Source organism: Colwellia sp. SU-HH01172, assembly GCF_057553355.1.
Genome location: NZ_BAAJMB010000003.1, coordinates 230,687 through 288,357 on the forward strand (window position 1 = coordinate 230,687; position 57,671 = coordinate 288,357).

The 57,671-nt window shown below is 38.8% G+C and carries 52 protein-coding genes (2 of these 52 running past the window's edge); 17 read left to right on the plus strand and 35 right to left on the minus strand.

The window, feature by feature from the left end:
- A protein-coding gene (locus AC27JP_RS10455) for an HD domain-containing phosphohydrolase (protein ID WP_487114762.1) crosses the window boundary here: on the plus strand, window positions 1-807 show its 3' portion. Its footprint begins 333 nt before the window's first position; only the last 807 of its 1,140 coding nucleotides appear in the window; the start codon falls outside the window, past its left edge; the stop codon is at window positions 805-807.
- 98 nt (window positions 808-905) lie between these two features.
- Here the strand turns inward: AC27JP_RS10455 and AC27JP_RS10460 are convergent, their stop codons facing one another.
- Window positions 906-1,655, minus strand: a complete 750-nt coding sequence (locus tag AC27JP_RS10460) for a peroxiredoxin-like family protein (RefSeq protein ID WP_487114764.1) — start codon at window positions 1,653-1,655, stop codon at window positions 906-908.
- A gap of 146 nt (window positions 1,656-1,801) precedes the next feature.
- Between AC27JP_RS10460 and yegD the strand changes: the two genes are divergently transcribed.
- Window positions 1,802-3,160, plus strand: coding sequence for a molecular chaperone (yegD, locus tag AC27JP_RS10465; protein ID WP_487114766.1), 1,359 nt, complete (start codon window positions 1,802-1,804; stop codon window positions 3,158-3,160).
- 112 nt (window positions 3,161-3,272) lie between these two features.
- Window positions 3,273-3,965: an NAD(P)H-binding protein gene (locus AC27JP_RS10470; protein WP_487114768.1), complete on the plus strand. Its 693-nt coding sequence runs from the start codon at window positions 3,273-3,275 to the stop codon at window positions 3,963-3,965.
- On the opposite strand, the gene AC27JP_RS10475 is transcribed toward AC27JP_RS10470, so the two are convergent.
- Window positions 3,934-4,425 carry a GNAT family N-acetyltransferase gene (locus tag AC27JP_RS10475; RefSeq protein WP_487114770.1) on the minus strand — a complete coding sequence of 164 codons (492 nt, stop codon included), beginning with the start codon at window positions 4,423-4,425 and terminating at the stop codon, window positions 3,934-3,936. The genes AC27JP_RS10470 and AC27JP_RS10475 overlap by 32 nt on opposite strands.
- A 17-nt stretch (window positions 4,426-4,442) precedes the next feature.
- On the minus strand, window positions 4,443-5,336 hold the full coding sequence (locus AC27JP_RS10480) for a LysR family transcriptional regulator ArgP (protein WP_487114772.1): 894 nt from the start codon (window positions 5,334-5,336) through the stop codon (window positions 4,443-4,445).
- Window positions 5,337-5,490: 154 nt separating this feature from the next.
- On the opposite strand from AC27JP_RS10480, the gene AC27JP_RS10485 reads away from it, so the two are divergent.
- Window positions 5,491-6,105, plus strand: a complete 615-nt coding sequence (locus tag AC27JP_RS10485; protein ID WP_487114774.1) for a LysE/ArgO family amino acid transporter — start codon at window positions 5,491-5,493, stop codon at window positions 6,103-6,105.
- Window positions 6,106-6,479: 374 nt separating this feature from the next.
- Here the strand turns inward: AC27JP_RS10485 and AC27JP_RS10490 are convergent, their stop codons facing one another.
- From AC27JP_RS10490 to AC27JP_RS10500, 3 genes are all read right to left on the minus strand, one after another.
- Window positions 6,480-8,312 (minus strand): tetratricopeptide repeat-containing diguanylate cyclase, encoded by a 1,833-nt coding sequence (locus AC27JP_RS10490; protein ID WP_487114776.1) that lies wholly within the window; start codon window positions 8,310-8,312, stop codon window positions 6,480-6,482.
- Window positions 8,313-8,701: 389 nt separating this feature from the next.
- Window positions 8,702-9,256, minus strand: a complete 555-nt coding sequence (locus AC27JP_RS10495) for a nucleotidyltransferase family protein (protein ID WP_487114778.1) — start codon at window positions 9,254-9,256, stop codon at window positions 8,702-8,704.
- A 45-nt stretch (window positions 9,257-9,301) separates the two neighbouring features.
- The gene (locus AC27JP_RS10500; protein ID WP_487114780.1) at window positions 9,302-9,607 is read right to left on the minus strand and encodes a putative signal transducing protein; all 306 of its coding nucleotides are present in this window, start codon (window positions 9,605-9,607) and stop codon (window positions 9,302-9,304) included.
- A gap of 246 nt (window positions 9,608-9,853) precedes the next feature.
- Between AC27JP_RS10500 and AC27JP_RS10505 the strand changes: the two genes are divergently transcribed.
- Entirely contained in the window at window positions 9,854-11,227 is a 1,374-nt protein-coding gene (locus AC27JP_RS10505; protein WP_487114782.1) for a hypothetical protein, read from the plus strand.
- Between the two features lie 48 nt (window positions 11,228-11,275).
- On the opposite strand, the gene AC27JP_RS10510 is transcribed toward AC27JP_RS10505, so the two are convergent.
- The 3 genes from AC27JP_RS10510 to AC27JP_RS10520 form a co-directional block, all read right to left on the minus strand.
- A complete protein-coding gene (locus tag AC27JP_RS10510) occupies window positions 11,276-11,662 on the minus strand; it encodes a VOC family protein (RefSeq protein ID WP_487114784.1) in 387 nt (128 codons plus the stop codon).
- Between the two features lie 153 nt (window positions 11,663-11,815).
- Complete coding sequence (locus tag AC27JP_RS10515; protein ID WP_487114786.1) at window positions 11,816-12,715, minus strand: alpha/beta fold hydrolase; 900 nt, start codon at window positions 12,713-12,715, stop codon at window positions 11,816-11,818.
- Between the two features lie 184 nt (window positions 12,716-12,899).
- A complete protein-coding gene (locus AC27JP_RS10520; RefSeq protein ID WP_487114788.1) occupies window positions 12,900-13,730 on the minus strand; it encodes an MBL fold metallo-hydrolase in 831 nt (276 codons plus the stop codon).
- A 249-nt stretch (window positions 13,731-13,979) separates the two neighbouring features.
- Here AC27JP_RS10520 and AC27JP_RS10525 point away from each other — a divergent pair, with 249 nt between their 5' ends.
- Entirely contained in the window at window positions 13,980-15,149 is a 1,170-nt protein-coding gene (locus AC27JP_RS10525) for a hypothetical protein (protein WP_487114790.1), read from the plus strand.
- 69 nt (window positions 15,150-15,218) lie between these two features.
- On the opposite strand, the gene AC27JP_RS10530 is transcribed toward AC27JP_RS10525, so the two are convergent.
- Both AC27JP_RS10530 and AC27JP_RS10535 read right to left on the minus strand, forming a co-directional pair.
- A complete protein-coding gene (locus AC27JP_RS10530) occupies window positions 15,219-15,467 on the minus strand; it encodes a hypothetical protein (protein WP_487114792.1) in 249 nt (82 codons plus the stop codon).
- Window positions 15,468-15,475: 8 nt separating this feature from the next.
- Entirely contained in the window at window positions 15,476-16,348 is an 873-nt protein-coding gene (locus tag AC27JP_RS10535) for a MipA/OmpV family protein (protein WP_487114794.1), read from the minus strand.
- A gap of 250 nt (window positions 16,349-16,598) precedes the next feature.
- Between AC27JP_RS10535 and AC27JP_RS10540 the strand changes: the two genes are divergently transcribed.
- Window positions 16,599-18,434, plus strand: a complete 1,836-nt coding sequence (locus AC27JP_RS10540) for a GNAT family N-acetyltransferase (protein WP_487114796.1) — start codon at window positions 16,599-16,601, stop codon at window positions 18,432-18,434.
- 51 nt (window positions 18,435-18,485) lie between these two features.
- Window positions 18,486-19,409, plus strand: coding sequence for a histone deacetylase family protein (locus AC27JP_RS10545; protein WP_487114798.1), 924 nt, complete (start codon window positions 18,486-18,488; stop codon window positions 19,407-19,409).
- A gap of 67 nt (window positions 19,410-19,476) precedes the next feature.
- Here the strand turns inward: AC27JP_RS10545 and AC27JP_RS10550 are convergent, their stop codons facing one another.
- The 4 genes from AC27JP_RS10550 to AC27JP_RS10565 all read right to left on the minus strand — a co-directional run bounded on the left by AC27JP_RS10550 (window position 19,477) and on the right by AC27JP_RS10565 (window position 21,756).
- Window positions 19,477-19,767, minus strand: a complete 291-nt coding sequence (locus AC27JP_RS10550; protein ID WP_487114800.1) for a DUF6172 family protein — start codon at window positions 19,765-19,767, stop codon at window positions 19,477-19,479.
- Between the two features lie 192 nt (window positions 19,768-19,959).
- Window positions 19,960-20,295, minus strand: a complete 336-nt coding sequence (gene hpf / locus AC27JP_RS10555) for a ribosome hibernation-promoting factor, HPF/YfiA family (protein ID WP_487114802.1) — start codon at window positions 20,293-20,295, stop codon at window positions 19,960-19,962.
- 135 nt (window positions 20,296-20,430) lie between these two features.
- Entirely contained in the window at window positions 20,431-21,381 is a 951-nt protein-coding gene (locus tag AC27JP_RS10560; RefSeq protein WP_487114804.1) for a DUF808 domain-containing protein, read from the minus strand.
- 30 nt (window positions 21,382-21,411) lie between these two features.
- The gene (locus AC27JP_RS10565) at window positions 21,412-21,756 is read right to left on the minus strand and encodes a YajD family HNH nuclease (RefSeq protein ID WP_487114806.1); all 345 of its coding nucleotides are present in this window, start codon (window positions 21,754-21,756) and stop codon (window positions 21,412-21,414) included.
- A 242-nt stretch (window positions 21,757-21,998) separates the two neighbouring features.
- On the opposite strand from AC27JP_RS10565, the gene AC27JP_RS10570 reads away from it, so the two are divergent.
- A complete protein-coding gene (locus tag AC27JP_RS10570; protein WP_487114807.1) occupies window positions 21,999-22,538 on the plus strand; it encodes an Mpo1 family 2-hydroxy fatty acid dioxygenase in 540 nt (179 codons plus the stop codon).
- Between the two features lie 101 nt (window positions 22,539-22,639).
- Here AC27JP_RS10570 and AC27JP_RS10575 read toward each other — a convergent pair whose 3' ends face one another.
- The 10 genes from AC27JP_RS10575 to AC27JP_RS10620 all read right to left on the minus strand — a co-directional run bounded on the left by AC27JP_RS10575 (window position 22,640) and on the right by AC27JP_RS10620 (window position 40,033).
- Window positions 22,640-23,083, minus strand: coding sequence for a hypothetical protein (locus AC27JP_RS10575; protein WP_487114809.1), 444 nt, complete (start codon window positions 23,081-23,083; stop codon window positions 22,640-22,642).
- Between the two features lie 245 nt (window positions 23,084-23,328).
- The gene (locus tag AC27JP_RS10580) at window positions 23,329-25,521 is read right to left on the minus strand and encodes a bifunctional diguanylate cyclase/phosphodiesterase (protein WP_487114811.1); all 2,193 of its coding nucleotides are present in this window, start codon (window positions 25,519-25,521) and stop codon (window positions 23,329-23,331) included.
- 82 nt (window positions 25,522-25,603) lie between these two features.
- Window positions 25,604-27,583 (minus strand): methyl-accepting chemotaxis protein, encoded by a 1,980-nt coding sequence (locus AC27JP_RS10585; RefSeq protein ID WP_487114813.1) that lies wholly within the window; start codon window positions 27,581-27,583, stop codon window positions 25,604-25,606.
- 459 nt (window positions 27,584-28,042) lie between these two features.
- On the minus strand, window positions 28,043-29,485 hold the full coding sequence (locus tag AC27JP_RS10590) for an alanine/glycine:cation symporter family protein (RefSeq protein WP_487114815.1): 1,443 nt from the start codon (window positions 29,483-29,485) through the stop codon (window positions 28,043-28,045).
- 166 nt (window positions 29,486-29,651) lie between these two features.
- Window positions 29,652-32,864, minus strand: coding sequence for an efflux RND transporter permease subunit (locus tag AC27JP_RS10595; protein ID WP_487114817.1), 3,213 nt, complete (start codon window positions 32,862-32,864; stop codon window positions 29,652-29,654).
- Window positions 32,865-32,909: 45 nt separating this feature from the next.
- Window positions 32,910-34,316 (minus strand): efflux RND transporter periplasmic adaptor subunit, encoded by a 1,407-nt coding sequence (locus tag AC27JP_RS10600; protein ID WP_487114819.1) that lies wholly within the window; start codon window positions 34,314-34,316, stop codon window positions 32,910-32,912.
- Between the two features lie 222 nt (window positions 34,317-34,538).
- Entirely contained in the window at window positions 34,539-34,922 is a 384-nt protein-coding gene (locus AC27JP_RS10605) for a hypothetical protein (protein ID WP_487114821.1), read from the minus strand.
- 253 nt (window positions 34,923-35,175) lie between these two features.
- Window positions 35,176-35,580, minus strand: coding sequence for an STAS/SEC14 domain-containing protein (locus tag AC27JP_RS10610; RefSeq protein WP_487114823.1), 405 nt, complete (start codon window positions 35,578-35,580; stop codon window positions 35,176-35,178).
- A 131-nt stretch (window positions 35,581-35,711) separates the two neighbouring features.
- Window positions 35,712-38,252, minus strand: a complete 2,541-nt coding sequence (locus AC27JP_RS10615; RefSeq protein ID WP_487114825.1) for a glycoside hydrolase family 31 protein — start codon at window positions 38,250-38,252, stop codon at window positions 35,712-35,714.
- Window positions 38,252-40,033 (minus strand): alpha-amylase family glycosyl hydrolase, encoded by a 1,782-nt coding sequence (locus AC27JP_RS10620; protein WP_487115203.1) that lies wholly within the window; start codon window positions 40,031-40,033, stop codon window positions 38,252-38,254. Before AC27JP_RS10620 ends, AC27JP_RS10615 begins: the two co-directional genes overlap by 1 nt.
- A 511-nt stretch (window positions 40,034-40,544) precedes the next feature.
- Here AC27JP_RS10620 and AC27JP_RS10625 point away from each other — a divergent pair.
- The gene (locus AC27JP_RS10625) at window positions 40,545-41,375 is read left to right on the plus strand and encodes a DUF417 family protein (RefSeq protein ID WP_487114826.1); all 831 of its coding nucleotides are present in this window, start codon (window positions 40,545-40,547) and stop codon (window positions 41,373-41,375) included.
- A 59-nt stretch (window positions 41,376-41,434) separates the two neighbouring features.
- On the opposite strand, the gene AC27JP_RS10630 is transcribed toward AC27JP_RS10625, so the two are convergent.
- From AC27JP_RS10630 to AC27JP_RS10645, 4 genes are all read right to left on the minus strand, one after another.
- Entirely contained in the window at window positions 41,435-42,646 is a 1,212-nt protein-coding gene (locus AC27JP_RS10630; protein WP_487114828.1) for a lipocalin-like domain-containing protein, read from the minus strand.
- The gene (locus AC27JP_RS10635; protein WP_487114830.1) at window positions 42,643-45,195 is read right to left on the minus strand and encodes an FtsX-like permease family protein; all 2,553 of its coding nucleotides are present in this window, start codon (window positions 45,193-45,195) and stop codon (window positions 42,643-42,645) included. The genes AC27JP_RS10630 and AC27JP_RS10635 overlap by 4 nt, the downstream gene beginning before the upstream one ends.
- A gap of 4 nt (window positions 45,196-45,199) precedes the next feature.
- Complete coding sequence (locus AC27JP_RS10640; RefSeq protein WP_487114832.1) at window positions 45,200-45,868, minus strand: ABC transporter ATP-binding protein; 669 nt, start codon at window positions 45,866-45,868, stop codon at window positions 45,200-45,202.
- Window positions 45,869-45,981: 113 nt separating this feature from the next.
- Complete coding sequence (locus AC27JP_RS10645; protein ID WP_487115205.1) at window positions 45,982-46,563, minus strand: TetR/AcrR family transcriptional regulator; 582 nt, start codon at window positions 46,561-46,563, stop codon at window positions 45,982-45,984.
- 127 nt (window positions 46,564-46,690) lie between these two features.
- Between AC27JP_RS10645 and AC27JP_RS10650 the strand changes: the two genes are divergently transcribed.
- The gene (locus tag AC27JP_RS10650; RefSeq protein ID WP_487114834.1) at window positions 46,691-47,734 is read left to right on the plus strand and encodes an alkene reductase; all 1,044 of its coding nucleotides are present in this window, start codon (window positions 46,691-46,693) and stop codon (window positions 47,732-47,734) included.
- Between the two features lie 76 nt (window positions 47,735-47,810).
- Here AC27JP_RS10650 and AC27JP_RS10655 read toward each other — a convergent pair whose 3' ends face one another.
- Window positions 47,811-47,960, minus strand: a complete 150-nt coding sequence (locus AC27JP_RS10655; RefSeq protein ID WP_487114836.1) for a hypothetical protein — start codon at window positions 47,958-47,960, stop codon at window positions 47,811-47,813.
- Between the two features lie 279 nt (window positions 47,961-48,239).
- Here AC27JP_RS10655 and AC27JP_RS10660 point away from each other — a divergent pair, with 279 nt between their 5' ends.
- Together AC27JP_RS10660 and AC27JP_RS10665 are read left to right on the plus strand one after the other, a co-directional pair.
- A complete protein-coding gene (locus AC27JP_RS10660) occupies window positions 48,240-48,755 on the plus strand; it encodes an NUDIX hydrolase (RefSeq protein ID WP_487114838.1) in 516 nt (171 codons plus the stop codon).
- A gap of 583 nt (window positions 48,756-49,338) precedes the next feature.
- Complete coding sequence (locus AC27JP_RS10665) at window positions 49,339-50,079, plus strand: EAL domain-containing protein (RefSeq protein WP_487114840.1); 741 nt, start codon at window positions 49,339-49,341, stop codon at window positions 50,077-50,079.
- 55 nt (window positions 50,080-50,134) lie between these two features.
- Here AC27JP_RS10665 and efpL read toward each other — a convergent pair whose 3' ends face one another.
- On the minus strand, window positions 50,135-50,707 hold the full coding sequence (gene efpL / locus AC27JP_RS10670) for an elongation factor P-like protein EfpL (RefSeq protein ID WP_487114842.1): 573 nt from the start codon (window positions 50,705-50,707) through the stop codon (window positions 50,135-50,137).
- A gap of 199 nt (window positions 50,708-50,906) precedes the next feature.
- Here efpL and AC27JP_RS10675 point away from each other — a divergent pair, with 199 nt between their 5' ends.
- A complete protein-coding gene (locus AC27JP_RS10675; RefSeq protein WP_487114844.1) occupies window positions 50,907-51,476 on the plus strand; it encodes a hypothetical protein in 570 nt (189 codons plus the stop codon).
- A gap of 129 nt (window positions 51,477-51,605) precedes the next feature.
- On the opposite strand, the gene AC27JP_RS10680 is transcribed toward AC27JP_RS10675, so the two are convergent.
- Window positions 51,606-52,523: a M14 family metallopeptidase gene (locus tag AC27JP_RS10680; protein WP_487114846.1), complete on the minus strand. Its 918-nt coding sequence runs from the start codon at window positions 52,521-52,523 to the stop codon at window positions 51,606-51,608.
- 347 nt (window positions 52,524-52,870) lie between these two features.
- Here AC27JP_RS10680 and AC27JP_RS10685 point away from each other — a divergent pair, with 347 nt between their 5' ends.
- Window positions 52,871-53,965 carry an OmpA family protein gene (locus tag AC27JP_RS10685; RefSeq protein ID WP_487114848.1) on the plus strand — a complete coding sequence of 365 codons (1,095 nt, stop codon included), beginning with the start codon at window positions 52,871-52,873 and terminating at the stop codon, window positions 53,963-53,965.
- A gap of 111 nt (window positions 53,966-54,076) precedes the next feature.
- Complete coding sequence (locus tag AC27JP_RS10690; RefSeq protein WP_487114850.1) at window positions 54,077-54,676, plus strand: uracil-DNA glycosylase family protein; 600 nt, start codon at window positions 54,077-54,079, stop codon at window positions 54,674-54,676.
- 201 nt (window positions 54,677-54,877) lie between these two features.
- Here AC27JP_RS10690 and AC27JP_RS10695 read toward each other — a convergent pair whose 3' ends face one another.
- Window positions 54,878-55,270: a DUF4345 domain-containing protein gene (locus AC27JP_RS10695; protein ID WP_487114852.1), complete on the minus strand. Its 393-nt coding sequence runs from the start codon at window positions 55,268-55,270 to the stop codon at window positions 54,878-54,880.
- A gap of 265 nt (window positions 55,271-55,535) precedes the next feature.
- On the opposite strand from AC27JP_RS10695, the gene AC27JP_RS10700 reads away from it, so the two are divergent.
- Window positions 55,536-56,012 carry a DUF2947 domain-containing protein gene (locus tag AC27JP_RS10700; RefSeq protein WP_487114854.1) on the plus strand — a complete coding sequence of 159 codons (477 nt, stop codon included), beginning with the start codon at window positions 55,536-55,538 and terminating at the stop codon, window positions 56,010-56,012.
- Window positions 56,013-56,065: 53 nt separating this feature from the next.
- On the opposite strand, the gene AC27JP_RS10705 is transcribed toward AC27JP_RS10700, so the two are convergent.
- Window positions 56,066-56,686, minus strand: coding sequence for a hypothetical protein (locus AC27JP_RS10705; RefSeq protein WP_487114856.1), 621 nt, complete (start codon window positions 56,684-56,686; stop codon window positions 56,066-56,068).
- A gap of 208 nt (window positions 56,687-56,894) precedes the next feature.
- Window positions 56,895-57,671: the 3' portion of an AI-2E family transporter gene (locus AC27JP_RS10710; protein ID WP_487114857.1), read on the minus strand. 255 nt of this gene lie beyond the right edge of the window; only the last 777 of its 1,032 coding nucleotides appear in the window; its start codon lies beyond the right edge, outside the window — the gene reads right to left on this strand; the stop codon is at window positions 56,895-56,897.

Sequence of the window (57,671 nt, forward strand, 5' to 3'; positions counted from 1 at the left end):
AGTTTTACTATGCCATTATTCTATGATGATAAGCTGTTAGGTTTTTTCTTTGTTAATTCTCATGCAAAAAATGCCTTGAGTACCGAATTAACTATGACCTTAAGTTATATTTCGGTGATGGTGTCATTGATTTTGCAGCAAGACTTAAGTGATATCAACATGCTTAAATCGACTATCGAATCGATGAAAGTCATTAGCCAATATCGTGATCCTGAAACCGGTGAACACTTAAAGCGTATGGCTTATTACTCGCTACTAATCGCCAGAAAAGTAGCAAAAAAATATCAGTTATCTGATGAGTTCATCGAGCATTTATTCTTATATGCGCCCCTGCACGATTTAGGCAAGCTTATGGTCCCAGATTCAATATTGCTAAAGCCTGGTAGACTGAGCGCAGATGAATTTGAACAAATGAAATTGCATACCGTCAAAGGTAGCGAATTAGTTGAGAAACTTGTCGATTTATACCAGCTAAATAATATGCCTTTTATCGATGTCTTAAAAAATATCATTTGCTCTCATCATGAACAAATTGATGGTGGTGGCTACCCTTTGGGCTTGAAGGGTAAAGATATTCCTATTGAAGCGAAAATTGTCGCCGTGGCTGATATTTTTGATGCCTTAACTAGCGTTCGTCCTTATAAAAAGGCTTGGAGTAATGACCAAGCATTTGATGAATTGTATAAAATGGCTCGCAACAAAATAGAATTCGAGTTTGTTCATGCCTTAGATCACAGCCGTGCTGACATTGAAGAAATTCAACAATTGTTTCAAGATCAAGAGCAAGATTGGCCGCAATGCGAGTAGCTATAATGGCGAAAATCACTTCGCCATTATTTTATTTACCGCACAAATCAAGCACTGATTTCACCTCAAACTGCAAATGTTCAGCTGGCTTATGCTTTTTATAATTTTGCCAAGGCTTTAAGAATATCTTCTGGTGCCATACGCGACTTGTAATCAACTTCTGCCTGCATAGTTCTGATCATGCCGTTAGTATCAATAATAAATGCGCCAGGGGTAGGTAAACCATTGCGCCCTGCACCATTAAACTCTTCAATGTCTAAACCATGTTCTTTATAAATTCTCATTAAATCACTAGGTAATTCAAAATAAAGCTTATAATCTTTCATCACTTTTGAGCTACTATCGCTTAACACTTCAAATGGAAAGCCATCTTTCTTAACTTGCTCCGCTGACTTATCTGGAGATTGTGGCGATACCGCTATCACTTGTGCGTCAAATTTTTCAAATTCAGGTAGTGCATTCTTTAAAGCATGTAAATGCAAGTTACAATACGGGCACCAAGCGCCACGATAGAAAATCAATACCACAGGACCTTTTTTAAGGGTTTTATATAGCTCAACTGTATGGCCAAATGCATTCTTCAATTTAAAGTTAGGCGCTTTATTACCGGCTTTTAGGCCAGGGTTTGGTAGTTCATTGGCCAACTTGTCACTTGCCGCTTTCATAATGGCTTTATCGGCTTCGGTCCAAGTAGTTCTCTTCTTCTGCATTTTTTCCATGCTTTTTTTGGTTTTATCAGCATAACTTTCAATAGTTTCAGCCGCATAACTTGTTACCGAAGCTGATGCTAAAGAAAGTAATAATGATAATGACAGCACCGATGGCAAGTTTTTCATTGAAAAGCGCATTAATTTTTCCTCTGGAATTAACTCAATTATTTTTATTAGGGTGAATATTCTACCGACAAGAGCAATATAAGTGCTGATGTGAAAAGCACTTGCTTAGCGTTAAATATCTCAGTATTCTACGCGACCTTTTTATTATGGACCTCAACATGATCGGATTTGACTATGGCACTTCTAACTGTGCCGTCGGCGTAATGCAAAACACCACACCTAAACTATTGACTTTAGGCGATCATGGTCGATATATCTCTTCCACACTATATGCACCAAGCCGCGAGATTATTGTTAACTGGTTGCATAGTCACTTGACCTTAGATGAGCAGAAAAACTTTCAACAACAACGGCAATGGCAACTACAAAAAGGAAATAGCACCTTAAGAGAGCTGACTTTAGACGGTTACCCAACTGAGCTATCCTTTGGTCAAAACGCCTTACAAGATTATTTAGCTGAGCCAGATGAAGGTTATTACATAAAATCACCTAAATCATTCCTCGGAGCCAGCGGCTTAATGCCGCAGCAAATAGCGCTTTTTGAAGACATAGTCGCCGCCATGATGATGAATGTAAAAACCCTCGCCGAACAGGCGCTTGGCCGTTCAATTAGCCAAACGGTCATTGGTCGTCCAATCAACTTTCAGGGGGTGCGTGGGGAAGAAAGTAATCAACAAGCAATAGCGGTGTTAACCAATGCCGCCAAACGTGTCGGTTTTAAAGACATAGAATTTCAATTTGAACCCGTTGCCGCAGGCTTTGAATATGAAGCCTCCCTCAGTCAAGAAACCAAAGTACTCGTGGTAGATATTGGCGGTGGCACAACCGATTGTTCAATGTTATTAATGGGGCCAAATCAAGCCATTCACCAAGATAGAGAACAAGATTTATTGAGCCATAGCGGTGAACGTGTTGGTGGCAATGATTTTGACATTGCCTTGGCATTACGCGGTTTCATGCCGAGTTTTGGCTTAGATTCACTACTGAAAACCGGTAAACCTATGCCGTCAAATAGCTACTGGCAAGCGGTAGCAATAAACAATATTAATGAACAAACAGAGTTTTATAGTGACAGCAATAAACGCTTTTTACAGCAGCTTATTCGTGATTCCGAGCAGCCAGAGCTTGTTGCTAGACTATTAACCATACAAGAACAAAAATTGAGTTACCGAGTGGTTAATGGCGCCGAGCAGTGCAAAATATCTTTAACCGATAAGGCAATGCATAATACTAGTTTAGACGACATCGCGGCTGATTTATCAATTTCAGTCAATCGCGAAGAATTTGCCAGCGCTTGTCAACGAGAGCTAGCAAGCATCACTCGGCTAATGAACGATGCGATTGCTCAAGCAGAGGTGCAGCCAGATGTTATTTTTGTTACCGGTGGTACCGCTAAATCACCTGTCATTAATCACTTTCTACAAGCACAGTTTAATCAGGTGCCTATTGTTATTGGCGATCACTTCGGCAGTGTCACATCAGGCTTGACACGTTGGGCCAATAAAATCTATCGTTAATAACAAGGTTATCAGGCAAAGTATCGAAGCACGCCGCTGGCTAACCATAAGTTTTTTTTATCAAAAACTTATGCCCTTGTTATTATTTCAACGAATTAAGGTAAGCAAAGCAATGACTGGGAATAGCATTAATAACAATAAAGGCAAAGTTGCCCTTCTCGTCGGCGCAAGCGGATTAATTGGTCAACATTTGTTGAATCGGTTACTGGCAACGGATGACTATGCTCAAGTCATAATATTAGTGCGGACACAGAACAAAATTCAGCATAAGAAACTTCAACAATACGTGGTTAATTTTCAACAACTCGAACAAGAGCTCGATAAGTTGACCGCCAATGAAAAACTATTCACTCCTGAGCATGTGTTTTGTGTACTAGGTACCACCATTAAAAAAGCGGGCTCTAAAAAAGCATTCAAGCAAGTGGATTATCACTACCCCGTCACCATAGCTCGGTATTTTCAACGCCAAAACACGCCTCTTTTCGCTATTGTTTCAGCCATGGCGGCCGATAAAAACTCCCGTGTTTTTTATAACCAAGTTAAAGGTCAAGTCGAAAGCGATTTAATGGCTCTCAACTTTGCATCTCTTGGCATATTCCGCCCATCGTTGTTAACGGGCAAACGTCAAGAAATTCGCTTTGCTGAGCGCTTGGGTGCAATATTGATGAAAATATTAGCACGACTTATTGCAAAGAAATACCGTGCGATACCAGCAGAGAAAGTAGCAAATGCTATGCTTGCCTTTGCCAAAAATCCCGGGCAAGGCCGATGTATTATTGAGTCAGATCAGCTGCAAAATCACTAAGAGTTTTCCCGGTCATGCGATAGCCAACCCATTCTTCCTGCGCTTGAGCACCTAAAGAGTGGTAGAACTCTCTTGACGGTGTGTTCCAATCCAAACAGCTCCACTCAAAGCGCGCACAATCTTTTGCTATTGCAATTTTCGCCATTGCTTTTAATAGTGTAACGCCTGCACCTTTACCTCTGTACTCAGGCATTACGTATAAGTCTTCTAGATACAGTCCTGATTTTGCTAGCCAAGTCGAATAATTAAAGAAATAAATTGCTGAGCCTATCGCTTGTCCATCAAGCTCACAAATTAGGGCAAAAACATGGCTATTTTCTGCAAATAGCGTCTCTCTAATGCTCATCTCGGTTGCCAAGACTTCATGCTCGGCTTTTTCATAAATTGCGAGGTCTTTAATAAACTTAAACAGAATTGTTGAATCTGCAGCGGTGGCTTTTCTTACCGTTAAATTATTCATATCTTTCTCCTGATGATCTATTGGTTTTTCAGCGCTTGTTGTGCGCGATAAATAATTGCTTTTGAAAACGCTTTAAACACTCCTTTAAGCAACACCCAATGATGCCAATATAAGGTTCTGGTTATCGTGTTTTCAGGCATTAAATCAATAAGTTTGCCTGAAGCAAGTTCAGTCTGAATTTGTAGTTTGGGGATCAAACAATATGCTAAACCTTGCTTAGCAAAACCGACAAAGGCTTCTGATGAGCGCACCGTATGACAAGGGTAAGAACCACCTTTTAAACCAAAAGTTTGCTCAATATATTTTATGTGCATATCGTCTTTTTGATCGTAGGCAACAGCGGGGGCTCTTGCCAACGAGCGTTCGTTAATGCCATTTGGAAAGTAGCTTTTTACAAAGCTTGGCGCTGCCACCAGTAAATAGTGCATATCGCCCAACTTTTCTAACGTACAGCCAGGTAACGCTTGAGCGTGCGTGCTAATAGCACCAAAAACCTCACCATCTTTTAAGTAGTTAATAGTTCTGTTTTCATCAGCGAGACGAAAATTTACCGCGACATTATATTGATGGCAAACATCACTAATAGCCGTGATCAACCAAGTTGCTAAGCTATCTGCATTGCTAGCAATGTTAGCGGTAATCGTTTCAGCTTGAGTATTTGCTGAAATATCGGGAAGAATATCTTGCTCTAACAGTTTTACTTGTTGGTAATGTGCAAGTAATTTTTTACCTATGCTCGTTGCCACTAAAGGTTGCGCTCGCACCAATACTGGCTGCCCTATGGTTTGCTCTAACATTTTTATTCGTTGAGAAACTGCAGATTGCGTGATCGCTAATACCGACGCTGCTTTGGCAAAGTTCTGTTCATCAACGACGACACTAAAAGCATGTAATAACTTATAGTCTAGCAAAGTGCTCTACCCCATAGCTTGAGAATGACAAAAACATATATTAGCAAAACTAATCAAAGATAAAAATCATTAATTATATTTATACCTATTTGTACGCTAAATTAGCCCTGAATTGTTCACCACCAGTCAGCAACACGATTTAATTGGAGTAAAAATGTTCTCACCGCTATTTCAAGGCTTATTCCTCGGCGCTAGTATGATTTTGCCACTAGGTGCACAAAATTCACATGTATTGAATCACAGTATTAAAAAAAACTATCACTTTCTAGCCGCTACTATTTGTATGTTTTGTGATGTTGCCCTTATTGCGTTAGGTGTATTTGGCGGAGCTAAACTCATTGCCACGTCACCAACCTTAGTTACTGTTATTTCCTGGGGCGGCATCACTTTTTTATTAGCCTATGCTGGCTTGTCATTTCGTCAAGCATGGCTAAATAGCTATGCACAAAAAGGGTTATCGGCAACTAAAAACAAAAAACGTCCTTTGCTAGTAATTGGCTCAACCTTAGCAGTAACCTTATTAAACCCGCATGTTTACTTAGATACTGTGGTGATTTTAGGGAGTGTTGGCGGCCAGTTTCAAGGTAACGAAAAAATAGCTTTTGCCCTTGGTACTATGTTGGCATCTATTATTTGGTTTTATAGTTTGGCAGGCGCGGCGGCGAAAATGTCACCTTGGCTTGGGCAGCCAAAGGTAAAGCGTGGAATTGATATGATGGTCGGGATAATTATGTGCGCTATTGCCTTATCATTATTTAGCAACTTGTAAGGCTTTTTAAGATAATCTTTTACGCCAATTGCCCTGATGCTGCTGCGTGCAGCTTTCTTCGCTATCTAGCTCAACTTGTTTTGCAATCTTTTGAGCTTAATGCCAATCGCTATTAGGGCGTTTTCGATTAACAACGGCAGCTGTCGGTTATGCTCTGACTTTAAGTAATTTGCTAATGCTTGGTTGCTGGTAAAAACACAAACAATTTTTAAGCTTTCTGGAAATTCCCATAATTAACTTTATGTGTTAACCACTCAAAACCATGAACGTCTTCTAGCGCGGTTTGGCAAACTTGGGTTAATGCTTTTTATGATCTGATTATCTATTTTTTATCTGACTTACGTTTTCGTTTTACGCTACTCTTCTATTGATTCTTATGTTTTACCATCAGATAGCTCACGAGAAAAAGCGTTCATTGATATATCGCGAAAACCATCACCTAAACAACTATTTTTACCCGTTTTTTTGGTTGCCAATAAAAATTCATCTGCGGCTTTTATTAAACCATCAAAATTAAACGGCTCAGATTTTTTGTGAATAGCATAGCCTGCAGAGATAGTTACCGTCAGTGTTGCGTCTTCGTATTCTATAAACATATCACTAATACTGCGAGTAATTCGTTTGGCCAAATCACGCATTTGCGCTTGGCTGACAGACTCACAAACTAAAACAAACTCGTCTCCTCCCCAACGAAGTAACAAGTCATGCTCTCTAATATGAGTTTTTATGGTGCTAACAATGGCTTTTAGTGCTTTGTCGCCTCCGGCATGCCCGAAGGTATCATTGATAAATTTAAAATCATCACAATCGATTATTAACGCGCCTAACGATAACTGCTCATCTACTTCCCGTTCAAATCGTGACTGCATTGCTGGCAAACAACCTTTTAAATAATTACGACAATAAGCCCCAGTTAGTTCATCTTTCATCGATAATATTAATTGGGCTTTTAACATCCGATGATGAACGACGAATACCACAATAAAAAAGAAAAAAATCAGCACTAAGGCAATAATAATAAAAATAAAAAGCTGTTGTTTGTTTTTATTTTCTTGTGACATAAGGGTATTGCTAAGTAATGTGTTATCTAATTCGGCACGCTTTTGCTGGCGTTTAATACTGGCAATACGTTTATCCATAGTAGTAATTAAACTAACGGTATTATTATCACTTGCTGTTTGTTGAAAGTCGGCATAGGCGCGCAAATACTTTAACGAATTTTTTTCATCGCCAAGCTGTTGATAAATCCGACTAAGTAAATAGTGTATTGCCGCGCCAGTGTTAGAATGCTGCATTTGATTGTTATATCCTAAACTTACCATGGCATAATCTAAGGCTAACCAGGGCTGATTCGTCACTAAATAAAACTCTGATAAGCTTTGACTAACAATTTGCAATAATCGTACATCATGGTTTGACGTCGCTTTTTCTTCAGCTAGCTTGAGCCATCGTTCTGCGGCTTCAAAATTCCCCAATTGTTGATTGATAACCCCTTTTAAGCGCGGCAAGTAGCCATCATCGACATTAAATTTAGACGGGATTCGCTCAGCTATTAAGCTCAAGCTTAAGCTTTCATTTGGGTCGGTATTGGTAAGTTTGATCCGAGTATTGATGAGATAAAGTGTCGCTAAAAATTCACCATCATGATTTTTGCTAGCACGAGAAAGCTTTAATGCCATTTCTAAAGGCTCAATCGCCAGTTCAAATAATTCTAATTCTATGTAGCTTAACGCTAACCGGTTTAATGCAACGATTTGGCCTCGCTGATTAGCGGTCTCATACGCGTGATCGGCCATCTTTTGCACATAAAAAATAGCCTCAGTGTAATTTCCTCGAATAAAAAATATCCAGCTAATATTCTCAAGCGAGTCGATGAGTAAATCGTCATTTTTAACTTCAGGTAAGGTAGAAATGGCTTGTTCTAGAAAATATTTCCCTTCTAGCCAATTGCCATCATTAGTTTTTAATTTCGCTATATAAGCATAAATAGGGGCTTTTAGCTGTTGGTAAATATCGCTTTTTGCCTTATTAATTAACTGATGGATAAAGTCAGTATTTTTTTCAGTATTTAAATGTTGTAGTTTTTTTAAATCATTGTAGTTGTCTATTGGCTTATTGGCGTAAACCGATAACGGCGCAAGAGCCATTAACAGCATTAAGCTCATAGATAAAAGTGAAAGGTATAGGTTCCTTTTAGATAACATCATTGTTCTATTTTCCATATTTTACAAACGATCCATCGTCTGGCTTACATTCTATCGCATTAAAATTAAAATGTACCTGTTTCAGAAAAAATAATGAAAAAATAATGCGAATAACCAAACTAGGGGCTGTTAACCTTTCGTGGTTAAATTTTGTTCGAGATAAAAGCGTTTTAATTGCGGCGAGTCGTATGTAGCCTAGTCATTCTATGCAAATACGACTCAACAAAGAGTGAAACGCTTTTGGCCGAATTCTTCGGACAACATTTGTTGACCATTTTTACAGCGTTATCACCTTTTTATGTGGAATAATCACATGACAAAGTCTCTGCCTTGTATAAATAGCCAACAAAATGCTGCAAAAGTAAGCTCGAAAGATCAACAGCCCCTAACATTCACTGTGCTTTTGTACGATAATTTACTATCGACAGTTTCGGCCATTGTATTAACCAATTTTTACACTTAACGCGTTGTTCAAATAATAAATAACTACGTTTTGGGTTCGGCGTAAGTTCAAGCTTAAATAATGAGCCAAAGCCAAACGCGGCAATACAGTCAAATGTATCCATTGCTGTTAAACGAATCGCTATTGCCGTTTCTTTCTCTGGCCAGAACCCCATTGCATCAAGACTACTTGTATATGGCTTATCACCATTGCGTTGATGCATATATGCTTGGTTTCTCACCTGCCAATTAAGCGCTGGCATCTTTTCTTGTAAATAGTGTTCAGCTTGCAGGTAATAATTTCGGTCGCTTTCGTTGTTATCAAAATATATAACATCAACATCATTTAATTTTGTCGCTTTGGGATAATGATGCAAATGGTCCCAAACTAGATTTCGTAAAAATCCAGCCGCGATGTAACATTGTGGCAGATGTAACTGCCTGACAGACTCAAGGGCTTGTAACCTGAGTTTATCCTTTTTTATCAAATCGGTAATTAACTGCATATTATTTTAGTTGGATAGTCATCCGGGGTATTCAATTCTCAATAATTACTCTGCGTCATTATTGCATTGCCAACAAATTTCGAACGAAGCATCATTTTTCTCTAAGCAATGATTACAAATCCAATCATGCATACTAGAAGGTTTATTGGACTCGGCAATAACCGCTTTTGCCTTTTCAAAAGCAATATCATCAACAACCCAAACTTCAGGCCAGCAATCAAAAGCGGCTATTTCGCCGACGGCCCCTTGTGCAAATTCATTTTTTAGAAAAGTCTCAATGCCTGCAGATTCAATAATATTTTTAGCATTATTGACTAAAAAGTGATTTTCACTGGTGTAAACCATTTTCATATTGATATTCCTTTTGTACAACTAAACAACTCTAACAATATTAATAACAAGTTCACTTAACTAATGCGCTTGATTTCTTAACTAAAGGATTACCAAAGAGCCTTGATTAATCATTTAGTTAGACCGGATTATCTGAGATTAAATTCATCTAAGAATTAACAATAACATCTCTAATAATAGCGTATAATGAAAACTATAGGTGCTAGGGTCTGCTTTTTTTAAACCAACAAGGAGTAAAATTTATAAGTGAATAATACTAAACTCATTCAAGACGAAAACCTTTCCATAAAAGTCAGTTACCAGTTATTACCGAGTGACTATCAAAGACTTGATTTATATTTCTCTTTACCTGTTGAAATGGGCATTAGCCCCAGAACCCTTTCTGAAGAGCAATACTTTCACAGTAGTATTAAAAGTCATAGTGCCTATTATTCCGACCAATTACATTTACCTTTAGTACGTAGTCGTTTTATCAGTCAAACCAAAGGTGAACAAAGTGACTATCGTTTAAACTTAAATTTATTTTCATACCAAATTCGCATCGCACTAGACACTGACATAAAGCAAACCATCAAACTAAAAGACAGTGAAGCGTTTTATCCGCAGGCAATCGTTGTTGCAGAGCAAATTATCAGCTTACTGAAAAAATTAAGACGCTATACGCCACCAGATAAAAAACTCAGTCCCTTTTTTGAAAATGCCGACAACTACCTAAGTTGGCATGTTGAGCAGTCGTTTTTAAAAATATTATCACGTGGCCCGAAAAGTAGTGACTTTACTGCCGAGCGAAACTTCCTATTTGCATTATGCAGAAGTGAAAATGATTACCGTGAAACTAATCAATATAATTCACAAATTACCTTGGCTGATCCGAACCGCATTACCAATAAAATGCGTTTATTGCAGCGGTTGGTAGAGTATGGCGTGGTATTTCAAAAAGAAGTTAAAAACCTAAATACTAATTTAAAGCGACTGGTTCGTGGCACAGTTACTGCCATCATTATGGCCTTTGTGATGATGCTAGTGCTAAATGCTCGGGCAAATTTCACCGAAGTCACCATAGCCCTCGTTGGTATGCTAGGGATCATTTATGGCTTAAGGGAAATATTTAAAGACGATATTACCCGAATTATTTGGCGGCGCATTCAACATGGCTTGCCAAAATGGAAAAACATTTATACTAATAGCGTTAATAAAAGTCGCATTGCCAGCCAAACAATTTGGCTGGAATATATTCGTAATAAAGACTTACCAAAAGAAGTTGATAAGTTATTTCAAACACGACGCCAGCAGAATAAGCAAGCGGCGCAATTACTCCATTTTCGCAGCGACACTAAGGTCAATGTGAAAAGTTTTTTACCCGGCTATGACGAAATACAACAGCGCATTTATTTCAACCTAACCCCGTTCATACGCTACTTAAAAAAAGGTGAAGGCCGACTATATTCACTAGACGGGAATAAAATCACGAAACAAGCGGTAGAAAGGCGCTATCAAATTAACTTAGTTTTAATGCAAACCGACAAACAGCAGCAGCAAAAAGTACAGCGCTATAAGGTGACCTTAAATCGCTCCACTATTATTAATATTGAAACCATGGGTGATAACGAAGATTTATAGTTATATTTTATACTAAGAAAGCTCTACTCGTAGTGAGCTAAAGCTAATTTAGCCAACTACAGCAGCGCCTGGCGGATAATAGGTAATTTCAAAACGTATACCGTCAGGATCTTTCATAAATAACGCTTTCACACCACCAAAGGTTTGTATTTCGGGAACATTAAAACCAGCAGCTTCCATTTGCTGCTGCACGTTCTCAATAAACTCAATTGAAGGAGCAGAAAAACCAATATGATTCATACCAGCACCATAACGTTCATAATCTGAAGTCCCGGGTTTAGCTTCATTAAATTGAAAAAAGAAACCTTCATTATCAGTCCAAATATGGGCTTTTAATTTAGTAAAGCCGATTAGTGAAAATAACTTATCATAATAGCTCATGCTGTTTTCAAGCGACGCTACCAAAATCGTAACGTGGTCTATTTTAAGTGCCAAAGTCTAATCCCTATGATGTATTGATATAAATTATTTATGGGGAAGTCTTTGCAAAAATTCAAGCGAAAACATTGCAATAATGATGACTAATTAAGCCTATCAGTATATTACCTTAGGCCATTCGAAAATATGTATTGGAAAACAATATAGTTATCACTCGGCCTTTTTATCATGTTGTTGTAACCAATTGACCAAGACAGGAAAATGATCATCAACCGCCTGAGCGTGGGTAAGAATATTGATATGGTCATAATCAAGGTGGTTACCAGCTTGTTTTGACAGGACTGAAAATTTTGCCGTTTTATTGCCACATTCATCAATAAATAATTGTACGTCTTGTTGATGTCCTAGCGCGTGGTCTTTAATGCCGGTGAAATGCCAGGTTGGTGGCCAAGTTATTTCTTGTGCGGCACGATAATAATCAAAATCATCATAACTATCTCGCCACATTCCTGGCGTTACCCAAGCTAAGCTTTCTGCTAGCGATTGTTTCGTTTCATTGTCAGAGCCAATACCTAATCTTTTTGCATCTAGATAGCCACTTTTTCTCACCAGTAAAGGTGCGACATAACGCCACAATACTTTAAGTTTTACAAATGCTTCAAATGTTTTTGCGGTAACAACCCTTTTCGTACCAAAACAAGTCTTACTGCGCACTTTATCAAGCCAATGAGGATAACGCACCAGAAAGCTCGACACTAGCACCCCACCCCATGAATGGGCAATCAGATGCATTTTTTGCGCATTTAAACTCTGTATTTTTTCCAAAAACAGAGGGATATCACGAGTAATAGTTTCATATTGTCCAAAAGATGAATGAGCATTAATGCTAGGTTTACTTTTACCCCGGCCCCGTAAGTCAGCAACGTAGACATCAAAGCCCTGTTTGGCAAGAAAACACGCTAAACCTTTACCTTTCTCGGTATAAAAAATAAAGCCATTTTCAATTGAGCCATGCAACATAAAAATGGGTACGCCACCTTGCTGAGCCCAAATATGACGCAGATGAAGTCGATGTTCTCCATCATTAATAAAAATTGACTCTTGTTGCATACATCCTCATCCCTAACCCATTGATTAACCGCCTAGACCAAGTGATTTATAAAACCCTTCAAATGGTCAGACCAGAAAACAGATTACTGAGTTTACCGACAAAGAACAAGTAGCAAAATATAAACACAGTTCAAGCAATGTAGATAAAATGCGCTGGCAATAGCTTACCTAACGTTACCTAAGCTTAATGCCGCTGAATTTCAGCAGTTTGTCCAGGTTTTGAGAAAAATAACTTTTCACCACTGCTAAGGCGTTTAGGCACTTGCACTGGCACATGAACACCAATATGCTGCTCAGCGTTAATTATCTCATCGAGGATATCTCGCCCTTCCGCCGAATAGAAAAACCAATAAGGAGGAAAGGCAGTATCAGTAACTTGCTGTTGCCAATGAGCTTTATGTGGCAGGTAATGGTCATCGTCAGGATCAGCATCGCCCATATGCATAACGGTTGAACCATCTGCCAAGGTGGCTCTAAATACAATATTTTCAACACTCGCTCTACTTGGCCAACCTGAATGAGGAATGCGCACTGCCGAAATATGAGTATTATTAATCGTTTTTGACCAGGCCATATCACCATAATTTAGTGAAACCGCATGTAACCTAGGCAATATACTTGCAGCATTCGTATGGTATTCACTTAGTTTTGTTAACTTATCAATCGCTTGCTTTGGCGCCACAAGCTGTACCTGAGTTTGAAGCGTTAAATAATTAAGCACATCTTTAGCTGAAAAATGGTCATCATGAGCATGGCTAATAAAAACATAATCAATATTGTTATAAGGTGCAGCGCCTTGAAAGATAGCTTGGCGAATACTTTCAGGCACTAATTGATAGATACTAAAGTCTTTGTGGAAAAAAGGGTCAAACAATAGCTTAGTTCTTTGCCCTTGCACCAAAATACCGGCATTACCTATGTATGTGGCATGACTTTTCTGCTTGTTATAATTATCATGCGCAGCAGCAACACAGCTGGCAAGTACAAAAATTAACGCGGTTGCCAAATTAGCCATACACTTGCGCCCCATGTTCATCTCCCTAATGATTATGTTTTGGTATAATAAATTTTTTATGTTTTCATTTTGAACAAACCAGCAGCTTATAACAACCATAAATTGTTGTTTATCTCGGCAAATATTGCCTCTTATAACACCAGTTCATATTTTCTCTATAAAATTACACTTTATCACTTGCGTTAGACTATTTTACACGTATTATGCCGCCCTATTTTTATGTTTTTATCGTCGGAAAATACCAGTTACATGAGAAAATTACTTACCTCTCCTAATGCGATGTCGCTTACTTCTACTGAGCAAACTATTTACCAGAATGCATTATCATTTGTTGCAGATCTCAGCTTGAATTTAATGGCGGTAAAAGTTGAAAATCATCCAGAAGACTTTCTTAACTGGTGCAGAGAGTTACACCGAATTTGCTTACATGACGTTAACCGTGACTTATTAGAGCCTAACCAAGAAAAACCCCTCAAAAAATTACAAGAGACACTGTCTAACGGTGTCAGTGCCTGCCAACTAAAAATGGCCCGCGTTATTCCTTGGCCTATGTTTGCCGGTTTTGTACAAGAAAATTCAGCACTACAAGCGTTGCCTGAGCGCTTAAAATTACTCGACTATATTAACAAGATACGCACTAGTAATTTAGCGGACATGATTGAAGAAGATCGCTTGGCGTTCGCAGGCAAACATACTGCACAACACGATATTAGCGTTTATAACTTTGATGTTGAATGGTTTGCCGGTAGCCGAGGCGCAAAAACATTTCACCAACTTTTAAAATCGCATCCGCAAGCATTTGACCAAGCGTTAGCAAGCATTCCATTGCAAGGCGACGTTAGCTTAACGCACTATCAAGACTTCATTAAAGCCTATAAGGCAATATTTGCTGAACATGCCAGTGATGAAAAAGCACCACTAACCGCAGCCACTCGTTTATTGGCTATGCGCCGACCAGACCAATTTATCGCTCTTACCAATGGTAAGTTAGATGTTCTTTCGCAAGGCTTAGGCTTAGTAAAATTAAATAATCAAAGTTTTGATGATTACTGGCACGAATTAATTGCCAGTATTAGAAGCACACAGTGGTGGAACTGCGCTATGCCAAGTGACGAGATTGAACAACAACTATGGCAAAACCGCGCGCTGTTAATTGATTTATTTTTGTTTGCCGACAATTCGTTAGCAGAAAACTCAAACTATATCAGAATGCGCGACAAGCCTAAAAAGATTAAAATTGGTGTCGCTAAAGCGGTTAAGCGCAGTAAAGAGTCGGCCGAAGCCATTGTTGATAAAGCATTTGAAGCGGATGATATTCCAGAATATATTCTCAATATGCGCAGCACCATTGTTAATAGTGTCAAAGATGGCAAAACAGTAGACCAAGCCATTACTTTAATGCGCAATATTTTTGGCTAGTCAGTAAATTCATTATTTGCACTAAGTTACAATGAATTTAAGCCCAACATTGTTGGGCTTGTTATCTTCTTACTTTGCAGACTTTTTGCTTACGTTATTAGCCTGTTCTCTTTTTACCAATAAAAAGGTTAAATACATTTTCGTTGGTAGTGAAAATATCAAACCAAAGGCGATACAAGTCGCACAAATTACAATTCCTTTTACTCCCATTGATGTCGGTAAATCGGCATAAGAAATTAGGTAATGCCCTAAAGCAAATAAAGAAATGCCAATAAAAATGAATATTTTCATTAACCGTATTTGTGCTAATTCCGACATATTAACCTCTAAAATAGCTTCAGCTCGTTCCCGGCAAACAATGTCCACTTTATGCCTAAGCCAAGTGCGTAATTAATATCTTTTTTATAAAGCGGGCTGTCTTCATTGCTAGCCCCTTTGTAATAGCCCAACTTAGTGCTGACAAAAACTAATAGATCATCGCGGATCTTAAAACGATTAACCAACGACATCTCTGTGCCTAAATAGCCGCCACCGGCTTGATACGTTGGCCGCTCGTTAGTACTAAATTGCTCATCAACCTGATAAAAGTATTGATGGGTTTTTTCGGTTGCAAACAGCGGTGAAAAAGTAAATTTAAACCTGCTATTTTTGCTAAATAGTCCTTTTCCTTGATAGGCTAATTCCGGCTGAAAAATATAACCTCGCTCATCAATACTTGAAAAGTCAGTGGAAAATACTTTGCGAAACTGCAAATTCAGCCAAGTTTCACTGTCATCACTATCCGTCAACATAAAGCTAACTTCTGGTCCCACTTCAAATATAAAGTCTAAATCTGGCATTCCCTTTCGAGCGCGAGAGTCATCAGAATTAGCATTAAATGCCGCACCTAGCGACAAATCAACTTTAAAACGCGGCTTTTCAATTGCCACCGCTTTTATAACGCCATTCTCTCCAACCCGTAACCGTTCACCTCGGTATATTAAAAATGGCACCGGTAATATCTTTTCTTGAGTTTCCGACGCTGCAGGATACAAAGGACTATGAAAAGTCGCCAACAACGCCCCTGCTTCCCAGCGCGGTTTTTCAGTTTTATTGACATCAACTTGTGTTTTACTGCTAGCATATGTTGGTAGTGCCAGCATCAGCATAGTAGTTAAACATAATAAACCAGTCACCAAAGTCTTATTAAACTGCTGCATTAATTTTAGTCCTTGCTTTATCTTAATTTTCATCACGACAATTTTATCTGTAGGCAAGATAAAGTGTTACAGAACGAATTAACAGTAAAATATAACTTTAAAGTTAAGTTAACAATGCGTGAAATACATTGAATTTTCAATTTATTAAACTACACCTTTAGTCTAAAGATGTATTAGATTTGACTCGGATCAAAAAATAACTTATTGATTAATTCATACTCAGGTAAATACTGCACAAATAGAGAGATTTATGCCGATAAAGAAAAAGGAAAAATCAGCCATCGATTGGTCAAAGTACCTTAAATCAGGCAATCGGATATTTATTGGTTCAAATGCCGCGGTTCCCAATGCCCTTATTGATGATCTCATTTCCAATAGTGCCGGTTTACATGACATTGAAGCCGTGCATATTTTAACGCTTTCTGACAATGTTTGGGCCGACGCAGAGCATAGAGACTTATTTAAAGTTAATGCTTTTTTTATTGGCGGTGAAAAAATTAGGAAAGCGATAAGAGAAGGACGTGCCGATTATACGCCGTCATTTTTATCTGAAATTCCCAAGTTGTTTAATGAAAATATTTTGCCGTTAGATGTCGCCCTGATCATGGTTAGCCCACCAGATGAATATGGTTATTGCTCTTTAGGTGTCAGCGTGGACATTGTTTCAGCGGCAATTAAAAAAGCTAAATACGTTATCGCACAAATTAACCCAAAAATGCCGCGCACTAATGGCCACGGCTTTGTTCATATCAATCAAATTCATGCGCATATGACCATGAAACAATATTTGCCAGAAGTACCGGAACCCGAAGTTGACCAAGTTACCGAACAAATTGGCCAATATGTTGCCATGTTGGTGGAAAATGGCGCGACAATTCAAATCGGCATAGGGAATATTCCCTCTGCGGTGTTGCAATATTTAGCCAACCATAAAGATTTAGGTGTACACAGTGAAATGATCTCAGATGGCATTATCGACTTAATGCTCTCGGGGGTGATTAATAATCGCAAAAAAACCTTTCATAAAGGTAAAACTGTGGTCAGTTTTTGCGTTGGCACTAGGCGATTATACAAGTTTGTTGACGGTAATCCCCATGTTGAGTTTTACCCAAGTGAGCACATAAATTCACCGGTGAATATTGCGCGCAACGAAAAAATGGTCTCAATCAACAGCGCCATTGAAGTCGATTTAACTGGGCAAGTGGTTTCAGACTCTATTGGTTATCATTTTTATAGTGGCATAGGTGGTCAAGTTGACTTTATCCGTGGCGCGGCCTTAAGCAAAGGTGGCAAGCCAATTATTGCCCTACCTTCCACCACCAAAGATGGTAAAATATCTCGAATTGTACCACATATCACCGAAGGGGGTGGTGTTGTCACCTCTCGCGGCCATGTTTCCTATGTGGTCACTGAGTACGGCATTGCCTCTTTGCAAGGAAAAAGTATTCGTGAGCGTGCGCTTGAGCTGATCCGTATTGCCCACCCGAAATTTAGAGCTCAATTATTAAAAGATGTCCGCAAACATTATTGGGTACCGGAATATCAAGAAAACACCCCAACATCCGTGCCTGAATTAGGTAAAATAGAAATAAAACGTTTCACCTTTGCTGACGCTGAGTATTTTCTTCGGCCACTGGCTCCGGCAGATGAGCGAAAATTACAAGAATTCTTTTATTCACATAACAAAGAAACTTTGATGATGCGTTACAACCATCATGCAACACAAATGACTCGTGAAAAGTCATGTAACTTGGTAAGTGTTAATCAGCACGTTGATTTAGCCTTATGTTTAACCGAGCGCGACCATTTAGGAGAGTCAATTCAAGCCGTTGCTCGATATTATTATTTAGAATCGACTAATAGTGCGGAAGTTGCCTTTGTTATTAAAGAAAGTAAACGCGGTAAAGGCATGGCAAAAGCACTGCTTTCTGAACTCATTGCTATCGCCAAAATTCGTGGTTTAGATCAGCTGATCGCCTGTGTCAGACGCGACAATGCGCCTATGCTGAAAGTATTTGAAAACGCAGGTTTTCTACGTAAACCTTCTGATGATTATGATGAAGTAAGCTTAGCCTACTCGCTATAAATCAGTGCCCATAAAACAATAATATATCTGTGACATTTAAAGGAATTCAATATGACTGTCGGCGTTATAAGTCACCATCAATGTTTAACTCATGATATGGGAGAGCATCATCCAGAAGCCCCTGAGCGCATGGCGGCTATTCAAGACCAGCTGATTAGTAGCGGTTTAGATTATGTTGTTAGGCAATTTAATGCCAAGCCTATTGACAAAGAGTTACTGTATTTAGCTCATGATGAAAGCTACATAAATTCCATTTTTGCCAATGCTCCAACAGAGGGAATTTATCGTGTTGACGACGATACAGTAATGAACCCCAACACCCTTAATGCCGCTTTACTTTCTGCTGGCGCAGCAAAAGACGCAGTAGACTTAGTGATGTCAAAAGAGCTATCGGCGGCATTTTGTGCCACCCGCCCGCCAGGGCATCATGCTGAACATGACAAAGGGATGGGCTTTTGTTTTTTCAATAATGTTGCCGTGGCAGCCGCTTATGCTAAATCACAATATAAAATGAAACGTGTTGCTATAGTCGACTTTGATGTTCATCATGGCAATGGCACTGAAGATATAGTCAAAAATAAAAAAGGCTACTTATTTTGTTCTACATATCAATACCCTTTTTATCCATTTGAAATACAAGAAAGCAATAAGCCTCCTATCATTAACACACCACTAGATGCCACGGCAAAAAGTGCTGATTTTCGTCAAGCAATTTTAGATACTTGGCTACCAGCACTAAATAAGTTTAAACCGCAAATTATTTTTATTTCTGCTGGCTTTGATGCTCATATTGAAGATGATATGTCACAAGTGAGCTTAGTTGATGAAGATTATCGCTGGGTAACAGACCAGCTTAAAGATATAGCGGATAAACATGCCGATGGCAAAATAGTTTCAGTACTAGAGGGCGGTTATTCGTTGGGTGCTCTTGGCAGAAGTGCTGTTGCACATATTAATGGTTTAATTGGTTATTAGATTTTTCGTGTTAGTACAATAAACCTCGCCATAGCTAATACCCGCGAGGTTTAGTTGTGTTAGTGCGTTATTTTTCTTCGAATGTACGAATCGCTGGTTTTACTAATATTTCAAGATAAAACGAGGTTAAGTTATTCTCTACGGCAATATCAATTTGCTTGTTAATGGTGGCGACATGGATAACATCTGCCGTTTGCTCAGATGAGCCAATTTTACAATCAAAATCCCAGTAATCAGCACCTTCAGGTAAAGTTTTGTTGCGCTCACGTTTTAGATATTTTTTAACTTCGTGTTTCACCGCTTCTACCATTCTGGCAACTTTAATTTTAGGGTGTGTTAACTCGAATGTTTTTTTCATGGGATTCCTTGGGGATTAAAAGTAACGCTTTATATGTTAAATCAGCAAAATAAAGCCAATAAGGTATTTTACGAGAACATGCCCACAATAGCCATTACTTCATGCATTGAAAGAAGTATTATTCATCTACTCTAAAATGTAAAAAAGGCCGTGAAATACGGCCTTTTTAGAAAATGATAACGACAAGTTCAATTATGCACTTTCAAAGGCATTCGATTGTTCAACTTCATATTTCTTTTTCTGTTTTGCTGATAACACACCTTTACGATGTGCTAAAGCCGCCTCTAGTTTACTTGCAGCACTGGCGATGGCGGCATAGAGTTCTTTGTCTGCGGCGTTAACTGATACGGTTGCGCCTTCATAGGTAGTGGAAACTTCAAGTTTTTGTTGGTTTGGCTCGACGGTAATAATAACATCTAATGTCATTAGGCTAGGGAAGTGTTTGGCAACTTTTGCAAATTTGTTTTCAACTGACTGGTTAATGCCTTCAGTGATTTCAACGTGATGTCCGGAAATGATTATTTTCATATTGCTACCTTTTTTGTTGTCTTCAATTATATACTCAGGGCGAAGACAACAAAAAACAATAGCGAAATTGCTAAATTTTGTAATTAATTATCTAGTTAGTTGATAACCTTGTTTTAAATCAATTTATAAATAATTTTATTTGGCTGTGGTTTGCTTATTTTTTAAACGCGATATAGCACTGACCAGCAGTAAAACAGCACCACCAGCAACAATCCCCGTTAAGCCATCCAATAAAATAGGCAATATACTGTCTGACATGGCGCCAATATAACTGTGTGCCCAATGTTCAAATTGATGAAATTTGTCACTAAGCCACTTAAAGCTATGCACTATGATGCCACCGCCAACTAAGAACATCGCAACCGTTCCGACAATCGTTAGCAACTTCATTAAAAACGGCGCAAACATTAACAACCCTCGACCGATAGCTCGTTGAATGCTATTAAAGTTACCTGAAACTGATTTTCGCAATAAATAAAGCCCTAGGTCATCAAGTTTTACTATTGCAGCAACTAGACCATATACGCCGACCGTGATAGCGATTGCCAATGCAGATACCACCATAACTTGTGTTTCAAAGGCGGCTTCTTTCACTGAGCCAAGCACTATAACAATAATTTCGGCTGATAAGATAAAGTCAGTCCGAATAGCTCCTTTAATTTTTTCTTTTTCTAAGACTACAATATCAACACTTTCATCGGTTAACGCATTAAGTGTTTGTTGGCGCTGTTCAGCCATTGCTTCCTTACTTTGTAAAAACTTATGGAAAACTTTCTCAAAGCCTTCAAAACACAGGTACAATCCGCCAATGACCAGTAAAACAGTTATTAATGGCGGCGCAAAAGCGCTGATTAATAATGCCGCTGGCACCAAAATTAATTTATTAAGAAATGAACCTTTTGCCACGGCCCAAACGACGGGCAACTCTCGATCCGCTTTGACACCAGAAACTTGTTCTGCATTTAGCGCTAAGTCATCGCCTAATACCCCTGCGGTTTTTTTAGCTGCAACTTTTGATAATATCGCGACATCATCTAAAACCGTTGCGATATCATCAATTAAGGTGAGTAAACTACTACCTGCCACATTCAACTCCTGTCATACATACCTGTAATATTATTTTTTAAGCATCGACTTTAGATCAGCAAACGGGTTATAGGTTGCGGTATCTTGATTGCTATCACCGGCTTTCACTTCGGTTTGATAGTTGGCATGGTCAGTATATTTTGCGTGTTCATTGTCATGGCAATAAATACACAATAGCTCCCAGTTACTGCCATCATTAGGATTGTTGGTATGATCATGATCAACATGATGTACCGTTAATTCTTTAATATTTGAGTATTCAAATGCACGAGCACAGCGGCCACAAACCCACGGGGATAGCTTTAATGCACGGTCACGATAACCTTTTTCTTGGCTTTTGTAGTTAGCACTGGTTCCGAATCTGTCAGATGACATAAAAATAACTTTTTCAATGAGTAATCGTCATATTGTATGAGCTAGCTAATAGGACTTCAACATCTGTACAACTATAAATTAACTGATACAAGTCGTGGTAAAATTGTCTCAGCAATGCAAAACGTTAAGCTGATGCTGTAACTTACCGTTGGCTAAATGATAAAGCTTTCATCTGGTCTGCTCTCTTTACTTCGACGTGGTAAGTTGCCATTATATTGACAGAATAATAACGAGGAACTGTCATGAAAACAGTCGAAGAACAATTATCAAATTACAAAAGCGTACACTTTAATAAAAGTAATATTAAAACTCATTTTGTTGGGATCCCATTAATTGTTTGGGCAATTACGGTATTATTAAGTTTACAGACCTTTACTGTAGACATAGCGGGTAACTCACTAACCTATACTCCGGCAATGGTACTATTTATTGTCGCGCTAGTTTATTACCTTAAATTACACGCTAAGTTGGCACTCGGTATGCTGTTTTATATTATCGCAAATATCTACCTTGCGAGCTTAGTCACAACAATGGCAAGCGCGTTATGGATAGCTATTGGCGCATTTGTTGTTGGCTGGATCATTCAGTTTATTGGCCATATCTATGAAAAAGCAAAACCGGCATTCTTCGATGACATTATGGGGCTAGTTATTGGTCCGTTATTCTTAATGGCAGAAGTTTACTTTGCCTTGGGGCTTGAAAAAAAACTCAATGAAGATATTACACCTATGGCTATCGAAAAACGCCGTAATATTGAGCGAAACAAAACTAAAAAAGCCTAGGGTCTGTTTTTTTGCAAAATTTTAAGCCTCAACAATAACATTTTATTGGGGCATTTTAGTTTATACATAATTACTGAATAGCTTTTTTGCGGCACTGAAAATTACTTAGCTTTAGTAAATTTATCATAATCGTCAATTGAAGCACTTTCTTTACATTCCGCTTTAACACTGATTTTATTGACGTCAGTAAATTCTTCCAGAATAAAATATCCTTGACGACAAAACATTTTCAATATGGCTAAGCTCTCTATTCGCTCCTGAAAATACTCTTGTAATACTTCGTTATTGAGTGCATTTTTATTCGGTGCTATAACAGGCTTTTCAACTTGGTTTTGTTCAGCTTTACCTCGGCCCCCTTTCCTCTTACCGTCTCTTTTTGCTTGCGTTGCTGGTCTACCTTTTACCGATTGATTTTCTTTTGTATTATTGTCTCGTCGTTGCATCAATAATGAGAAGCTAAAAACCTTGGAGCCATCGGGTAATATTTTGGTTTCTAAAAACTCTTGGTAGCTAATCGGTTTCTTATTTGCTCGTTCCGGATTCATAGAGCACCCAACTAGAAAACAAGCAAAAGTGATCACTAATATAAATGTAAATGTTGTAGAGCTCATAAAATGATTCCGAAGACAACTGGTAGCATAGTGCCAAGACATAAAGCGTGTGTACTCTAGTCTAACGGAATAAATGTAAAGATAAGTCAAACAAGGTAAAGGTTAGTAAAGAGAAGTGACTTGCTATGTTGAAAAATAGAACCGCTAACTACTTTAACTAGGTAAATATCGCAGCTAGATTAACTAGCTGCAATATAAGCTTCAAGGTCTTTAGCTGGTAGTGGTTTTGAATAAAGATATCCTTGAATTTTACTGCAACCTAAAGCGAGTAACGTTTTAGCTTCTTCATCCCGTTCAACCCCTTCGGCGAGTACATCCAAATTTAAATTATTAGCCATAGCGATAATGGTTTTTACCAATACCGCACTTTTTTCTTTCATATCAAGGTCAACCACAAAAGCACGGTCAATTTTTAATTTGTGTATTGGCATCGAATTCAAATACTCAAGTGAGGAGTAGCCAGTACCAAAATCGTCAATAGCAATCGAGAAACCTTGTTGGTTTAGCTTGTAAAGGAGCTCGATAGTATTTTTAGGATTGACTAACAAACAGGTTTCAGTAATTTCTAACTCTATTTGTAACGGTGAAACATTAAAATATTGAATATTCACTAATAAATTATCGTAAAAGTTAGCCGATAACAGTTGTTGAGGCGAAATATTAATACTCACTACCGGCACCTCAATACCCAACTCGTGCCATTGTGATACTTGACGAAACACTTGCCGAATGATGTTATCCCCTAACGATGGCATCAAGCCATTAGACTCCGCAATAGGAATAAACTCAGCTGGCGAGACCATGCGGTCGAGTGACTTTGAGTACCAGCGAACTAAAGATTCTGCGGCAAATATCTTTCCAGTAGTAACATCCACTTGCGGTTGATAAACCATGGTAAATTCAGCAGCACTTAAGCCTTTTTTCATGGCGTTATGAATTTGCTGTGCATCACTAAACTGTTGATTGATTTGTGGGGTAAAAATACTATAAGTATTATTTTGCTGCCGACTTACACTGCCTAGCGCCGAAAAAGCGTTGTCGATCAGGGTTTCAATATTTTGTCCATGTTCAGGGAAGTCACTAACCCCCACCCTAAAGTTACAATAAATTTCCCCCCCCGCAATGTCATAGTGTTCAGCTAATGCTGAAGTTAGCGACTCTAACATGTCATTATTAGCGTTTTCATTAACCTGGCAAAACGCAATATAGCGACTCTCAGAAAAATTGCCCAGCAAAGAGGGCTCAGTTAATTTCGCTTGCAAGCGCTCCTTAATTTTATTCTGTAGTAAACTGACATATGCTGCGGGGTATGAGGCCGTAATACGGTTGAAGTTCTCCATGTTAATAATCAACAGGCGCCCTTTTTTCTCAGGCAACAGAAAGTGCTTTTCAACCTGTTGTTTAAAGTGCTTTTTACTGGGTAACAAGGTAACACTGTCTAATTCAAGATAGTCGAAAAGTGGCGCTAATAAGTGCCGATTAGAAAAATATAACGCGATCATCACCAAAATAAAGATCACTAAAAATTTTGCCAATAAAGTTAGCGTACCTTGATAGATTTCTTTTGTGATCAAGCTATTGGGAATGGCAAAAACAATATGACTAGTTAAGTCCTCAATCGCTTCAGTAACATAGAAAGTATGAGAAGAAGACTCTGTTATCGGTAAAATGCCACCTAATTGATTTTTCTGGAATAAGAGCTGTGCTTGCGAAGACCAATCATTATTTCTCCCTTGCAATGCCGATAAAATAATATCCCCTTGACTATTAACCAAAAAAGCATTGCCTGCCATATCCATATCAATATTACGCAAAACCGATATCATATAGTCAAAGGTAACGTGTGCTGAGGCTAAGCCAATAAACTTACCGTCTGATTTGATTGGCGACGTAATCGCTAGCCAAGCTTGTTTATTGCTTTCTATGCTTATATAAGGTTGACCAAATACCGCTCTATTTGCTGCTTTACCGGCAATGTACCAACCTCGTTTTCTGGCATCATAGCCGGAAGGAGCTTGCCAGCCGTCGACGTTATACTGACCCGTGTTGTCAACAACATAGCCTAAATATTGCATACCATGTTCATAAGGGTGCCATTTTAGAAATTCATCAAAGCTATGGTGTTGGGTTAAGTCAAGATCATGATCTTCAAGATAAAGTGCAAAGCTATTAACTTGTTTAACAATATCTTGTGTCCAATAGTTCAATTCACTAACAGCAAAATTAGCTTTTAGCTGTATTTGCTTTTGAATCGCCACTTCAATTCTATTTTTAACATGCAAGTATGCCACGAACGTTGATGCTAAAAGTCCCATTAGCAACATGGCAATAAAACTTATAACTAATTTATTTTTATTGCTAGTAAAAAACATCGAGGTTAACTTCCATAATATTCAACTCAATACCGCGTTAATTTCACTCATACATTAATGAAATATAAAACCCGTTTATAACTTAGATCTTAAATCGGTTAGCTAAGTCCTGCAACGATGCAGATAAATGCGCCTGTTCTTTAGCTGTACTGGCTATTTGCGATGCTCCAGCGGTAGTTTCTGCTGACATTTGCTCTATACTGACAATATTTTGCGCAACATCTTGGGTAACCACCGACTGTTCTTCAATCGCCGTGGCAACCTGTTCCGTCATCGAGAAAATATGACTTATCGCATGGGTAATTTCCTCCAATGTATGTTCAACATTTTTTGAATTTTCCACCGCGACACTGGCTTTATTTTGGCTGTCTTCGATAACTTGATGAGCCGAATTAGCATCCGCTTGCAAAGAACCTATAAATGATTCAATTTCCGACGTAGACTCCTGAGTTCTTTGTGCTAAGGTTCTAACCTCATCGGCAACAACGGCGAACCCACGACCTTGCTCTCCGGCCCTTGCCGCTTCAATAGCGGCATTCAATGCCAACAAGTTAGTTTGTTCGGCGACTGATTTGATGACATCAACCACTTTGGTGATGTTGTTACTACTTTCATGCAGGCTGTTAATTTGTTTTGCTAAACTGTCTATTTCTTTTGACAAAATTTCAATTGAATTATAAGAAAGCTGAACCACAGTCAAGCCTTGGCTTGCTTGCCCATTAGCTTCTTTGGCGGAATCCGCCGTGAGTTGGGTGTTGCTCGCAACTTCTTTAACGGTGGCGGACAGCTCTTCTACTGCTGCCGCAATAGTCACAATACCTTCCTGCTGCTGGGTCATGGTTGTGGCATTATATTCACAGGTAGTCGAGGTTTCTTCTGCGGCCGCTGACAGAGTTAAACTCGACCCCGATATTTCATTCACCGTTTGTGAGAACTGCGCTAACGTTAAATTTAGCGCATTAGATATTTGCCCCAACTCACTTTTGCCCAGTAAAGTTGTCCGTACCGTTAAGTCATTTTCATCTCTGACCTTTTCCATAACAAACGTCAGCTCTCGTACCCGAGCAATCAAGTCTTTAATTGAAATGATACTGATAAAAATAACAATAACGAGTAACGCCATGGTAAATAACACATCAATAATAAGAATATTAAATGACTGTTGAGATTCATTTTTAACTAACACCAACAAATGATTTGCTATTTGGTTTTCAACTTTTTTTAGTTGGCCAATCCGTAATGTCGCCTGTTGAAACCAGTGTATGGCATCAACGCCAAACTCTGACATTTTACTTTCGGCAACGCCACGCAGTCTTGCAACTTCTTTTATCGCAGGATGAGCCAATTGCGCTTGGTAATAAGCAACATTTTCTACGGTTGCAAACGTCAGGAAATTGTTCATATAAGTATTTTGCTCCGTCACCAAAGCAACAAATTTGACAAACATGCCATCAGCATAATTATCAGCAGCAAAAGTATTACTCATCACGGCCCGTTCAATACCGGCACGCTCCTTCCCTTGTAAGAAGTTATAATAAGCAATGGTTTGCTTAGAAACGTTGGCATTACTACTTATTTCAGCGATTAAACTAGAAACAGAAAGTAGCTTGGCATTGAGATTAGTGTAATAACCAATCGCCTGCTTTGCGGCAATATTTAAGTTATTAACTTGTGAACGTATTTGGTCTAATCGCTGCAGTTCATCGCCAATTTGTTGGTTCAATCGACGGATGCTTTCTTGCTGAAAACTATTTTCTGACAAAAATGCCGCGCGACTTTGTTGCTTACTGTCGGTAGCGACGTGCTGCTGGCGAAGTTCATTGACAAATTTATTGCCTTTAGATCCTAAAAAGCCAGCCGTCGCTCCACGCTCTTTTTGTAATTCATGCACTAAATCACTATAAGTAATGGATAACTGGGTTAATTGAGATAATTTTTCCATCTCGTTATTAACTGAATAGTTTTGCGTCAAAGTTACACCGCTCAGCCATAAAAACCCTATTAAGGGCAATGCTAAGAGTATAAATATTTTATTTTTAAACGAGATATCAGAAAACTTCACTACTTATCCTTTTTATAAGAGTAATTTAAGCTTATTTTGAAAAATTAATTGCGCAAAAGAAGCAGATCAAAGAGAGGTGTACGACGAGGTTAAATAACCAATGGAGTAATGCTATTTTACCACAGCCTCTATGGTTTCATTTTTGACACAAATCAATTATGGTCAGAAAAGCCAAAATGTTAATAGTAATCATTATTATAGAAAGTATTTTTACGCTTTCTATAAGCAATTAGTCTAGTAGCTAATTACAAAAACACATAAATAATTACAAAGAAATCTGCGGTGATTAAAATATTAGGTCTGTTGATCTTTAGAGATTGTTTTTGCGCCTATTTATACAAGGCAGGGCCTTTGTTATGTAATTGATCTACATAAAAAGGCGATAACGCTATAAAAATGACTAACAAACGCTGTCTGAAGGATTCGGCTATAAGCGTTTTACTTTTTGTTGACTAGTATTTACTTATCCCATATGCCTTTATGAAGCTGGCCTTGTAATTCAATATCATTAGCTTTAAATTCCATATCAGCCTCAGTTGAATTTTCAAGCTTACGCTTTACATTATAATCCTTCATTAATGCCACTATGGTTGGGGTAAGTTGCACAATCGCCACAACATTAACTAAGGTCATCAACCCTAGGGCAACATCAGCCATGCTCCATACTTGCTTTAAGCTGGCGCTTGAGCCCCAAAAAACCATAGCTAAATACATCACAGTGTATATTGTGCGGCCAACTTTATTATCCAATTTAAAGAAATGTAGATTACTTTCTGCATAAGCGTAATTGGCGACAACCGAAGTAAAAGCAAATAAACTAATAGCGGCAGAGACAAAATAAACCCCATTTGCACCTAAGTGATAGGTAATAGCATTTTGAGTCAAACGAATCCCTTCCATTTCACCACCAATATTAATATCAGCAAGTAAAATAATCACCGCCGTACAAGTACATAAAACGATAGTGTCTAAAAACACACCAAGCATTTGTACATAACCTTGTGTTACAGGGTGATTAGGTACTGGCCTTGCACTGGCAGCGGCATGCGGCACACTACCGGCACCTGCCTCATTTGAGTACAAACCGCGTTGAATACCATTTTTAATCGCAGCGCCCAGCATGCCGGCCCCCGCTTCTTGTAAACCAAAGGCAGAAGTAAGAATATCGTAAAGCATCGCAGGCACGGCACTAATATTCATCAAGGTAATTGCAACAGCAACAAGAATGAACGCTATGCCCATAAACGGCACTATCAATTCAGCAAAGCGAGCAATGCGTTTCAAGCCACCTAAAACAATTAGCCCTGCTAATGTGGTAATAACGGCACCAGAGTACAGGCTAGGAATATTAAAAGCATGGTTTAAAGAATCAGCAATCGTATTAGCCTGCATAGCACTAAAACTAAAGCCATATCCGAGAAATAAACAGATAGAAAATAAAGTCGCTAACCAACGCTGGTTAAGCCCTTTTTGTATATAATAAGCTGGGCCACCACGATATTCCTTATGATCATCATTCACCTTGTAAAGTTGACCTAAAACGCTTTCCGCAAAGCCGGTTGCCATGCCGAGCAAGGCAATAACCCACATCCAAAATATTGCGCCACTACCACCAAGTGATATAGCAACAGCAACGCCCGCTAAATTGCCAGTGCCAACTCGTGCGGATAAACCAATAAACAATGCTTGCAGTGAACTAATACCTGAGCCATTTTCACCACCGTCACCAGTACCTTTAGCACTGTTGCGCATCACAGCAAACATATGACGAAAATTCAGAAACTGTACAAACTTCAATTTAAAGCTAAACCAAAAGCCGGCAAACAACAGCACATAAATCAGAACTTGCCCTTCTCCCCAAAGTACATTGTTAATACTGGCAATAACTTGCTCTACACTCATTTGAGCTTTCCTTAATTGACTGGGTTTGGCTGTATGTCCACGAAATTTAAACACGCTTATTGAGATCGCATCAGTATATTTACCATACGAAAGAGGTTTTACTTTAACAAGTAAAACCTCTGATATCCGACAACTTTAATGATAGCAATCCAGCAATATGAAAAAGCTATCGGGTTAATTCAGCAATTTTTGCTTTTGAAAACCAGCGAAATAACACAGGTAAAACAAATAAGGTTAATAACGTCGCAGTGACTAAACCACCGACAACTACACTGGCTAATGGACGTTGAATTTCTGCGCCAACACCATTTGACATTAACATAGGAATTAAACCCAAAGCTGAGGTAATTGCCGTCATCAATACCGGACGTAAACGTGATGTTGCCCCTTCAAATATCGCCTTTGATACCTCTAAACCATCTTGAATGCGTTGATTTATACTTGCTACCATCACCACACCGTTTAACACCGCGACACCAAATAAGGTGATAAAACCCACAGAGCTGGGTACCGACAAATACTGACCGGAAATATAAAGCGAAAAAATCCCGCCAATAACCGCTAAAGGGACATTCACTAATATCAACATCGCTTGACCTGTTGAGCCAAAAGCAAAATATAACAATAAGGCAATTAAGCCTAATGCCACAGGTAAAACAATCGCTAAGCGAGCTTGTGCCCGTTGTTGGTTTTCAAATTGACCACCAATAGCGACTGAGTAACCCGCAGGTAAGTCTACATTTGCAGCAATAACACGGCGAATATCAGCAACAACGCTACCCATATCACGGCCTTGGACATTAGCTTGGATCACCACTCGACGCTGCACGTCATCACGACGCACTTGTGGCGGACCTGACTCTAATGAAATATCAGCAATATCACCTAAACGCACCCAAGCACCGGTTGGTGACTGCAAGCGCAGCTCGGCGATAACTTCACGGTTATTACGGCTTTTCTCTTGTAGACGAACATAAATATCATAACGTTCATTACCATTAATCACTTGCCCTGCCGTCTTACCACCAATGCCATCTTTAACCACATTCATAACATCGCCTACCGAAAAGCCGTAGCGCGAAAGTTGCTGTCGATTTGGTTTGATCACTAATTGTGCTTCACCAACAATTTGCTCCATAGCAACATCACGCGCACCTGCAACGGCTTTAATCGCAGCGGCTATTTCTTGTCCTTTCGAGGCTAACGTAGCTAAATCAGAACCAAATAATTTAATTGCCAATTGCGCTTTAACGCCAGAAAGTAATTCATCAACGCGTGTGGCGATAGGTTGTGAAAAATTCAGTAATAAACCTGGAAACTGCTCTAGTTCAATTTCCATCAAACGCTGTAATTCATAACGGTTTTTTGCACTCGTCCATTCACTAACCGACTTTAAACCAATATAAATTTCGATATTATTAACTGGTTCAGGATCGCCACCTACTTCTGCACGCCCTATGCGGCTCAAAGTATATTCAACCTCAGGAAATGCCATCAGCTTTGCTTCTAAAATGGGTGACACTTGCAAAGCAGTTGCTAGGCTAGAAGAAGGCGCTAAAGTCGCACGAAGGTTAATGGTGCCTTCTTCAAGTTCTGGTACAAATTCGGTACCAATTTGTGGCACTAAACCAATTGCAACAAGCAGTAAAATAACCGATGAAGCAAGAACTAACTTAGTACGCTTCATTGCCATCGCTAAACTTTTGCGATACCAGCGTTCTAACGGACGTAAAATAACACTTTCGCGCGCTTTAACGCCTTTAGCAAATAGATACGTTGCCATTACTGGTACCACAATTAAGGCAACAAAAATGGCTGAAATAACCGCTAAAATAATACTAATCGCCATAGGTTGAAACAACTTAGCTTCAACACCTTCAAAGCTAAATAATGGCATAAACACCACCAGAATAATCGAGGCAGCAAAAAACACTGGCCGAGCAACTTCCTTTCCCGCTTGCTTTAAACATAGCGGAATAGTAGCACTGTCTTGCTCAACCTTATCAAGGTCTTGCTCACTAGCTAAGCCATTACTTTCATTGTTAGCGATTGTACCTGCGATAAGATTTTCATTAGAACGATTAAGATGCTTAAACATATTCTCAACCATCACCACAGAGCCATCAACCAACATACCTATGGCGACTGCAATACCGCCTAATGACATTAAGTTAGCTGATAAACCTAAATAGGACATAATCATCAAGGTAATGGCGATGGAAATAGGAATAGAAATGAGCACTAAGAATGTTGCACGCAGGTTCATCAAAAATAATGCTAAAACAATAGAAATAAAGATAAAAGCAAGAATTAACGAATCAACAACCGTGCTAACCGCTTTAACAATTAAGTCAGATTGGTCGTAAAAAGGTTCAAAACGAACACCTTTGGGTAATGCTTGTTTTATTAACGGTAGGCGAGCATTAATGCCATCAATGGTTGCTTTGGTATTGGCGCCCATACGTTTGAGTACGATACCAGAAACTACTTCACCTAAGCTTTCAATTTCACCATTTTCTGTACGGCGTGTCATGGTTACCGCACCTTGACGAATTTCACTACCCAGCTCAACCGTGGCAACATCAGCAACCGTAATAACCGTACCAGCAACTGTTTTTACTGGTACTTGCGAAATATCTGCAATACCGGCTTCACCACCACTGAACCAACCGGTACCACGAATAACGAGTTGTTCTTGGCCGCGATTCATGTACCAACCGCCAACGTTACTATTGTTGTTTTCTAAGGCAGCAACAATATCCGCTTGCGTTAACTCATAAGATAATAATTTGCTGGGCTCAATATTGACTTGATATTGACGAACATCACCTCCAAATGACAATACATCAGTAACACCATCAACGGGCATCACTAGCAATTTTACTATCCAATCATTAAGACTACGCAGCGCCATAGCATCATAGCCAGCCTCTTTATCAGCAATCAATAAATACTGAAATACTTGCCCTAAACCTGAGGTATTTGGCCCCATTTCAGGTGTACCTACACCTGCAGGAATAAGCTCTTTCGCTGCTTGTAAGCGTTCAAACACCAACTGGCGGGCAAAATAAATGTCCGTGCCTTCTTTGAACACGACAGTTACGCCTGACAAGCCAGTTTTTGAAATTGAACGAACTTGCTCAACATCAGGCATGGCATACATTACTGCTTCAATTGGATAGGTAATTAATTGCTCGACTTCTTCCGCTGCTAAACCTGGTGCTTCGGTATTTATAGCCACTTGTATGTTTGTTACATCAGGAAAAGCATCTAAATTAAGTTTTGGAATGATAAATACTGAAGCAACCAGTGTTGCCAGTAACATCAACATCACCAAAAGGCGATTATTGACAGAAAAATCTATAATTTTATTAAACATTTTTTGTTGTTCCTTAATTCACTATAAAAATTGCAAAACACCAAATTAATGGTTGTGCGGATCAAAGCCGCCTTTTGCGATTTCTGAAGCAACAAAAAATGCCCCTTTGGTAACGATTCGTGTATTGGCAGCAAGTCCTATAATTTCACGATAAGCACCTAATGAACGCCCTAATTCAATTTCTACTGCAGCGAATTCACCCGGATGGTCTTCAACAAAGACCGTCCAATCACCGTCACTAGAACGCATCAATGCTGACTCAGGCACTGCCATCACTGCCGTTTGTGTATTAAAACTGAAAGTAACGTTGACGAACATACCCGGATGTAAGCGATCATTAATGTTTTTCACTGCTAAACGGACAATACGGGTACGGGTTTTAGGGTCAATGGTATGAGCTTCTTGAATGACAGTTGCAACAAAGGATTCATCACCAAATTCAAGTACCGCTTGCGTACCTTTAGGTAAGCTTAATTGCTTATTTGGTGATACCCTTGCGTCGACCCACAGTTCACTTTCATCGGCGAGTACCATAATGGCATCCCCCGCTGATATGCGCTGACCTTGAGAAAAATCATCACTGAGTACCGCACCTCCGCGTTGGGCAATTAAGGTGTATTCTCCTAACTCTCCTAAATGATCATTGGTTGAGTGATCTTTAGCCACTTCTGCAATTGCTGATTCAGTTAAACCAAAGGCTTTTAAGCGGCTATATGCCGAAACATAGTCAGTTTGAGAGCTTAATAAACGGCTTTCACTCACGGTTGCTTTACCGAGTTTTTTATTTCGTTGCCAATCATTGTATGCCACTCGATAATTCGCTTGTGCCTCGGCGACCGACTCACTAAAAAGTGTCACCAAAGCATCACCTTTTTCAACATGTTGACCTAATGTTGCATGCCGAGAGATCACCACGGATTCGGTTCGTGGTGAAACTATATAGCTTTTATAGCCATTGGCTTTTATTTCGCCCGGCGCATATAAATTACTTGCAAACACTTGTGGCACAACGGGGGTAACTTCAATACCGGCAATCGCCATTTTTTCTGGGCTAAAACTAATACCTTCTTCATGCGCTTCTTCGCCCATTTCTGCTTCACTCGTTTCGTGAGCATGCGTACCTTTACTTTCTGCAGCGGCATGCTGGTGAACAGCTTCACTGCCATCATCTTGATGTTCTGTCTCACTCGCATGATCATCAGCACTTTCAACATGTTCAGTTTCAATATCATTGCTTGAAACGGTATGGTTTTTTATTAGAGGACTGTTAGTGGTTGGCGCTTGATGCTTATGGTTAGAGTGAGCGTTATTCTCACTTGCTATGACTGAACAATTGAACACCACACCGGCGAATAACAGGATAATAGAAAGCTTATGGCTGGTTTTAATGTTATTTTTAACATTACTACTTAATACAAAAATATCACTATTTTCGATAGACGATTTAATCATTTTCAAAATCTCTTAACTTTTCAATTCTAGACCGTAAATCAAGTGAATTTAGCTGAGTGAAATCACAAAAATGCATGGTTTATTTGCTTTGTTTATTTCAATAAAACAAAGTGTTTTGCCGTATATTTTCTGATTAACCTGAACTCGGAATAATGAGCTATTATCAACGTATTAGATTTACAGTCGGTTTTAATCCGTTTGTTATCGGATGATTGCTGAAAATTAAGCGATTGGAGGGCGATGTTCTGGAGAGAGCCAAAGTGACAATAGTGCGGTTTTCCCGGCTAATATATCATCGTTACCTTTGTGTAATAAGCTTGATTCAACATTGCTTGCTATGTAGACGCCAGATGGCGCATGACAATGGCAACAATGGTGACAATCAAATTGATTTTGGTCGGTACTATCAGAATCACTTTTTACTTGCTGATTAGCGGCCGTTAACGCACCTTCTGGATGTGATTTATGTGATTCATCTAAACTACGATGGGATAAGTTTTGGCTAACATCTGTTGCTTGGTGAGCACTGTGAAAATCAAACGCAGCGGCAATCGTTTGACTAGCAAACAACACAGCAAACATTATAATTAACACACGATTAAACACAGATATTTCTCTTTAAAAAACTTAGCAAAAGTGTAAATGATTTATTTTCTTATCACAAGCAGCGGAATATATTTGAAGACGTGAAATTAATTAACACACTGTTTATTTTACAAGGTCAAAAGGAAAAACCGTTAAATTTATAACAAAAAACCTTAATTACCAAAGACCTATATTTTTGTCTAAAATGTATTTTCCGGTTAAATTGCTACATTTTTTAACAATTTAACCGTTTGTTAATCGCACAGAATATCAACTAAGCAGATTTAGTATTAGAATTTTGTAGCTGGCTATCTAGCCAATCCAAGGCATTATTTTCATCATCAAAATACTGAATATTCTGCTGAACTTTTGACTTCACTAATGCCTGCTCAATGGCAATAAGCGCAGGGGAAGTAAATACCAAAGCTTTCGCCAACATATTTTTATCGTTTAACCAAGTATTAAACTCTTCAGACATGGCAAAAACTTCAGGCGTACCGCCATCAAAGGCTAACATGTTAGCCAAGATAGCAAAAGGTTGATTGTCTAGCGAAACAATCAACGGCATTAATTGCTCTACTAAGGCTTTGGCGCCGACATCATTAAAGGCGCCTTGTACGGTAATTTTAATTATATTGTTGTCTAAAACAATTTCAAACTCACCATGTTGAACTTGCAAGTTTCACCTCATCGATAATGATATAAACTCTATCCATCATTACATTACACAATTCTAATAACAATAAAAATTCACGTGATTTTGATAATACACGGCATCTATATTGAAAACTTTCAAACAAGAAATCAGCGCTAATGAATGTCAATGGTTACCGTTTTTTTCCAGTTAAACTTAATAACCAAGCGCTTATTTTCTTTATCATACCAAGCCGCTTGCTCACTTTTCAAATACTGCTGCTTACTTAATACCCGTTTGACTGCTTTGCCATCATAATTAATTTGCTTAGGATCGTTTAACCAATTATGAACCTCAAGGCTAACGCTACGCTGTGAAGGCATACTAGTAAACTGCCCTTGCTTTTGTAGTTCGACCGTTAGCTGTGATTGCTTTTGAGTAGCACTAAAATTAAGTGTTTCAAAATTGCCACGGCTTAATGATTTGGGATCTTTACCATCGTCGTTATACATAGTTGACGTGGCTGATTTAACTGAGTTATCAGCATAATAATGTAAGGTTAAATTTGTCGTGTTGTAATCTTTAGTCGATTGCACTGCATCAACCATAGGAATAAACGCGCCTGCGCGCACTAACACCGGTGTTTGCGATAATGGCGCTGCAACAGCAACTTTTTGGCTACCTTGATAGCGCTTATCATTCCAAAAGTTGAACCAAGTACCTGATGGCAAGTTAACATCGACTGAACGCGCGCCCTGCTCAGTTACCGGTGCAACCAGTAATGCGTCGCCATAGAAATAACTGTCTTTTTCATCAATTAAACTTAAGTTAGTTTCATCTTCAAAAAACATTGGACGCATAATCGGCATGCCCGTTAAGCTATTTTCGATACTTAAAGAGTAAATGTAAGGCATTAAACGATAACGCAGTTTTACGTACTCACGCAGAATATCTTTAGTTTCAGTATCGTGGAAAATAGGCTCAGGTTTTGCGTTTTCTTGCGCATGTGGACGAAACACCGGTTGAAATACGCCATATTGTAGCCAACGGATATACAATTCTTTATCTATTGGGCCATCGCCAGCAAAACCGCCTAAGTCTGAATGAATGTAACTTAAGCCCATTAAGCTCATTTGTAGTGCCAGTTCTACTTGCGGCTTAAAACCGCCCCAGCTACGGCTAACATCACCGGTCCATGGCACCATGCCATAACGCTGTGAGCCAACAAATCCAGAACGCATCAAAATAAACGGTCGGGTATCAGGTTGAAATTTTCTTAAGCGTTGATAAACCATTTCTGCCCACTGATGGCCATAAACATTATGCACTTCATCACCGGTAACGTTTTCGCCAGCTAAGTTATGTAAGCCATTGGCAGGATGCACTTCTGGCTCACCTAAATCGCCCCACCAACCGGCAACGCCTTGCTCTGCTAATTGCTGATAATATTGCCAAAACCAGTCTTGTGCCTTGCTATCAAAGACATCAACTAAGCCGGTATTACCAAAATAGAAATCAAATTTTTCCGGTGCGCCCAGTTTGTTTTTCATTAACGCTTTATTTTCCACTGCACTTTGCCATTGGCTTGATGACGTTAAAATAAACGGCTCGGTGATCATTATGGTATTAACACCATCGGCTTTAAAGTCTTTGATCATATCAACAGGCGTTGGAAAGGCTTTTTCATCCCAGTTCAAGTTACCCATATGGCCTTTAATATCTGGGCCAAACCAATATAAATCGAAAACGATGGCATCAAGCGGAAAGTCTTCATCTTGATATTTTTGCACAACACTGCGCGCTTCTTGCTCGCTATGGTAACCAAAACGGCTGGCTATATTACCTAAACTCCAACGTGGCGGTAACGGCTGCTTACCGCTAATAGAAACTAAGTTTTCAATTAGTTTTGGGTAACTTTCCCCTGTCATAATTAGGTATGAGCTTCGGCCTGCAACAGCGCTAAACTGTAGAATATCTTGCTCAGTAGCGGCAATATCAAGCTCGCCGTTGGCAGAGTTATCAAAAACAATAATGTATTTATTGCTCGACATGATTGCTGGCAAACCATAATACATTTGGCTTGATTGGGTTTCATAACCGTAATGTGCGCGGTTGTATAACGGCATTTTCTGACCTCGACGGTCCATGCCTAATACCCGTTGACCACCGCCCAAAATTTTCTCTTGCGGCTGTAACTTAAAACGAAAGCCAAGGTTAAAGGATGTTTTCTGCTGCTCTTGTCTTTGCGCTTTACTTTGATCTTCGTTGGCTTGCATTGGCGCTTTTGCGAAGAAACCTTGCTCTTCTTCAGCAATAAGTTCACCTGAAGGCTTTTGATAACTAATTCTTAATGGCGACTTATCAATACGTGCAACAAGCTCGTTAGTAGAGAACATTAACTGTTTATCTGACTCTGTAATCGTTAGCGATTTACTTAACGTATTTGCTAATACCGAGCTTTGAGATTGTTTATCAATAGCAAATGATGATAGTTGCTTAGCACCCGTTAACTGATAATGTACTTCAAATGCGGCTTGGTTAAGCGCGTTGATTTCGACTACGCCGTCGGTTGTTGTAATGACTAATTTGTTACTCTGTACTTGATGACTAACATAGTCACTGGCAAATAACGAAGCACTAAAAAGGCTAAATAACAGCGCAGTAAAAGCGCTGAACATTGCTGATGAAGGTCGTTGGATTGTTATTCTATCTAGCATTATTTAGCCGCCTGTAGTTGAAAGACGAAAGAGGCAAGTGGTGCTAATTTCACATCGACACTCGCTGTTTTATCGTCACGTACAGTTAAGGTATTGGTTGCGCCATAAAGTAAGTCATCAACTTGATATTGCCCTGCTGATAACTGCCATTGATTAATTAACTGCGCAGGAATTTCAAGCTGGTATTGAACGCTATTTTCACTATCGAAATTACTAACGACAATGAGTTTTTCTTGGGCTGACCAACGAGTAAAAGCAAATTGTAAATGGTTATAGCTGGTTAGTGCTTTGCGGTTTACTTCGTGTAAGCTGGCATATTGCCCTTGCATTGCGCTATTTTCGGCTGAAATATTAAGCAAGCGTTGATAAAAGTCGCGTAAGCTTTTCTCTTCAGTTGAAAGTTGCCCACCATCAAACTTGCCACCATTCATCCAACGTTGATGAGCCGGTACGCCAGCATAATCAAATATAGTGGTACGAGTTGGGTCGCCAAAACCAGTTTCTTCACTGCCATCTTCGCCAACTTCTTGACCAAAATATACCATTGTCGGAGAACGACCAATCAAAGTCGAAACCACCATGGCAGGTTTTGCTTTTTCAGCGCTGCCAGCAAAGTCCTCACTGGCAATACGTTGTTCATCATGATTTTCCAAGAAATGCAGTAAGTGCTGTTCAATATCACTATAACGTTGTTGAATATTGGCTAAATCCCCTGTGTTACCATGACCTTGCATAATATCTTTTATGCGATCATAAAAATCGACTTTGTCATACAAGTAGTCCATTTTTCCTAACTGAATATAGTTTCGATATTGTTTAGGGTTATAGATTTCAGCTAACAAAAAGGCATCTTTATTGGTCATTTTTATCGCCGAATTTAAGTAACTCCAAAATTCAACTGGCACCATTTCCGCCATATCATAACGAAAGCCATCAACGCCTTTCGCTAACCAATATTGAGTAATATCACGGAATTTTTTCCATGAACTCGGTACGTCTTTATCAGCCCAAAATGCCGCGTGCGCTTGATAACCTTTAAAGCGGTACGACTCAGGTAAGCGAGTAAAAGCATAGCTACCATCAGGTTTTACGCCGTAGTTAACTTTTACCGTTTCATACCAGTCATTAAAGTGCGGTTGTGCGGCACGAGAGCCATTGCCTGTCCATTTTGCTGGTGACTCAGCAAAAGTCGCATCAGCGAGAACATGACTTTCACCACCAAGTGGAGCATAGTCATTCATCGCTTTTGGTACTTTAAAATCTTGTCCGACAACATAGTAAAAGTCGTTATCTCGGTCGAATTCAACGGTTTTATTATCATCTGCGCCGAAGTCTCTAACGCCTTGAGGTTTATCAATCGAGTGATATGCACGCGCAACATGGTTCGGCACAATATCAATAATCACTTTCATGTTGTGATCATGGGTGCGCTTTATTAATGCTTCAAATTCAGCCACGCGATTGGCCGGCTCATTGGCTAAATCTGGGTTAACGCTATAGTAATCTTTTACTGAATATGGCGAGCCTGCGCGGCCTTTAACCACATCAGGGTCATCATTATCAATGCCAAATTCTGTGTAATCGCCAATTAGTGCATGGTGTGGCACTCCGGTATACCAAACATGACTAACACCGAGTGATTTAATGCCATTTAGCGCAGCATCATTAAAGTCACTAAATTTTCCAACGCCGTTTTCTTGTATTGTTCCCCAAGGTTTATTGGTAGTGTTTTTATTGCCAAATAGGCGGGTAAAAACTTGGTATACCACGGGCTTGCCCATAACTTTTTCATCACTGACAATACCGCTAGTCTTTGCTGTCGCCAAATGGCTAACATCAGACGTCATAGACGGTGCTTTTATCCCAATAATGCAACCAGTCAAGCCACTCCCTAAAAGAACAGCACAAGTGATCGTTTTTAAGTTATTTAATTTCGTGGGCTTAGACAATTTAAATTTTGGGAAGTAACGACGCATTTAAAAACCTTACAAAGTAAACGCCTGATTGCTCAAATATCAGTACAGGCAACAACGACAACAAAAATAATCTTTTGAGAGTACACAGATAATCACTGCCATGCCAATTGCATACGAATTCATAAGTCATTTATCTATAGTTGCTTAATGAACATCAAATAAATATTTATCAATATCATCCCACCTTTGAAATATTTTTAGTGCCTATTAGGTCTTTTGCACAAGTTATTAGGATGTATACCCAAATGCTATACGCATTAGCTTGCTGTCGTTAATTCTAATATTGATAAACTTCCACTGACAAAAGATATTAAAAATGAAAAATCTGCACTACACCGCACTACTGATATTACTTGCAATCTCTATGGGATTGTTAGGCACGAGTATTTTACTCATGGGGCACCATAGTCATATATCGATGACCACTGACTTTTTTGGTATTAGCGAATTACTGCCTAATATGGTCTTCAACAGCATTGCTGGTATGGCCTTTATTATCGCAGCCGCTTTATCAGTGTTAGCGATTAAACGCATTGAACTCAGAGCCAAACTTGGTGCGTTTATCATTGTATTAAGTACGGTTGCGCTGTTACCACTTTTGGGGAGTAGCATGTGGATAGAATCTCTGGGCGGATTTCCAACTATTGGCTCTGGTCAAGGCGTGATCAAGTATTTTGCCTTACTGTCGATAGGTATTTTCCTTACTAGACCTTATTTAGAAAGCCGTAAAGCGATTTGGCTAAATGCTTTTCCAGTGGTATTAGTATTGCTTTGGATTGGTGGTATGAAATTCACTTTACTTGAAGCAAAAGGTATTGAAGCTTTAGTCAGTAGCTCACCTTTAATGTCGTGGATGTATAACGTTTGGGATCTTCAAACCACTTCTAACCTTATCGGTGTTTACGACCTAATAGCGCTAACACTGGTGATATTAGCGATATTTAATCAAAAGCTGTTGATACCTGCGGTATTGATGTCGGGTGCGGTATTTGCTGTAACCCAAACCTTCTTTTTAAGCTGGCCAGCAGCGCTTTCAAGTGAAACATTACTTTCTACCGGTGGGCACTTTTTGATTAAAGATCTGTGGTTTGTTGCTAATTTACTGATATTTGCCACGTTAATTAACAGTAATAAAAAGCTAGCTTAATACTCGCAGTCATAAAGCTAATATAGGGTCTCAATACTCATTAACCTTAGTTGAGACTCTTATTCTTGATAACCTGTCATCTCTAAAAAACCTTGACCTTGATGACTGCCGCTAAACGACACCATGCCTTCAAAATACTCAATGCCAAAGCGCATAATTTGACTTTTATTAATCACCTTCACTGTTATATCAATTTCTTCTTGCGCAATTTCAATTGCAAATGAGTCTGGATACTCAGCATTAGCGACTGACAGGTTGGAAAAGCGACTTTTAATAACAATATCTTCTGATGACAAAGTGCGAATAGTGCCGTCTCGCTGCATTAAACTGCCATAAAGGTAATCTTCCTCGGTAGAGCGAATACGATAAACCATCAAAGCGGTATTTTCATTTAAGCGCAGTGAAAACCAATCCCAGCCTTGTTGATCTTCTGCCAACATTTGTGAGCCCCACTCGCGGTCAAACCAAGCATTCCCGGTCACTTTTTGCCATTTATTTTGCCAGTACACTTCACCACTAACCTTAATAAAGGGTTGGGAATAATAGTGACTGGCAATCGCTAAGGTTTGATGCTTTTGGCTAAAGCCATTTTCGCCCTGTAAAAAGTAATTTGGCTTTTGCTCAGCAGTTGAACTTTCAGCTAGCGTCAGATTCAAATTCACTTGCCAAAGTTCTTTACCTTTACGCACCTCTTTTGTCGCATCTGAGCTGGCATTATCGCTAGCGTCTTTGCTAACAAAGTTGCCGTAATGTAAATTCGCGGGTATAAGCCCTTTTGATGATTGCCATTGCCAGTCATCAATTTTGGCATTGAAAGGTTTAGCTTCGGTAACTTTGCTATTAATCGTAAGGTTACCTAGTTCCTCTCTTGCGCTGCGAAATGCCGACTGATGATGCTGTGTATCAGCCAATGCGGCATGGGCAAAGTACCAGTGTTTGCTCTCGACGCCACGACGAAATAAGGTCCATTGTGTTGCTAATGCCTCACCACTTTCTGTGGTTAAATTTGCCGTTAGATACCACCATTCTTGCTGATAAGCTTTTTGCGGCGCATGTGCAGCGGGAAACTCAATAATATTATTTCTAGAGGGCTTTTCAAATATTCCTGTCGTATCACCAAGGCCTTTTAATGGTGAGCGTTTCGTGGCATTTTCATCGCTACAAGCAGTGCTAAATAATGATATAAACATTACCCAACAGATCATCCGCGCGGTATTTATGCTACCTGCGGCATTGCGATGTTGACGAGACTTTATTAGCTGAATACTCATGACAAACTCGCTCTAATATTAAGTTTATAAAGCGGGATAGCTAATGCGGGAATTAATATCACTAAGCCAATTAAACTGCTAACACCAAACGAGGTTACATCTAACACCAACGGCATTGACCAACCAAATGATGCTGGCAAAATTAAACTCACTAAAGCATTTGCTAAAACAATCGCCACAGGCCAACTCAATAAAATAGTGCCCAAAGCCAAAATAAACCACTGCGATAGCATATGACCGAACAGCCCAATTCGGCTATAACCTAAACTACTGAGAATATGTAAATCTGACTTTCTTGCTAGCTCTAAACCATTCGCTGATAAAAACAGTCCAAAACAAGCAATAGAAAGCAATACGAAAGCGATTGCTTGGGTCAGTAAAAATGTTTGTTTAAAAATAGCTAGTGCCAACGCTTTAATTTCTTCTGGCTGATAAATTTGACTTTCATCTAGCCCAAGTTCTTCGACCAATTTTGCCTTTTTAACTTCTGAAGCGTTAGCTTGTGAGTCTTTATCGATAAACACACCAAAACCGGTTTCTTGCCAACCAGAAAGTGCCACAATACGTTTACTTGCAGGAATTTTGATGGCAAAGCCTTGATTACCATAATCATAAAAAATACCCTGCACTTGGCAAGTCAACCCTTGTTGTCCTTGTGTAATATCAATAATTTGCTGTAATGCAATTGCGCGTTTGTAGGCCAATTGTTCATTAATATAACAGTGCTTTATTGCGTTACCCGTATCTGTTTTTCTCTTATTCGCCGCACTTTCACCTGTACTTTTGTTCTCGAAAAAAGGAACAAATGCCCCCGATTTAAGTATCAAGCTTTGCTGCTGTTTATTTGAAGCCAGTCGGTATACCTCAACCGTATCTTGCTTAGAGCCTTGTTGAGCGCTTGGTTGAGGGTCTAGTTGAGAGCCATCGTGGTATTTCGCAATGGTACTTTCAAATAAAACATATTCTTCAACATCAAACTGATTATCAAGCCATTGCGCTACTTTAATTTTTTGTTGGTCATTAAAACGAACAAACAAATCAGCGCTGAGTAATTGATTTAAATAAGACTCAAATGAGTTTTGAAAGCTATTCACCATTAACGCCGCCGCAATACTAGCGGTAAGTGCTAAATAAAAAGCTGCAATAGGCAAAAAGCGCCGACCCACTTGTTGACAGGCATCCTGAAAAATAAATTTTAGTCGAAATGAACGAGAAAAAAATGCCATGCCAGACAGTAAATATCGCAGCACATTTGGTAAAATGACCACACTAGCAATAAGTAACACGCCGTACTTAAGCATCAGCTGTGTCCATGAGTCGTCTGGCCAGAAAAAATGAACAAGCAGTAATGCCAAGGCAATAAAACCCGTAGTTTTAAAGCTAAACGGTCGGTTTTGAGTTCGAGCAGTAAAAGCGACTTTGGATGAGCTTATACGCTGAAACTGCTTTATTAGCGCCGTAATAACAGCAACAAAGGAAATTAAAAATGCCCATAAACTATATTCGCCGCGCCACTGAAAATGACCACTGACTTGCAAACGATAAAGTTGCTCTAAGGTCAACCCCAACATTGGCAGCAAGAACGACACTAAAACAGCGGCAATGAAGACGCCAAGTACACTCGCCAGTAGCGTTAAAACTAACGACTCACACAGCATGACTTTTTGAATGGTGCTAAGCTCTATGCCGAGCAACCTTAGCTGCGCAGCTAATTCACCGCGTTTCGCCCATGCCTGGTTTGCTGCTTGAAAGGCAATAAACAAGCTAACGATAAAACCTAAAATGGCCAATGCCGATAAATTAAGATGCAAAGCATCAGCAAAGCCTTCACGCTCTTGAATCGACCAAGCTTCTTGAATTGCAAGGTGTTTAGGTAAAGCCGCTTCAAGTCGTGCAATTTCACTGTTCGACATTTGCCCAACCATCAAGTGACTAAAGCCTTTAATATCAGGAAATAACTGCCAAGCTAAGCTGATATCGATTAGTGCGACCTGCCCCCAATCATTCACCTGATTAATGTTTACTGCGATACTTTGCTGATCAGCGAACAACAGCTGAGCTTTTTGATTTAGCAAAGCGACAATGCCAAGTTTATTTGCATAGTCTTGACTGATATTAATTGCCTCGCTGGTGAAGCTTTCGGGCGTGGTCAGTACAAAAGGTAAAATATCGAGCGCTCTAAAAGATACTTTCTTACCATTAGCTAATGATTGTCGAAAAACATGCGCCGCATTGATTTGAGAAAAACCTAATGCTCGTAGTTCAGCAAAATCAGCAACTGATATGGTTTTACCTGTGCTAGGTACGATATTAAAAGCAATAGGTGACTTTAAACGCGTATTGGCGGTTTGATATTGTTGTTTGCTAGCATCGTTTAAAATTAAAATACTCAGTAAAGTACTGGTGGCTATCGCTAAGCTAAAAACAAAACCAATGTTTAACAAAGGTTTTCGAGTATATTCAGCAATATAAGTTTTCGCGACCAGAAAAATTTCTGAATAGTGATATCCATTACCGGAAACGGCCTGAGCTGTTACTAGACGGCTCATACAATTAACCCGTAAACAAGGTTAATCGGCCATTTGCTAAGCGATAAACTTTGTCCATTCGGCGCGCCACTTCGCGACTATGCGTCACCATGAGCAAGGCGGTGTTATTTGATTTAGCTAGCTTTACCAATTGCTCAACAACATGTTCACTATTGGTGCTATCTAAATTGCCCGTAGGCTCGTCAGCCAATAATAAATCAGGTTGAGCATTGAGCGCTCTGGCAATGGCCACCCTTTGCATTTCACCACCTGAAAGTGTTGCAGGGAACTTAGCCATTAATGACTCAATACCGAGCTCTTTCGCCAATTGGTGACCATAATTTGGTTGAAATCGCCCCGCTAGCTTAGCACTAAATTCAATGTTGTCTTTTACCGACAAACCACTTAGCAAATTAAATTGCTGAAAGATAATACCAAGGTATTCTTTGCGTAATTGGCTTAGTTGACTATCTGAAGCGTCTGCTAAGGAAAAGCCTGAAACCTTAATGTCGCCTGTTTGAATTGGCTCTAAACCAGCGATCAGATTTAAAAGTGTTGTTTTACCGCTACCACTATCGCCCATTAGCGCAATGCAATCACCTTGCTTAATCGATAAGGAAAGTTCGAACAGTAAACTTCGCGTATGGTTACCATCAATTATTTGATGGCTAAGTGCCGTAATTTCTAATGACAAAGCTATTCCTTTTAGCTTAAGGTTTTTTCAACCTTAGATAAATAAAATCACAAGTTATCTAGCTGTTACATTAGGTAAGTTAGTCAACACGGTCAATCATTTATTTATTAAAATTATCGAGACAGATCGGCAAACAATTGCGCCGCTAATTCATGCATAACTTCTGATTCAGGATGGGTTTGGGCATAAGTTCTTAAACCATAAATCCCCATAATAAAAAAGCGAGACAATTGTTTAGCAGAGCGCTTACTAATTAGTTCTTTATTTTCAATTGCAACTGCAAATATGGATTCAATAGACGCTTGCCAGTCTGCCAGATTTTCAATCAATATTGCTTGAACTTCATCATCTTGCTCAGCCAACTCATTTAACGCTTTGGTTAATAAACAAGCTTGTGCCGCTTCGCAACTGATACACTCTTGAACAATATGATCTAAATAGGCTTGTAGCTGCACTAACTTTGAGCCTGTAGCAGAAAAAAAGTGCTGGAACTCTTTGGCCCTATCCGCTCGATACTGACCTAATGCCGCTAATAATAAACCACGTTTATTTTCAAATGCACAATAAATAGAGCCAGGATGTAAGCCAGTAGCCTGTTTCAGGTCTTGCATACTGGTTTTTGCGTAGCCTTTGTCCATAAAAGCGATCATCGCCGCCCTTAAAACAAACTCTTTGTCGAATTCAGCATTTCTCATCAATTTCAATTTTAATTTCTAATGGATAGCCTTAGTGTACCTTATTTGAATGCTTGTTCAAAATAATACTTGAACGTTCATTCAAATAATAGTATCTTGAATGCACATTCAAGAAAGAGATATTGTCATGACAGAAAATTTATTCCAACCCTATGCATTAAACGACACAATTACATTAAACAATCGGATATTGATGGCGCCCTTAACTCGTTGCATGGCAGACGATAACTTAGTACCAACACAAGCCATGGCGGAGTATTATGGCCGAAGAGCTGATGCAGGCTTAATAATATCTGAAGCCGTGATTATTCGACCCGATGGCCAAGGTTATCCAAATACACCAGGCTTATTTACGCAAGCGCAAATTGCTGGCTGGAAAACGGTTACAGAAAGAGTTCATGGCAACGGTGGTAAAATATTTGCACAACTTTGGCATACTGGCCGTGTTGCTCATCCACACTTTTTTGAGCAAGGTGATGTGCTAGCGCCATCTGCCGTAGCAGTTGAAGGCAGCGTTCCTAGAATGCGCGAATTAACTTATCAAGTACCTAAAGCGGTAACTCAAACCGATATCGAAGGCTTAATTAATGACTATGCACAAGCTGCTGAGAATGCCATTGAAGCGGGCTTTGATGGTGTTGAAATCCATGGTGCTAATGGCTATTTAATCGATCAATTTCTTCATTTTGACAGTAATAAACGACAAGATGAGTATGGCGAAACACCCGAGAATATGGCGCGTTTTCCACTAGCGGTTGTTGATGCCGTTATCGAGCGTATCGGTAAAGACAGAACCGCACTGCGAGTAACGCCAGGTGCTTACTTTAATATGGCAACGGATGCTAACGACCGAGCAGTATTTGACTATTTATTGCCGGAGCTAGACAAACGCCAATTAGCATTTTTACATATTGGTATCTTTGATGATGCTATGGAATTTGATTATTTAGGTGGTACCGCATCAAGTTATGTCAGAGCCAATTACCGTAATACCTTAGTTGGTGTTGGCAGTTATACTGCAGAAACCGCCAGCAAAGCGATTGAAAATGAACAATTTAACTTGATCGCAATCGGCCGCCCTTTTATCGCCAACCCAGATTATGTTAAAAAAATTCGTAACGGCGAGCAAGTAACGCCTTATTCAGAAGAAATGTTAGCTAGCTTAGTCTAGTGCCCGACAAAATGAAGCGCAGAAAAAAGGCCACTATGAATATTCATAGTGGCCTTTTTAAATAATAATTTCAGCTTTATTCGTAAGAGCGCTCTAACCAAGCAATTTGCATTTTCAAATCTGCAATTTCATCATTGGCATCAACTAATTGCTGTTCAATCGTTTTTGATAACTCCGTAGCATTCTCGCTAGGCTCAATTGCATTTACAGTATCTTCGTGAGACATAATGCTCTCCTAATTCGTTCACGTTACAACAACTGTATTATTACACAACAACTTTCATTTTACCCTATTTTTTTAACATAAATTTCAAATCGAAAGATAAACCATAACAAAATCACTTAAACGAAAGGTAAAACAAAAGATAAAATAAAGAGTGCATAGATAAAACCCCATCACATGAAAACTTTCGGCAAGTAAGTCAAAACACTAAATTCTCCATGCCATTGAATTTATCAGCCACCAGCCCCATAAATGCCCAATAACTATTTATCAAAGCCATTTATGCGTTTATTAAAATCAACAAAAGTACCTGACCTACATCCAAATATTGACAACAAATTTACTCGAAAAGCCACACGCGCCATTGTGATAAAAGGTGAAGAGATCCTTGTACTTTTTACAGAACGTTATCATGACTATAGCTTACCGGGTGGCGGTATTGATGAAGGTGAAGACAATATAACGGGCCTAATTCGTGAATTGCGTGAAGAAACTGGCGCGCATAATGTTAGTAATATTAAAGAGTTTGGTTGTTATGAAGAGTACCGTAATTGGTATAAAAACGACTTCGACGTTATTCATATGCTTTCTTATTGTTATACCTGTGATATTGACGCTGAACTGCTAACCCCTATGTTAGAGTCACATGAAATACAAAATGGCATGACGCCCGTATGGAAAAATATTCATCAAGCAATTGCCCATAATGAAGCGGTTATTCGCAACAGTAGCAAAAAAGGCTTATCAATTGAAAGAGAGACGTTTCTATTAAAGCTGATCGTTAATGAATTACTTTAATTAGCTCTGCTTCACACATTAACGCTCCAAATTATTATCACTCAAAAACTATCATAATGAAGTGATTTAAAAAGTATCTCTTTGGTTATTTTCACCTGTACATTAACGATGGTTCACCTCTAACTGTATTCAAAGAGTAAATGCGACTTCTGTATAAAATATACATACAAGCAATTGAAAAATGGACAGTTTAGCCATATTTTTTCATTTTTGTTTTTTCTAGACTAATCCGCATTAAGTCGTTGGTAACGTTTTATTAGCAGCGCCTCTGTGGATTTAGACACTCAAAAAAAGCGATAAAAATATAAAGTATAACGCTTTGGAATTGTATCAGCATTCACTGCTACGACTAGCATATCTGTTAGCAAGTACGGAGGTTCTATTTTGAATAGCAACGCTTTACTAGTTTTAAAAAAGCCCTGTTAAACAATATATTACTTATTTGATGATATTCTCGACAAATAAGGTTTTATTTTGTTTATACAAATTCATACTTATTTACATGATAATAATTCTTATTTAGAATAAGTTTTCTAGAGCATATAAGGAAGTACACAAATAATAATTTTATTTGTGAGATTAGATGACTAATAGACAAATCACCCCATTGAATTTAATTGAAATAATTGAATCACAGCGTTATGGCGTAGAATACCAACCAATTGTAGATTTAAAGTCTAAAGAAATTATGGCCTATGAATGCTTGGCGAGATTTTCAGATAAAAACGGCAACCGTATTGCACCCGATATTGTTTACGCGGCTTTACATCAAAGTCCATTAAGCTTGTTTCAAGTGGAGTATCAGCAAAAGCTTCTACAGCTAGACAACGCTCCGTGCAATAGCAACATATTTGTTAATTTGGATCAGGACTCGTATTTTTCAGCGAATGAAAATAATGAAGACAATGAAAATAATCCATTTTTAAAACTCTTTAAGGATTATCGTAATGCCAATATTGTCGTCGAACTAATTGAAAATTCCGAAATAAATGACGCAATTAAAAGTTTGGCAATGATAGATGTATTAGCAAAAAATCATATTAATACCGCTATTGATGATGTTTGTAACCCCCTTTCCATGATTTCAACCTCGGTTATTCAATTGGTCGATTATATTAAGCTCGACAAACATGTTGTTGAACAAAAGCACAGCATAGAGTTTATGTTATTAGTTAAGGCACTTATCGGATTTGCCCATAGCTCAGGAAAAAAGGTCATTCTTGAAGGGGTGGAAACAGACAGTGATATCATTTTTGCGCGTAAGCTTAATGTCGATTATGTGCAAGGTTTTTTATTTAAAAAATGGTTTCAACATTTCAAATAAAAAAGCCAGCGAGTAATGTCGCTGGCTTTTTGTTACTTTAGTAAAAGTTAAAATATTACTTGTCAGCGCGGCCCATAAATTTGCGCTCTTCAGTATTTACTTTAATTTTATCACCGGTAGAAATATGCTCTGGCACTTGTACCGTTAACCCGGTTGATAAAATTGCTGGTTTTGTTCGTGCTGTCGCAGAACCACCTTTAATTGATGGGTCGGTTTCAGTAATGACTAATTCAACACTTGATGGTAAATCTATACCGACGGGGACACCATCAACAATAATCACTTGCAAGCCTTGAGTATCTTCATTGATAAATAATACTTCTTCTTCAATTGAAGATGTATTTAAGTTATATGGCGTATAATCTTCATTGTCCATAAAAACGTACTCATCACCATCAACATATGAAAACATTGCCGGTCGACGCGTTAGATCAGCAAAATTTAACATTTCTTCGGCTTTAAATGTTTCATCAACTTTGCCACCGGTAACCACATCATACATGCGCATTCTATATAAGCTACCACCTGCTCGACCTTGTGGCACAGAACGTTCAATGTCTCTTACTATCATTACTTTACCGTTATATTCTATCGCGGCATTCTTTTTAATATCACTCGCTTTTGGCATGAGAAATTATCCTAAATTTATTTTTGCAAGAAAAATAACATGTATAGCTGATTATGCAAGGAAATATCTGCTTAATGGTACAGGGTAATGCGCTAGCACATAGATTGAAAAACATCGCCGGTATTTAAATTACACAAAACTAAACTTTTTATTGGCAGCAACGACCTTACTAATAAGCTTACTCATTAAAGGTCATCACATGTTCACATCTAAAGCGCTATCCATCGCGACACTATCAATGTTATCGCTATCAATTGCACTATTTGGCAATTCAGCATTAGCAAACAAAAGTATAAAAACCGAAACTTATTCAATTAAAGTCATCGAAAACTGTCAAGTTATTACTGAAATTCCGCTAACACCGCAGCAAACACAAGCTTACTTAGCATTAAGGAATGAAGAAGATAAAATGGCCGAACTAGAAAGCCCTATTCCGGCCATTGAAGCTCAACTTGAAGAGTACACTTCACAAATAGAACAACTAAGCCAGCAAGCTTTTATCGACTCGGAGCAATCATTTCGCATTAATAAAGTTGCACTTGCTAAACAAAAGCAGGTTGTTAAAAAACTCGATAAGTTAATGGCTGTACATCAGGCTGATTTTGACGCCCTTAGCGCACAAGGCAAACGTATAGGCGATATTGCCGATAAGTTTTCTAAGCTAATTGCCCCAGCAATTGCCAATATCAAACATCATCATATTACCATTAGTCACCTCAATGAAGGACTTTTGGATAACAGCTGCAATAGCTCAACACGTAAACTCTAATATTTACATAGTATAAATTTAAGACAAGACAACCGGTATTAAAAAGCCCTGCTTAGCTTAGCTACACAGGGCTTTTAATTAAATACGCTTTATTTATGCTCTTGTTAGGCTAAGAGAAAACCCTCGAAATTATTTCGCCAGCAAATAATTTAGCGCGCCAGTAATTACCGCCACTTGAGCAATAATACAGTTTTCATCATCAACCAGTGGGCTATCGGGATACACTTCCGTGGTTGTAACGTAAGGAGCATCCGTTAAGCCCATACATAATCCCAGCTCTCTCGCGGCATAGTTAATAACACCAAACTGCTCTAATGGCACACCTATTAATTTGCCATCATTATCCGCAGGGGCGATATGGGTAACTTTTGCTACTGAGTCAATAATTGCTTTTTGAAATTCTGCTTGTGGCTTTGTCGTATCGCCGACTAAATAAAAACCGTCCGGTATATTCCAATTTTTCTGCTCTATTGCATCTCTCGCCGCAAGTGCAGGCCTAAATTCACTATTATCGGTATCGGTTGTTTCATGCAAGTCGATATGCGCGATAAAGTCGACATCAAGTGCTGAGACGTACTCCATCGCCGCCGCAGATTCAGCAGCGAGACTATTTGCGTAAAACGATCGGTTAGGATCTATCGCCATTGGGTTCCAGCGATTTATGGTTTCGTATCCCCAAGGACTAATACAAGGTAGTACGACAAAATTAAACTCCCCGTAAAACTGCTGTGCCGTTGACTGCAAAAAGCGAATAGCTCCTTGCACGCCACTGGTTTCATAACCATGAACGCCACCAGTCACTAAAACAACAGGTTTATCAGCTAGCCAGTTGATTGATTTTATCGCATATAGCGGATAACTTTTATTTGGATAGTCTAACAAGCCGTATTGTTCAACAATAAAGTCTTGCCTAAGTCCGTCTATTTTTGTGACCACTTCATCTAGATAACTACGTTTGACCGTTTGAATATTAAGCCATTGCGCTTTTTCTGCATCGGCCCATTTTTTACCTTGCGTTCCTATCGAATAAGTTGATTCATTTTTCATAATACTACCTAGTTACTTTCACCGTATATCGGGGTTTTCATGTGACGATTATACGTAGAGAAGTCGATAATCAAAACAAATTAGCGAAAAATTTAATGCGCTATTTTATTTGCCAATAAGCTATACCTGTTATTAATAAATGCCAGCACCAGCACATTTTGCTGAGTCAAAATTGAATAACAAAGCGATGTTTTAACAATTCACACAAGATAATTCGACATTATTTTTGTAATTTTCTAATTTATAGCACTATTTTTCAGATAAATGCTGCAAAGGCAAAGATTTTGCAATAAAATAATTACAATAAAAACATTTTATTAACATTTTGTGTCAAAAGGAATTTTATTGTGCGCCAACAAAAATTATCAGCGGTATTAATTTCAAGTTTAATCTGTGCATTCGGGGTTAATGCACAAGAACAACCTAAAGCAGAAGACCTAGTAGGAAAGAATTATATTGGTATTCATGGAATGCGAATGAATACTGACGATGATAGGTTAGCAACAAACGATGTTGATTATGTCGAGCATGGCAATGGTATTGGTGCTGAATTTGGTCACCGTTTATCTGAGTTTTCTGAACTAAGACTTTCATACACTCGCCTTAACTTAACGTTAACAGACTGGGTTCCCAACACTCCATCTGGTAAAAACATTGCAGCTAATTATTTATATTTCCCAACTAAGCAAAATTTTTATGTTATGGGTGGTGCAAGCGTAATTGATGTCATCGATTCGGACTTATCGGCAAATGTTGGTGCCGGCTATCGTCATTATCTAAGTGAACGCAGCGCGGTTTATTTTGAAGGTAATGGTCATTACCAGTTCGATAATAAATATACTGATTTAAGCGCACAAATAGGTTTTATTTACTTCTTCGGTGATAGCGCAAAAAAAGTTGTACGCTCTGCACCTAAGAAAGTTGAAGCGCCGGTAAAACCAGCGGCTGTTGCTCCTGTTATCGCTAAACCAGTAGATAGCGACAATGATGGTATTATTGATAGTAAAGACCAATGTAAAGCGACACCTAGCACTGATAAAGTTGATAGTAATGGCTGTACTATCTTCACCGAAGAAAATGACGAATTAAGCTTACATGTCAACTTTGATAACTCTAAAGCGGTGGTAAAACCTGAATATTTAGACAATATTAAAGTTGCTGCTGACTTTTTAACTAAATATCCTCATACCTCTTTGGCGATAACGGGTCACACTTCTAGTCAAGGCCCAGCTGCATTTAACAAAAAGCTTTCACAACAGCGCGCTGATGCTATTGTTGCTGTTTTAACTGAAAAATTTGGTATTGATTCTTCACGATTAACAGCACAGGGCATGGGTGAAGAAGAATTATTAAACACTAACAACAATGCCGCTGCGCATGCAGAAAACAGACGTATTGAAGCAAAAGTAAGTGTTAAAACTAAAGTTGCTGTTAAGCGTTAGTAACGACTTAAGGTAAAACCTTAAAACGCTGTTATCATGGTTTGATAACAGCGTTTTTTTTACGTTATTATTCGACAAGTTTCATTTATTTAAAAATGATAAGAGATAAGAATGTCTGATGTATTTATTCAGCTATTAAGCGATGTGAAGCAATGCACACTTTGCCAAGAGTTTTTATCTCATGGCGTCAATCCAGTATTGCAAATATCACCGTCAGCTAAAATTATCATTGCTGGACAAGCACCTGGATTAAAAGTACATCAATCAGGTCTACCTTTTTATGACAAAAGTGGAGAAAGACTGCGCGATTGGCTAGGAGTAAACAATAAAACCTTTTACGATGATAAGTTTTTTGCCATATTGCCGATGGCATTTTGTTACCCGGGCAAAGGAAAGTCTGGTGATTTGCCGCCACGACCTGAATGTGCGGAACAATGGCGGAAAAAATTACTTAAACAGCTGCCAAATGTCGAACTTATTATCACTATAGGTATTTATGCTCAAAATTGGCACCTACCAAATAAGCAAGAAAAAACCTTAACTGATACCGTCAAAAATTGGCGCTTTTACTATGAAAACTCCGCTCCGGCAATAATACCTATTCCTCACCCTAGCCCTAGGAATAATATTTGGTTAAAGAAAAACACCTGGTTTGAACAAGATGTGGTGCCCAAACTACAAGCACATATAAAAAAACTTATGAACAAGTAATGAACCTGAGCTCGGGATAAGCAAAACGCTATAGCCGCGTTATTAAAGGCTATTTTTGTGTTGTTTAAGTTGCCAATAATTCGTTATTGAGCACACCTAAACGCCTTGAACTGGACATAAATATCACTACACTAGATTGAGTATTGGTAATACTTTGAAATAATTATGTTTTTCATTGTCATTATCCCAAGTTCAAGTTAATTATTGTCGCGAAAGAGTGAAGCTAACACGTTTAAGCAACAACAAAGAAACCACACCAGCCAATAATTCTAATGCCAAATAAATGTACATAGCTTGGTTTGGCTCTCCGTCAACAGCTATTCCTACCATACGTCCAAAGGCCATACTTAGCATTAATAAAAATACCGTCAACAAGCCAATTTTCAAGGTACTGTTTTGACGCGCTAAAACAAATAAAACTATGCCTAGGCCGATATTCAAACCACCATAAGTAGCTCTTAAGTCGATACTTGCCGAATTAGTATCAACACCGCTTTGCACGACATATAACCATGCTTGATGTGGAAAGAAGATGAAAGTCCCTCCATAGAGAAAGAAAATTACCGCAGTAAATAATATAAAAAATTTTGCCATAAATCTCACAGCAAAAATTACTCAATATGCACAATGCCTTATATTAACAGCCAGCTAATAGTATCAGCCCCGCAGACTTTGTTGCATTTACCACTAGTAGCCTTGCTCGCTAATTCAAATCTAAAATAACCTACTGGTAATAGCAACTTCAAAAAGATAGCTGTTTGCCAGGCTTTTTATCTTTACCCTCTGCAAAATAACACCAAATAATGAGATACTATAAACTCTTGTTAATCGACGTACTAAAGCCAGCAATATTATCACTATGAATTACACCACTGTTGACGAATTAAAAAACGCTTGGATATTCAAGCACAAAAGCTTACCGATTTCTGATAATGATAAAGCGAAGATCAAACCTATGACCGCCAATCGTGCGAAAGTGTTATGGGATAGCAATATCAGTAAACAAGTGGATCACCCTGATTTCTTTAAAAAAGGTGACTGGGCGGAAAATGGCAGCTCATGGCTAGATAACGGCAAATGGGAAACCATATGGGACGGCGATGATGAACAATTACCAGAGCCAATACTACAACACCTAAATTGGGACAATAATACTGTAGTTTATTACTGCAGTAGCCGAAGCAATGTTATTGAAACCACTTGGGCGGTATTTAAACGTTGTTGGAAAAATTTTCTATTTATGGATGATGGCCCAATTTTAATTGCCAAAAAGCGCAAAGAAGCGGTGCAGTTTTTATCAACTGGTTATTTTAAGGTCGGCAACAAACTCAGCTAAGCTATATTCGATACCAGCAAAGGGGCATCTCCCCCTTTCCAATAGCAGTATTTTTAAAATACCACTGATAGCTTAGCACCAGTATAAGCTTGATTATCAGCTTTCCAATACTCGCCATCGATTTGTCTTAAACGAGTAAAGGCTTCAATTTGCAAGTGCTCGAATTTGAAGCCTGCACCAACCCCAATATAGCCATCAACGTTATTTGAATCATCAGTATGGCGTCTATTCGCAACAATAAAGTCGCTGTCATCATCACTGAAATAAACGCGATAATGATGATCTTCATCTCTGTCTTGAAAAGCAAGTTCACCAAGATCAAAGCCAACTTCAGCATAGGCAAAAATGTCAGAAAAATAACCCAACTTTAGTCCGGCTTCCCACGCCAAATAATCATGCTGAACATTATCTTGATCGGTAACTTCAGCCTTGCCGATTGAAGTTAGCACCGACACACCAAAATTTGAATCTCTATTGGTTAGCCAGATTTCACTACCGATACCAGAAATATAGTCATCACCATTAACTTCATTTTTTACAAAAAAACCGAATCTAGAGCTTTGGTAGGCATTAGCGCTAAACGCGGCTAAGAATAAAACCATGAATAATGGAGTAACTAAAAACTTGATCACCGGCGCGATCATAGTGTTATTGGTATTTTTTAACGTTAACATAAGCATCCTTGAAGGCATTCTAACCTTGAACTCAATACCCTAATAATAAGTTAGAACAAGTGTTCAGTTCAGTAACGAAACTGTGAGTTAACAGGTGCTTAATGTTAGAAAGTGTAAAATGTGGAATAAATAATACGCAAACGAAACGGATGCAGTAATCAAAAGGTCGTTAAATTACCATTCGATTACTGCTATAGATAAATCAAGGCTATTGCTCTTCGCTTGACAATAACACCGCAAACCAACGTCCCTCTGCGGAATTTTCTAGCGCGATTTTAATCACCATAGTTAATGGCACAGATAACAACATGCCTACCGTACCGAGTAACCAACCCCAGAAAATTAAGGAGAGGAAAACTACTAACGTTGATAAACCTAAGCCTTTACCTAAGTAACGAGGTTCAACAACGTTGCCCATCACGGTATTAATGGTCAAATAACCTAATCCGATAAAACCCGCAGCCGCTGGCCCAAGCTGCAATACCGCTAAAGACATAGCTGGAACAGCAGCAATAATTGAACCTATATTAGGAATGTAGTTAAGTAAAAAGGCTAACACGCCCCACAATAAGAAAAAGTCTAAACCAATCGCCCATAACATTAACGAAACACAAACACCGGTCGCAATACTGACTAAAGTTTTAATGGCTAAATAGTTATTTACCGATTCTAAAAATTGATCAATTTGTTTCATACGAGCAGTAGGATCATCAAGTGCCAAATGCAATTTATGCGGTACTGATGAGGCTTCAAATAGCATGAAAATTACCGTGATAATAATCAAGAATAAGTTCGCCATAACGCCACCTAAGCCACTAAGCATATCAGTAGCTAGTCCCATAGCGGCAGCAGGGTCAAAATATTCAATCAACAATTTTGATGAAATTTTAATATTATAAATATCAAGTTGTTGAGTTAACCAAACGAACTGTTCTTGAAGTTGTGCGCGATATACAGGTAACTGCTGAGACAGTTCATTTAATGA

What these genes read in the sequence shown, in the direction of transcription:
- AC27JP_RS10460 (WP_487114764.1), bottom strand. Translation starts at nt 1,655, where the DNA reads ATGCGCTTTTCAATGAAAAACTTGCCATCGGTGCTGTCATTATCATTA.
- yegD (WP_487114766.1), top strand. Translation starts at nt 1,802, where the DNA reads ATGATCGGATTTGACTATGGCACTTCTAACTGTGCCGTCGGCGTAATG.
- AC27JP_RS10470 (WP_487114768.1), top strand. Translation starts at nt 3,273, where the DNA reads ATGACTGGGAATAGCATTAATAACAATAAAGGCAAAGTTGCCCTTCTC.
- AC27JP_RS10475 (WP_487114770.1), bottom strand. Translation starts at nt 4,425, where the DNA reads ATGAATAATTTAACGGTAAGAAAAGCCACCGCTGCAGATTCAACAATT.
- AC27JP_RS10485 (WP_487114774.1), top strand. Translation starts at nt 5,491, where the DNA reads ATGTTCTCACCGCTATTTCAAGGCTTATTCCTCGGCGCTAGTATGATT.
- AC27JP_RS10490 (WP_487114776.1), bottom strand. Translation starts at nt 8,312, where the DNA reads ATGATGTTATCTAAAAGGAACCTATACCTTTCACTTTTATCTATGAGC.
- AC27JP_RS10495 (WP_487114778.1), bottom strand. Translation starts at nt 9,256, where the DNA reads ATGCAGTTAATTACCGATTTGATAAAAAAGGATAAACTCAGGTTACAA.
- AC27JP_RS10500 (WP_487114780.1), bottom strand. Translation starts at nt 9,607, where the DNA reads ATGAAAATGGTTTACACCAGTGAAAATCACTTTTTAGTCAATAATGCT.
- AC27JP_RS10515 (WP_487114786.1), bottom strand. Translation starts at nt 12,715, where the DNA reads ATGCAACAAGAGTCAATTTTTATTAATGATGGAGAACATCGACTTCAT.
- AC27JP_RS10520 (WP_487114788.1), bottom strand. Translation starts at nt 13,730, where the DNA reads ATGGCTAATTTGGCAACCGCGTTAATTTTTGTACTTGCCAGCTGTGTT.
- AC27JP_RS10525 (WP_487114790.1), top strand. Translation starts at nt 13,980, where the DNA reads ATGAGAAAATTACTTACCTCTCCTAATGCGATGTCGCTTACTTCTACT.
- AC27JP_RS10530 (WP_487114792.1), bottom strand. Translation starts at nt 15,467, where the DNA reads ATGTCGGAATTAGCACAAATACGGTTAATGAAAATATTCATTTTTATT.
- AC27JP_RS10535 (WP_487114794.1), bottom strand. Translation starts at nt 16,348, where the DNA reads ATGCAGCAGTTTAATAAGACTTTGGTGACTGGTTTATTATGTTTAACT.
- AC27JP_RS10540 (WP_487114796.1), top strand. Translation starts at nt 16,599, where the DNA reads ATGCCGATAAAGAAAAAGGAAAAATCAGCCATCGATTGGTCAAAGTAC.
- AC27JP_RS10545 (WP_487114798.1), top strand. Translation starts at nt 18,486, where the DNA reads ATGACTGTCGGCGTTATAAGTCACCATCAATGTTTAACTCATGATATG.
- AC27JP_RS10550 (WP_487114800.1), bottom strand. Translation starts at nt 19,767, where the DNA reads ATGAAAAAAACATTCGAGTTAACACACCCTAAAATTAAAGTTGCCAGA.
- hpf (WP_487114802.1), bottom strand. Translation starts at nt 20,295, where the DNA reads ATGAAAATAATCATTTCCGGACATCACGTTGAAATCACTGAAGGCATT.
- AC27JP_RS10565 (WP_487114806.1), bottom strand. Translation starts at nt 21,756, where the DNA reads ATGTCATCTGACAGATTCGGAACCAGTGCTAACTACAAAAGCCAAGAA.
- AC27JP_RS10570 (WP_487114807.1), top strand. Translation starts at nt 21,999, where the DNA reads ATGAAAACAGTCGAAGAACAATTATCAAATTACAAAAGCGTACACTTT.
- AC27JP_RS10575 (WP_487114809.1), bottom strand. Translation starts at nt 23,083, where the DNA reads ATGAATCCGGAACGAGCAAATAAGAAACCGATTAGCTACCAAGAGTTT.
- AC27JP_RS10580 (WP_487114811.1), bottom strand. Translation starts at nt 25,521, where the DNA reads ATGTTTTTTACTAGCAATAAAAATAAATTAGTTATAAGTTTTATTGCC.
- AC27JP_RS10590 (WP_487114815.1), bottom strand. Translation starts at nt 29,485, where the DNA reads ATGAGTGTAGAGCAAGTTATTGCCAGTATTAACAATGTACTTTGGGGA.
- AC27JP_RS10595 (WP_487114817.1), bottom strand. Translation starts at nt 32,864, where the DNA reads ATGTTTAATAAAATTATAGATTTTTCTGTCAATAATCGCCTTTTGGTG.
- AC27JP_RS10600 (WP_487114819.1), bottom strand. Translation starts at nt 34,316, where the DNA reads ATGATTAAATCGTCTATCGAAAATAGTGATATTTTTGTATTAAGTAGT.
- AC27JP_RS10615 (WP_487114825.1), bottom strand. Translation starts at nt 38,252, where the DNA reads ATGCTAGATAGAATAACAATCCAACGACCTTCATCAGCAATGTTCAGC.
- AC27JP_RS10620 (WP_487115203.1), bottom strand. Translation starts at nt 40,033, where the DNA reads ATGGGCAAGCCCGTGGTATACCAAGTTTTTACCCGCCTATTTGGCAAT.
- AC27JP_RS10625 (WP_487114826.1), top strand. Translation starts at nt 40,545, where the DNA reads ATGAAAAATCTGCACTACACCGCACTACTGATATTACTTGCAATCTCT.
- AC27JP_RS10630 (WP_487114828.1), bottom strand. Translation starts at nt 42,646, where the DNA reads ATGAGTATTCAGCTAATAAAGTCTCGTCAACATCGCAATGCCGCAGGT.
- AC27JP_RS10635 (WP_487114830.1), bottom strand. Translation starts at nt 45,195, where the DNA reads ATGAGCCGTCTAGTAACAGCTCAGGCCGTTTCCGGTAATGGATATCAC.
- AC27JP_RS10645 (WP_487115205.1), bottom strand. Translation starts at nt 46,563, where the DNA reads ATGAGAAATGCTGAATTCGACAAAGAGTTTGTTTTAAGGGCGGCGATG.
- AC27JP_RS10650 (WP_487114834.1), top strand. Translation starts at nt 46,691, where the DNA reads ATGACAGAAAATTTATTCCAACCCTATGCATTAAACGACACAATTACA.
- AC27JP_RS10655 (WP_487114836.1), bottom strand. Translation starts at nt 47,960, where the DNA reads ATGTCTCACGAAGATACTGTAAATGCAATTGAGCCTAGCGAGAATGCT.
- AC27JP_RS10660 (WP_487114838.1), top strand. Translation starts at nt 48,240, where the DNA reads ATGCGTTTATTAAAATCAACAAAAGTACCTGACCTACATCCAAATATT.
- AC27JP_RS10665 (WP_487114840.1), top strand. Translation starts at nt 49,339, where the DNA reads ATGACTAATAGACAAATCACCCCATTGAATTTAATTGAAATAATTGAA.
- efpL (WP_487114842.1), bottom strand. Translation starts at nt 50,707, where the DNA reads ATGCCAAAAGCGAGTGATATTAAAAAGAATGCCGCGATAGAATATAAC.
- AC27JP_RS10675 (WP_487114844.1), top strand. Translation starts at nt 50,907, where the DNA reads ATGTTCACATCTAAAGCGCTATCCATCGCGACACTATCAATGTTATCG.
- AC27JP_RS10680 (WP_487114846.1), bottom strand. Translation starts at nt 52,523, where the DNA reads ATGAAAAATGAATCAACTTATTCGATAGGAACGCAAGGTAAAAAATGG.
- AC27JP_RS10690 (WP_487114850.1), top strand. Translation starts at nt 54,077, where the DNA reads ATGTCTGATGTATTTATTCAGCTATTAAGCGATGTGAAGCAATGCACA.
- AC27JP_RS10695 (WP_487114852.1), bottom strand. Translation starts at nt 55,270, where the DNA reads ATGGCAAAATTTTTTATATTATTTACTGCGGTAATTTTCTTTCTCTAT.
- AC27JP_RS10700 (WP_487114854.1), top strand. Translation starts at nt 55,536, where the DNA reads ATGAATTACACCACTGTTGACGAATTAAAAAACGCTTGGATATTCAAG.
- AC27JP_RS10705 (WP_487114856.1), bottom strand. Translation starts at nt 56,686, where the DNA reads ATGTTAACGTTAAAAAATACCAATAACACTATGATCGCGCCGGTGATC.